Origin of the sequence: Neochlamydia sp. S13, assembly GCF_000648235.2 — a bacterium.
Classification (GTDB): domain Bacteria; phylum Chlamydiota; class Chlamydiia; order Chlamydiales; family Parachlamydiaceae; genus Neochlamydia.
In genome coordinates this window covers 1,268,775-1,326,445 of sequence record NZ_AP017977.1, presented here as the reverse complement: position 1 = coordinate 1,326,445, position 57,671 = coordinate 1,268,775, and the positions used below count along the sequence as shown (strand labels likewise).

The following is a 57,671-nucleotide window of genomic DNA, read 5'->3' as shown; positions in this document are numbered from 1 at the left end:
TTGTTTACCAGCCTCATTAAAATCCTGTTTTATAAGGGAAAATCTTTTAACTTTATTCATTCTAGCTTTTATATGAGGAGAAAAAGAATGGTCTTCACCCGAAAGGAGAGTAGGGGAAGTTGCTGATTTTAAAGGAAGAAAGTTATTCTGCTTTAAAGGCTTTTGGGCATAAATAAAATGACCTCCTAAATCTACAATGAGGATATATTCTTTAGGTCTTTCTTCATCAGGAATAGTGCCCCATTCCTGGGTTGTTTCAGCTGCAGCTATTCCCTCTCTTGGGAGGATAAGCATATCATTAACGCCACAAATCAAATGTTCCTCATTGACTGTCACCAATCTTATAGGAATAGATAAATCCGAAGCTAGCAGATCTCCTTCACCTAAGCCGCTTACCCAAGATCTTTTTCTTATTATTTCTTCTGCTCTTTCGTTGTTCGTATGCTTGATGATGCCTGAGAGCGCTTCTCTTAAATAGGAAATTTTGTTTTTTTGATCGTCTAGCAAAGGGATTTTCCTTGAAAGACAAGCATAACTTCCTAAAAAAGCGCTAAAAAAACAGTCACCATCACTGGGAACACCCTTTAATTCAAATCCTTCCTTACTTAGATAGTCAGCCGCAGTATTTACTTTTGCTATCATGGACTCACTAATAATAGTTGAAGAATCCTGCCATAAGCACTCAGCTATTCTATGTTTGTTCCATTGACTAGGAGCTAAAAAGTTAGATTGTTGTTTTTCTGTTGGTGAGTTAGTTCTCACTTCTTTTGCATGAAAACTTTTCCATTCCTCAGTTAGTTCAATTAGCTCCTTCCACTCTTTACAAACCAATCGTGCTTTGCACAAGTCTTGCTTTTCTAATTTTTTGAAAATTTTTAAGCTAAGCCCTACATAGGTGCTTAGCTTCAGATAAGGTTGTTTTTCTTTTCCTATTTTCTTAAACGCAGTAAATATAAAAGGGTTAATAGACAAGTTTTCTATAATCATTCTCTTATCCTCCTTTTAATCCTACTTGCATCTTAATGCATTTGTAGTGTTGGTTATGATCTTTCTTATCTCCTTAATTTAAAAGGCGTTAAAATAAATGTAAAGAATATAGTAATTTTTTAATCCTTCAGGTTTTCATTTACCCTGCAAACGAAACCTTAAAAAATATAGATTTTCTAAAGGTCTTCTTATGTAGCGTGAAGATGTAACCAACGTGACGATCTTTAAAATGTATTTGATGCATGGATGATAAGAAATTATCCTGACATACTATGGTGTAGATATTTCGATGAGGCCCTATTGCATCGTCAGACAGAATAAGAAGCCAAACAAATTCTACAAATGCTTGGAAAGCGAATGGAGAAATGTGGTTCGCTGCTCTAACCAAATAAAACAAAGGTTGTCTACTGCAAAGATACAAATCGTAAAGAAAAATACAAAGAAATCAGATTTGATTTTTTAGGATATACTTGTCGACCAAGGGAGGCCCAAAATAGCAAACGAAATAGGATAGTAGTAAATTTTACATTAGCAGTAAGTAAAACAACGCGGAAATCTATGAAAGTAACTATAAGACGATGGAATATAAGAAATAAAACAGATTTTAAGCTTGAAGATATAGCCAGAAAGTATAATTCAGCCATCCGAAAATCTTTATTATCTTTTCGAGGTTTTATGATCTAAAGTAAACTATTTTTTAATAAGTTCTGAATAAGATCGGGATCATCAACCCTCAAAGGTTTAATCAGCCAGCGAATTCATCCTCTCTGGTTGCGCTTGATAGTGAGAATCGTTCTTAAGGTGCATAAATAGCGCTATACTTATCCCATCATTTAACTTATCTGTGACACCAGCCGTTATAATTCCTAGTCTATTTAACCTCCTTCTTTAAAAATTACGAATAGAAAAAATAAAATCCGTTTCTATTTTATAGATAGAAGTAGGCGTTGCATCTAAATAACCTTTAATTTATAAATTAGGTATGACTGACTCTACTATTATTTGGTTTAGACAAGATCTTCGCTTAGAGGATAATCCTGCATTACAGGCTGCCCTTCAAAAAGGAGCCTCTATTCTTCCTGTTTACATTTATTCTCCCGAGGAAGAAGGCGATTGGCCGCCAGGTGCTGCCTCACGATGGTGGTTACATTACTCTTTACAAAGCCTAGCCGATGAATTGTTGAAAAATGATCTACATTTAGTTATCCGTGCGGGCAATACACAAAAAATTTTAGAAGAACTTTGCCAGTCTACGGGTAGCACTTCCATCTTCTGGAACAGACGTTATGAGCCGGCTGTTATTAAAAGGGATGCGCTTCTAAAAAGCCATTTTCATGAATTAGGAATCGAAACTAAAAGTTTTAATAGTAGCTTGCTTTTCGAGCCTTGGACTAACCTTAATAAAGAAAAAAAGCCTTTTCAAGTTTTTACTCCTTTTTGGAGAGCTTGTCAGAAATTGCCTGATCCTCCACTTCCTCTTGCCTGGGAACCTAAAAAAAAACTTGTCTCTATTCGTGTGGATAGCATGAGTATCGATGAGCTTAACCTTCTTCCTCATATTCACTGGGATAAAGGTATTCAAGCCACATGGAAGCCAGGATCCTTAAATGCAAAAAAAGCTTTAATGGATTTTATAAAAAATTCTATTTACGAATACAAAAATCTAAGGGATAGGCCTGATTTACCTGGAGTCTCACGCCTTTCTCCTTACCTTCATTTTGGCGAAATAAGCCCTCGTACAATTTGGCATACCATTAAAGAGCAGTGCGATCTTAGTAAAGAAGGGGTTGAGGCTTACTTGCGGCAATTAGGATGGAGAGAATTTGCTTATCACCTTCTTTATCATTTTCCTCACACTTCTAAGGAACCTTTAAGAGAAGAGTTTAATCAATTCCCTTGGGATAATAATCCCGATCATTTAAAAGCATGGCAGAAAGGCCAGACTGGCTATCCTTTTGTTGATGCAGGTATACGGCAAATGTGGAGAATCGGATGGATGCATAATCGTTTACGGTTAATTGTAGGTTCTTTTCTAGTCAAAGACCTATTGATAGCATGGCAAGAAGGCTTTGCTTGGTTCTGGGATACCCTTGTAGATGCAGATTTAGCCAATAATACCTTAGGCTGGCAGTGGGTGGCAGGTTGTGGGGCGGATGCCGCGCCTTATTTTAGAATATTCAATCCCATCACGCAGGGAGAAAAATTTGATCCAAATGGAGATTTTGTGCGGCAGTGGGTGCCCGAGCTTGCCGCTTTACCTAATGAATGGATTCATAAGCCTTGGGAAGCCCCAGAAAAAACATTAAGAGAGGCTGGCATAGAGCTAGGAGTTACTTACCCCAAGCCTATTGTGGATCATGTAAAAGCCCGTGAAAAAGCACTGGCAGCTTTTCAAGAAATAAAAAACTAGCTTATCCATTCTTTTGCTCTGCAATTCATTCTAATTCTTGTCTACACTTTCTCTTTAGCAAAATTATTTAAAAAAATGGTGCATTTGCTTTATCAACAGTTTTTGAGAGAAAATTGAGAAAAGCTCGTAGGCTTAATCGATTATTTACACCATGCTCTGTATATAAAATTGACTTTTTTTAAATTTTTTCTGATACTTAAATAAACCTTAAAAAAGGCTTTATTTATGCCATTTACTCTACCTATAGGAGCCTCAGCTCCAGATTTTTGCCTGCCAGCCACAGATGGAAAAAACTATTCCTTAAAAGATTTTGACTCTGCTTCTATCCTAGTCATTTTCTTCACATGCAATCACTGTCCTTACGTGACAGGATCCGATGATGTGACTCGCCAGACAGCTGAAAAGTTTAAAAATGAGGGAGTAGTTTTTGTAGGCATTAACTCCAATAGCGCAGCCACCATTCCTGCCGATTCCTTTGAACATATGCAGGAGAGAATGCAAATCCATCATTTTCCTTGGTATTATCTTTATGATGCTTCTCAGGAAGTAGCTAAAGCCTATGGGGCCCTGTGCACACCTCACTTTTTTGTTTTTGATCAACAACGCAAGCTCATTTACACGGGTAGAGGAGTTGATAGTCCCAGAGATACCTCTAAGGTGAGGCAAAATGATTTAGAGAAGGCCATAGCAGAGCATCTGGCGGGTGGATCTGTAACTACGCCTTTAACAAATCCTATAGGCTGTAATGTTAAATGGGAAGGTAAAGAGCGTCATTGGATGCCAAGCGATGCTTGTGACCTTGTCTAAGACAAGCTTAAAGGAGTTTTAATGAAAATTTTGGTTGCTGGTGCTTCCGGGTTTATAGGAAAAAGTTTAGTCATAGCCCTTATGCAAGCAGGCCATTATGTAAAGATACTAGTGCGTAAAAATACAGGCTTAGCTAAAAATGAAATAAGCTGGGCTCCTGAAAAAGGAGCCATTAGTGATAACGACCTAGAGGGCATCGAAGGAATTATCAATTTAGCCGGTGATAACATTTTTAAAGGACGTTGGACAGAAGCTAAAAAGAGATCTATTATTGAAAGCCGCCTTCAGGCCACTCGTACTCTTGCAAGTTGTCTTTTTCGCTTGAAAAATCCTCCCAAGCTTTTCATTAATGCTTCTGCGATAGGTTATTATGGAAACAGGGGAGATCTTCTTTTGACTGAAGAGAGTTCAAATGGCACGGGATTTTTAGCTCACGTTTGCGAAGAGTGGGAAAAAGCTACACACGCCCTAGAAACGATGGATGTGCGTGTAGCCTGCCTGCGTTTTGGAATCGTCCTTAGCACTAAGGGGGGAGCTTTAGCTAAAATGTTGGTAGGATTCAAATGGGGAATTGGCGGTAGAATTGGATCGGGACAGCAATATATGAGCTGGGTAATCTTAGAAGATGTTCTTGCTGTGATTTTGCATGTTTTGAAAGCAGAAAAATTGAAAGGTCCTATTAACGTGGTGGCTCCGCACCCTGTCACCAATGATGTATTTACTAAAACGTTAGGAAAAGCACTCGGTCGACCTACCATTTTATCTTTTCCCAGCTTTGTCTTACGGGTCGTGTTGGGTGAAAAAGCCGAAGAGCTGCTTTTATCCAGTCAGCGCGTTTCATGCTCGAAATTAATCGATTCGGGCTATACGTTTCTCCATAGTAACCTTGAAAAAGCACTTCCTCAGCTTCTTGCGCAAGAGAGTTAGCTTTTTTGGTTAGTTTCTTCATGGATAAATATTCGCTGAATACGAGGTCCTAAGCAGGTAATCAATTCATGGACAATCGAATCTCCCTGGGAAGCTACTTCTTCAGGAGCAAGATATTGGCCATGCTCATCCTCACCAAAGATCAATACTGCATCTCCAATGGCTACATTCTCAATATCCGTAACATCTACCATCATAAAATCCATACAGATTTTTCCTACCATAGGTGCTTTTTGCCCTCGAATGAGAACATACCCTTTTCCACTGTAATGGCGATGAAGGCCATCAAAATATCCAATAGGAAGGACAGCGATTATTTGTTTATCCCGTTCTACGAGGTAACTGCGGCCATAGCTAATGGTATCGCCTGCTTTGCAATAATTAATGCCCGCTATCCTTGAAACAAGCGTAAGAGAGAGTCGCAATTCCATTGCCTGGCGGGTAGCTTCTGAGCAGTGGAGTCCATAGATAGCTAAACCCACGCGAACCATGTTATACTGATTAAAATCAAATCTAACAACTGCGCTTGAGTTTGAGGCATGGTAATAGTTAGCTGCAATATGATGCTTTTTTAACTGGGCAATGACAGCATCAAAGCTCTGCGCTTGAGCCAATGTAAAAGAGTCTTGCTTGGGGTCATCAGCACAGGCAAAATGGGTCATTAAGCCTTCTAAAATAAGATGGGGGCAATCTTTGATTAAAGTCGCAAGCTCAAAGGCGTTGTTAGCTGGGCACCCTAGGCGATTCATTCCTGTATCAACATGCAAGTGTACTCGAATGCTTTTATTTTGTTTAGAAGCCTCGCTTGCTAGGGCAGTAATAAATTCCTTTTCACTTACCCCCACTTCCAGCTCCCATTTAACAATTTTTGCAATTTCATAAATAGAAGAATGGATCACAAATATTGATTGCTTAACGCCAGCTCTTTTAAGGACTACCCCTTCATCTACACAAGAAACGCCCAAGATATCAACTCCGCAGGTGGATAAAAATTTTCCTATGCGTATCTCCTCGGTGCCGTAAGCTAACGCTTTAACCATCACCATAAGGCGCGTGTTAGCTCCTACCTTATGGCGAATGGTTGCAATGTTGGATTGTATAGCAGCAAGATTTATAAAACATTGATTGCTGGCTATACTATCATTAAAAATTTTTATTAAATTATTTAATGATTCTTTACGTTCATTTTTGATGACTACATAATCATTGCCTTTTATATGGGCTTGCATCTGCTCAAGGGCATCGCGATAGCTATTGTAATGGCAAATTTCTAAAGGACTTTTTGCTTGGTTAGCTATGTTAATGATTTCTTGAAAATCATGCGAGCCAACTAAAGCTAGCATTTGCACTTTATTTTTTATAAGAGCATGGCCTATGCGCCTATATTCCGAAGTGTTATTTTCTTTTTTTCCTCGTATGCCACCAAAAATAAATATCCTACGCTGTTCATTAGAGGAGTGCTCAAAATGTTTAAGGGCTTGATCAACAGATTGAGGATCAGAGCTATAAGTCTCATTGATAAATGTTGCGCCTATTGGCGACTTCCATATTTCTGTGCGCATTGGCTCTAGGATATAGTTACAAAGGACCTCTTTGATTACCTCAGCAGAGACTCCCAGGAGCCAGGCAGCTTTAACTGAAATGTTAAGAAGATCCATGAAATAATAGAAGCCAGCATTAATTCTTTCTTTTAAATAAGTTCCGCAAGGAAATTTAATGCCATAAAGCATCTCTGCATCGTAAGGTTTGTTTAAAAGATGAGCATGGGGAAGAAAAGGACTTTCTCTATTCCAAAAATAGTAAGGAGCTTTAATTTGCTTTAAATAAGGCTCGAGAAAAGGAGTTTCAGGGATAAGGGCCCATTTATTTTCAGGAGGGACAGTTATAAGCTTAACAGTTTCTGCTACAAGGGCCTGTTGGTTGCCGAAAGTGATCAGATGCTTTTTGCCTAAATGAGTGAGTATACAGGCTTGAGGATGAATAATTTTTGCTAAGTGATCCATTTCATTATCTTGGGACACCGCTGCTTCTATCAGCGCAATCTCATGCTGTTGAGAGATGTTGAGAATGCTTAAAGGCACGCCCACTTGGCTATTAAAGCTACCAGGAGATGCTATTACTCTTTTGGTAGGTGCTATCATCGCCTGTAGCAAATCTTTAACCATTGTTTTACCATGCGTACCAGTGATGCCGACTATAAAGGGCTTAAGTTGATGTCGATAGGCCGTAGCTATCTCTTGGAAAGCTTTTAAAGGATCTAAAACACGTAAAAGATTAATAGCAGGTAACTTGGCTGGTTGCCAATCATCGCGTACAATTGCAAAGCGTGCGCCTGCTATGGCTGCTTGTTCAATATAATCATGACCATCTTCAACTTGTCCTGGTAAAGCTACAAATAGTGCATGGGGAGAGGAAATTAAGCGAGAGTCAATGCAGATTTGATCCACAATAGGGGAGCCTATATAAGCGCCAGATAGGGCTGCAGAAAAGCCTTCCCAAAGTCTTAGGTCAAATGGATCCATAGCCAGTCAGTAAGTAGGTTAGAGGCACTATAACTTATTCATCATAGAAATTCAAGATAGAGAAGTTTTTGTGGATAAATCTCTTGTAACTTAGCTCGGCACTTTCCACAAGGTTATAGGAAAAAAGTGGATTTTAGAATTTAGTTTTTGTGCAAACATTAATCAAAATTTTTACGAATATTTATCTACTATTTTCTGATGAATAGAATAAAGAAATATTGTAGCAGCCTTATTCAAGATAAGAAAGTGGAGCCAAATAGCAGCATGGGTAAAGCGATTTTCTATCTAAATATCCACTGGGAAGTATTTACCCTGTTTCTGGGTATTCCTGGAGTCTTATTAACTAATAATATCGCAGAGCAAATGATGAAAAAAGCTGTTTTGAATCGCAAAAATGCATATTTCTTTTGCAATGAAACTGGAGCTAAAATTGCCGGCATCCTTATGAGCGTGATGGAAACTTGCGCTCTCAATCAGGTCGACTCCCTATAATTTTCTAATTGCAATTCAACATAATACCAAAACGATGTTCGCCGGAATCTGAAATTTTGGCTCTCTTGGAGCTATGAAAAAAGACTTAAGGAGTTTCAGTCAACTCTCCTGCAATCACAACCTCCTCCTCTTTGACATCATGAATCTTATTGATTAAGTCATCGATAATGTCTTGAACTAAATCTTCTAGCAATGCCGCATATTTATTAAATTCTGGCCATAGTGTATTGTTAACAAAGGTTGAATCTGCGCGAAGCATAACTGTTGTGTTTTTCTGTCTTTTATAACGGTACGTCTGAATTTGAAACTTATTGCAAAGGGCAACAAACAGTTTTTTCTTCCACTCGTTTCTAAGGTGAATTGTATATTCAAGAGGTTTTTCAACTAGTTCCTGCTTATGTCGTTCTAAAATTCTGTTTTTAGCAAGGGTAGCAGCATGCTTTTCACCTTCACTTTTGCTGCTCGCAATCAGAGCTTCGATTTTTTTAATTTTTTCTAATATGTCCATACTTACATAGTATTCCATTAGAAATTTTATTTAAATGATTTTCTTTCCTGATTTTCATTCCTGGAAACAGCCAGACCATTGATAAACAAGACTTTCTCCAATTTGAAGGTTATTCGTTAAGCATGCTCACCGCAAGGGCACCTTTCTCTAAAGAACAAAGGAAAAAAGGTCAGTATCAAAATTAGACTTCTTGAGTAATTAAATTTTAATTTCATAGCTGTAGATCATCGCAATAAGATTAAAGCGCAAACCCAACCTTCTTCTTCGATTCCTGTATCTATCGCTTATGATTTTAAATCTTTTCAAACTCCCAATCAGATTTTCGTTTACCACTCTTTCCGAAGAAATTGCTTGGTTTTGCTTTTTTTCTTCCTGAGTTAACGGTTTTCTCTTTCTAGATTTTTTTGGTAGCCTGGAGTTTCTTTGAAGTTTTTTTATACCTGTATATCCACTAGCGGTTATCAGTCCAGCGCACCTTATTTTCTTTAAACAACCTATAATCATGCTTTTTACCATTACTAAAGGCCGTATAGATAACTTTCCTACTCTTCTTATCGACTACCACCTGACTTTTTAGGGTATGCCTTTTCTTTTTTCCTGAATAGAAATGCTTCTGCTTGTTGTTGCGATTCCTTATCTTTTTTTTCTTTAACTCTTCTCTTAGGTCGCTCTACAGGTGATTCTGATGCATCTATAAGCACTACTTCATATTCACTATCCTTTTCCAAAAGAGCTTTCTTTCCAGGAAGCGAAAATTCCCCACTTTTAATTAATGTGTCTTTCACCCATCTACATGCTCGATAGCAACCACTTTCGCTCAATCTATAACTTCTACCTAAATGAAAATAAGTTCGATATTCTCTTAAATACTCCAACGCCATCAAAAGCTTGTCTTGGATACTTAGCCCGCCTCTTCTTCCTGCTCTTCTGTATCTTCTGTTTTGTGCTTCTACTAAAACCTCGACCATTCTTTCAAATGTTTCACGCTTTACTCCTGTCAGGCTTCTAAATTGTTCGGCAGGCAGCACTTTAAGCTCCTCATATTTCTCCATATCTTTTTCCTTAGTTTAAAGGATAAGAAAATAGCAAAAATTTAATTAAGCAAGAAGTCTAATCTATTCTAGGCTATTTTGCAGCGAGGCAACATAGCAAATATTACTCATTGCAACACTTTAACAGGCCTTTAACAGAAAAGAAGACGTGATGATAAGTTAGATTTTTAGGTAGGCGTCGCATTTAAAGCAAAAAATTCAATTTTGCCAAGTCATTCTTAATTATTTAATGACTTTTTGCATAGTATCACCAAAAAAGTAGATCTTAAATTTTGGCTTCTTGAATTTAAAGTTGGATGAAAGAAAGATGATTGTAAGACTGCTTGAACCGTTTTTTTGTGCGTCACTTGCAGTGCTACATAAATTAACAAATCCCTACTGGGTACACTTCGGACTTGTGACAGGTTAGCGTTCTCTCAAGAGCTGTCAATGCGTTCATTTTTAGTGGCTTAGATTTTATTTGAAAGTGATGTATCTCAAAGGATGCAATAAAGTTATAGGGAAATTGAGATTAAATTCTACGTAACTCCTTCCGCCGCAACCCTTTTGACGATTGGTTTGAAAGCATTCAAGAAATGCATACAAGATCCAAGATTCTTACGCGTTTAGCCCGAGTGAATTGGGAAATTTTGGGGGCTGTAAGTCACTAGGCGATGAAATAGCGGCATTACGAATTCATTATGGTCCAGGGATCCGGATTTACTACTTCAAAATAGGCAACAAAGTGATATTGCTTCTGTGTGGAGGGAATAAGGAATCACAGTCTAGAAATATTGATAAAGCAAAGGAATATCAATCTAGGGAGAAAAAACATGGCGAAAAATAAAAAATATGAAGATTGGCTTCTTGAAAAGCTTAAAGATCATGATCAAGCTGTTGCGTATCTAAACGATGCTTTGGAAGAAAGCCTTAAAAGCGACGAAGAGTCCCAGCAACTCTTTCTTATTGCTCCCCGCAATGTTGCAGAAGCTCAATATGGTATTGGTGCTCTCGCTAAAAAGGTTCAAGTAGGGCGTGAAAGTCTTTATAAAACTTTTTCAGGCATAGGTAACCCAAAATGGCATACACTTGTTTCTCTTTGCGTCGCGAGGGGGCTTAATTTAAGATTAATTCAGATTCTAAGAAATTAATTTATTGAACAAAAAATATTATATTTATTGAGTGAGTTAGCAGAAATATACTATTTACAATTTATGTTTATTGAAGTATAGTAATCATGTTATAAAAATAAATTCTAACATTAACTTTTTAATATATCAATTTTTTCGAAACAAAAAGAGTAGTATACTATGATGAATATCAATTCAATAAAATTACCTTCTTTTAATGGATCAATTTTTTTCAAAATAAAAAAGGAAGAATTTCTAGATTTCATTACTTGGGTCTTCTTTCGCTTATCTCTTCTATGGGATGCAAGGCAACGAGAAGAATATCACCAATTTTTTGAAATCAAACGTCTTAGCGTTGCTGAAAATACCCCTGAAATGACCAAGCTATTTAAAGATAAAGTTCTTGCTCTTTGTCAAAAAATTTCTGATGAATCGATCACGCAGCACATGAAGCGACTCAATCATGGGAAGTTAGGTTACCAACTATATTTTAATACGGTTGGAGATAACCAAGCTTGCATTAAAGCCCATGAGGTATTTGAAATGCTATCTATGAAATGGGAAAGGGGCGTTCCGTTTAATCGAGATAGGTTTTCAGCATTTTGGCCTGCACATAAGCAAGCTATCCGTATAGAAAATATTTTCCTTCAAGCTTTAGCTTTTGAAAAAGAAATCCTTCTTTCTAAAGATGCTCTTGAATACTGTCGTATTTATGATGATATGTCTTTAAGCTTTCCTATAAGTTGTTCTTCTTTCTTCCTTAATTTAGAAAGAACGGAACAGAATCTTACTAAAAACATCGAAGCTATGCCGAATGATCCTAATGAAATCGATGATTTTTGTGACTTTTTTTCTCAATTTCTGACACATTGGTCTCCTCGTTTCAGAATAGGCCTTTGCCAACGGTATTTATTCTCTCAATTATTCAGAAAATACCCAGACAAAAAATTTGACCTCATCATTCTTCTTCGCGCCCTAGAAAAAGATGAGATCTATCATAAATATTCACTAGAAACGATTCTTGCTAATTTGAAAGTTCATTTACAAAACTTCAATCTACCAGAATATTGGAGAGAAAAATTAATCATTGAAGATGACGAATTTTTTATTAGAGATCCTATATACATTCCTTTCGAAATACATGAATACTATAGTTACCTAAAAAACCGCTTCATAATCTGAAGAGATTTTTTATTAGACTTCTTGCTTAATTAAATTTTTGCTATTTTCTTATCCTTTAAACTAAGGAAAAAGATATGGAAAAATATGAGGAGCTTAAAGTGCTGTCTGCCGAACAATTTAGAAGGCTGACAGGAGTAAAGCGTGAAACATTTGAAAGAATGGTCGAGGTTTTAGTAGAAGCACAAAACAGAAGATACAGAAGAGCAGGAAGAAGAGGCGGGCTAAGTATCCAAGACAAGCTCTTGATGGCGTTGGAGTATTTAAGAGAATATCGAATTTATTTTCATTTTAGCTTCCAATGCTTTCAAGACGTTGTTGAAAGGTCTCAAGATTGTATCTTTAGCCAAACAGAGCGCACACCTCCTGGCGAAATAAAAATTCCTTGTTTCTTAAGTTCGTTACATACTCTTAACTGCCCATAAGCAGGCTTTTGAAGAGCAAAATCAACCACACCTTTTTCGATAGACTCATCCACTCTGTTTTTTATGCAGGGTTTTTTACGCGTCATATCCTGAAGAGCTACCTCTCCACCTGTTTCATAAAGTTCTTTGAATCTATAAAAGCTATCTCTTGAATATCCCATCATCTTACACGCTTTAAGATACATTTCCTAATGTTTCAGCTAGCTTTAAAACACCAAGTTTATTTTTTATAACTTTTTGATGATTTGCTGAATTTGACATTTTGACACTCCTTATTGATTTAAGTCGCTCACTTCAACTTCCCTGTTATCACTTTTAATGAGCAACAGAGCTTCAAGCTTCATGACTTATAAATCGTGTTTCCTTTATTTTTATCACAAATGTCAGGTTAAGTCCTATTCTATTACAAAAAATAAAGGAATGATAGGGGCGTTTGCTTAATTGGGAGCGGTATGAATTGAGAGGTTCCCGTACCGTTCTACGAGAGGCTTGTGGGGAAGTTCCTCAGGTCGGCTCACCAGTATTACAAAATCGATAAAGCAAAATACTAGCCTTAAGAAGTCTCCAACCAAAATTGTTCGTTCTCAAAGAGACCATATTTTTGCCTCTTTTATCGCTTATTGCAAGCTTGAATTTCTCATAGTCAAAACTTCACTTAATCATTTTGCTCTAGAATATAGGCTAATCCTTAAAGCTAATCAGATGGCTTATCAAGAATTGCAAACTTTACAGAAAAATTTTATGTCTGCGTAAGTTAAATTAAAATTTTATTGCTACCAAACCACTTCCTTTGTATAAGAAAATTTTTATCTTTTGGAAGAATAGATGCGAAATTTTCTTTTAATTTTTTTCTTATGCAGTGTTTGCCTACCTCTTCAAGCGACTGAAGAACCTGTGGGCTTGGCAAACTTTAATTCCTCCCAAGAAACCCTTATAGGCGAGCAAAATATCGCCACTTTAGGTGGGGAGCCTTCAGCTATGGTAGACGGATGCGTTAACGTCATCACGGGTACCTTTATCGATCATGCTATTGATCTATGGACCCCAGGTCCAGATCCTCTCTATATAGAGCGTATTTACACCCATACCAGCGGCTGGAGCATTAACGAGCCAGAAAATGTAGAAATGCTTGGCGGCAGCTTAAACAGAGTTGTTCACGAAGAAAAAGGCATGAAGACTTTATATACCAATACCCTAATTGGGCGCACCCTTTTCATCAATGCAACCAATTACAGTCAGGGGTTGACCAATTGCTCTAGAGGATTTATCAGTGGGAAAAGCAATCCTCATAATCTTCAGATGCAAATTATTTCTCCTAAACCAGGTACTTTTGCCGTGTACTTAAGAGATGGTTCAAAAAGCCTTAAATATTTTGGTTCTAGTCATCGCACGCCACTTTCCCTGACTGAGATTCGCTATCAAGATGGGCTTACTTATGAACAAAAACCTTATGGAATTAAGACGCAGTATACCTATCAAAAATCCCCTTTAGGGTGGAAAATTGATGAGATAAGTAATACGAATAGCCTTAAGCAAGATTTAGGGAAGATTCACTTTGAATATGATAATTTTAAGCTTAATCCCCGCATGGTAGCCTATGCCAATCAAGATAAAAGCGGAAGCTGTGAATATCTTTTCAGCAATTATCCGGCCAGACATGACCTCCATCAAGTGATTTCTACTCACGCTCCCAAAATCTGCTATTCTTACGATGATACTACCCACCGCATGAAACAAAAAGCCCTACCCAATGGTCGCTGCAAGCAAATTGAATATTACGATGAAACCAACCCTTACGCTTATACTAAAAAACCTTTAACTTTTTACGATGGATGTACTTCCCCTTATGAACGTGTATCTTGTTTAAAAGCTGCTGTAGGAACAGATCAAACCCTGCACCCTACCCATCGCTTTTACTATGAGGTAAACTTTATCAACCGTAAAAGTCGTATTTATAGCTATCCAGGTGGGACGACCCGCGTGCTCGATCTTCATAACCAAGAAACTCGCTATCATTATGACTCAAAAAGACGCTTAACAGGCATCGATAAGCTGTTAGACGCTAATCTTTATCGCACGCAAAGTTTTTTTTGGAGCTCTTTGCCAATTTTAGAGGGATGTTTAACAACTAAAACCCTACAAGATGGCCAGGGTAACTTACTAAGCAGCCGCTATTACGATTATGACAAAAATGGAAATATAAAACATGAATGGTTGCTTGGAAATCTTACGGGGAATGCAAAGGGCCCTGTGCTAAATAAAGAGGGCATTCCTATAGCGGGACAATATGACAGCTACATTCGCACTTATGAGTATAGTGATGATGGATATAACCATTTATTACGTGAGCAAGATGGTTGTAAAGAGATCGTTTACGTCTATTACCCTAAATCTGCTTTACTCCATAAAAAATTCATGCGCGTGAATAACAAAATTATCTATCGCGAATTTTATACTTATAACAGCAATGGTTCGATCACACGCTATGTTTATGATGATGGGCATGCTTTAGAAGAAGAGGATCTGGCAGGTATCACAGAGCGCCATAGTGTGTATACAAGCTATCGCGATCAATTTCCTGTGGGTTTACCTGAAATTATTGAAGAAAAGTATTTAGACCTTGCCCTTAAGGAAGAGATTTTACTGCAAAAAACTCAAAATTTCCATGATCATCAAGGGCGTATAACCCAGCAGACACATTTTGATAGTAACGGGCAGCCTCGCTTTACTTTGCATTGGGATTACGACGCCCATGGAAATATTCTTAAAGAGACTAATGCTTTAGGGCATACCTCTTTCTATCAATACGATGAAAACGACAACCTTATTTTTGAGCAATACCCTGGCAAAGATTATCATACTGTGCATGAATATGACTTTTCTAATCGACGCATTTGTTCTAAAGATATCCATGCTGATCAAACGTTAACGACCCATTATGCTTATAATGGCCTTAGCCAAAAAGTAGCGATGACCAATTGGCAGGGAGAGACCACTCAATACACTTACGATCATTGTGGACGTTTAATCAAAACAATCTATCCAAAGCTATTAGATTCTCATGGCCAACCTTATCAGCCTTTTGAATGTATTGAGTATGATATTGCCGATAACCCTATCTGTAAAACTGATCGTCGAGGTTTTAAAACAACTTTTAATTATAATATCCGAGGCCAGCCCTCCCTCATCCAATATCCTGATGGATCTACCGAAAAGAATGCATATACCCTTGAAGGATATCTTGCTAAAAGCATCTCCTTAAATGGAGTGGTTACCCAGACAGAGTATGATTATTTAGGAAGAGCTTGTCGGCAAATGACTTTTGCTCCTACAGGGGAAAAGCTTAGCGAAACCACTACCCATTACAATCATTTTCATAAGATAGCCGAAGTGGATGCTGGAGGGCAATCTACTTATTATCAATACGATGCTGCTGGTCGTCTGGCCAGCATGGCGAAAAATGAGGCAAAAACTGTTTATCAATATGATGCCTGCCAACGGCTCGCTAAGACTTTGGAATATTTTGGCTCCGAGGAAAAAGACTATATTGCCAACGTTAAAGAGTATGATGCTAAGGATCGCCTTATCGAAGAGCGAACCGAGGATGCTGAAGGACAGGTTTTAACTAAAATAGGCTATCTTTACAACGAGCAAGGCCAGCCCATCCAAACAATTTCTTATCATCAATCAAAGCCTGTTATCACCTTTACCCACTATAATGCCTATGGGGATGTTGCCACTTTGATTGATCCTCAAGGACATACAACACGCACCCTCTTTTATTATCTTCACCTTAATCAAGAGGGCCAATATGTATATGCTAAAGAAACCATCGACGCCATCGGCCAATCTTTTTTTCAGGAGCATGATAGCTGCGGGCAGGTTCGCTTTGCAATTCGTCGCGACCCTATGGGCGTTATCCTGCAAAAACGTGAGTTTTTTTATGATGCAGAAGGACTTTGCTGTAAACAAATTGAGCATGTGTTGACTCCTCATCAACCTGATCGGCTGGTCACCACTCATTTTGAGTATGACTTTGCCAAAAATCTGATCAGTTGTACGGAAGCCGTAGGAAGTCCTGAACAAAAGCAAACAAAGTATGTCTATAATGCTTATAGACAAAAAGAAAAAGTTATCAAACCCGATGGGATAGAACTTTACTACGCCTATGACTGGCTAGGTCGCCTCACCTCTTTTTCCTCCACTGATAACTCTTTGCATTACTGCTATACTTATGATGCTAACTCTAATGTTGTAGGTGTGGAGGATAAGCATACAGGAAAGTCTACCACGCGTATTTTCGATAAAAATAAACGTTTGGTCCAAGAAACTTTATCCCATGGGTTAACTCAAAAATATAGTTACGACAATTTAGATAGAATCCAGGAAATTATACTTCCAGACCATTCTTCTATTCAATACTCTTATAAATCGCTTTACCTTCATCAAATTAGTCGAGGCCCTTATCGACACACCTATCAGCATTACAATCTTTCGGGGGCATTAGAAGAGGCTAAATTGATGGCGGAAGCAGGCACGATTCAATACACTTACGATGCCTATTCTCGTCTGATTAGCATTTCGTCTAAGTCCTTAAAAGAGGATATTCCTGATAACGGTTTTGATCAAGTGGGCAATCTTTTAAAAAGAACAACCCTCGACCCAGTAGGCAAAGTAAACAGTACCTATACATACGATGCTTTATATCAGCTTCAATCCGAAAAAGGCTTAGGGGATCATATTTATCGCTACGACTCCCTCAATAATATGGTGGAGAAAAATAAACGTCCCCATACCGTTAATGCTCTCAATCAGCTCCTTCATGATGGCTTAGACCCACATGTCTACGACCTAAATGGAAACCTTATCCGTAAAGGCTCTTTAAACTTATCTTACGATGCATTAGATCGCTTGATTGCCATTCATACCCCTACTCATCAGGTCACCTATGCCTATGATGAGCTTAACCGCCGTTTAAGCAGCACCTTTTATTCCTGCTCTAAAGTTGAAAACACGTGGATACCTGAGAAAGAAATTCGTTACATGTACCATGGACTTAACGAAATTGGCGCTTGCGACTCTAAAGGCAACATTCAGCAATTGCGTATATTAGGTAGAGGTAAAGGAGCTGAAATAGACGCTTCGGTTTTGCTAGAACTCCAAGGTAAGGCTTACATACCCATCCATGACACGTTAGGCAATATCCGCCTACTGATTAACGCCAAGACCCATAGCATAGAAGAAACTTATCGATATACCGCTTATGGGCAAGAATCTATCTATGGCAAAAATAATAAGCTTATCAAGCAATCGATCAACCCTTGGCGTTTTTCTTCTAAACGTGTGGACGCTGAAACCCAGTTTGTTTACTTTGGACGCCGCTATTACAACCCCGCCACCACACGCTGGGTAACTGCAGATCCTTTAAGCTTTGAGGCTGGCCCTAATCTATATGCCTATCTTTTAAACAATCCTTTAAATGATAGAGACCTGTATGGATTAAGAAGTTCCAGTCCTAGCCGTGGGGAAAAACACCGCGAAAGTGTGATCATGTATGGCAAAGAGCGCGCCTCTTATAGAATAGAAAAAACACCCATTAGAGAAAAAGGTGAAAATACAAAAAGCCTGCCTAGAGTTAGCTTTACAGATAGGTTTGAAAGAAAATTTGTGCGCTGTGAAAGCTCCTCATTAGCCGTATTGCTAGGGAGTAAATCGGAAAATTTTCGTCTAGGTGTTCATAATGGCATTATGACAACCCAACTAGAGGCTATTAATAATGCCATCCACCTTAGAGAATTAGGCTGGGAATATTCGATAGATGTTATCCATAATGCTACGCATAATTTGCTTAACGATTGTATTGAATCAGGCTTAGGTTTATGTTATACAGCTACTACGCCAGTACGCGTTAATCATGAAACATGGAATAAATTCTTTGACGAATATCCACGCGGAGAGTATTTTCAAATTTGCCATAGCCAAGGGGCCATAAATGTCAGAAATGCTCTTTTAAGTTATGATGAAAAGCTACGTAAGCAAATTACTGTGTTAGCCATTGCTCCAGCAGCTTATATATATGCTGACTCCTGTAGGAAAGCTTATCACTATCGGGCACAAGCTTGGCGCGATCCTATCCCTTATATTGATGTAGGAGGCTTAATACGGAGTAAACGCGACACAGTGACCTTAAATTCTTGCCCAGGGGCCGCTTTTCATGACCATTCTTTCCAAAGCCCTACGTATGAAGGAGCAATAGATGACCATATTAGTACTTTCCTTAAAAATAGAAGATAAGGACGACAAATTATGAATAAAATTCAAGTTCCCATTTGTATCATTTTAATGTTCATATTATCTGGTTGCGTATTGAGCTTATTGGATAGCTATGAAGAGCCTGAACAGGCGAAATTTGTAGGCGACATTTTAAATAGCGTCTCCAAAAAGCTCCAAAAAAAATATAGTATGCGTACCATTGGTACAGGCATAGGCATGCCTGGCGGAGTGGTAACCATGTTAGCCTTAAGTTTTGAAAAAACGGGCCCTCTAACCAAAGAAGAAGGGCGTGCAATTATCGTAGGGTGTGTAGAGGAAATGATTCAAACAGTAAATAAGAATGAAAAAATTAGACCTTATTTAGAAAATTATCCCTTTACCCCCAATAACGTTGAAATTAGGCTTTTTTTAAAGACAAAAGATGGAAATAAAATTTATGAACCTGATTATGGTGTAATTTCTGAAATCGATGGATCAGTTAACTACAAATATAAATCTTCAGAAAACCCCAAAAAAAATTCAAAGATAGAGGAAGAAAAGTTTGAGGAAGCTTTGAAAATGGTTCAAAATGAAAGTAAGAAATAAATTTATATTCGCATTTATATCGCTTTAAGCCACCTGATCTGGTGCTGTACTAAGCTTACTAGATAGCTATAAAGAAGCTGAACAGACTAAACTGGTAGGCGAAATTTTAAGTAATACGCTTATAAAGCTGGGCGTGCATACCCAATCCTCTCAAAGCTACCAATCGCTTCAGGGGATGCTTTTATAAAGTATGGAGGTGCATAAAGGCGTATGAGAATTCGCCAAACATTCCAGGCAAACTCTAACATGTGCACCATAGGTACAGGTACAGGCATGCCTGATTGATACAGAGTAAACGCGATACAGTAACCTTAAATTCTTGCCCAGGGGCCGCTTTTCATGACCATTCTTTCCAAAGTCCTACGTATAAAAAAGTAAAAATAGACCATATTAACTCTTTTCTTGAAGATAAAAGGTAACAACAAAAAATTATGAATAAATTTCATGTTCCCATTCTTATCATTTTAATGTTCATGCTATCTGGTTGCGTATTGAGCTTATTGAATAGCTATGAAGAGCCTGAACAGGCGAAATTTGTAGGCGAAATTTTAGATAAAGCTTCTAAAAAACTTCAAAAAAAATATAGCATGCGTACCATTGGTACAGGCATAGGCATGCCTGATGGAGTGGTGACTATGCTAGCGTTAAGCTTTGAAAAAACGGGCCCTTTAACTAAAGAAGAGGGACGTAGAATCATTGTAGATTGTGTACAAGAAATACTTCAAATTATCAATACTCATGAAAAAATTAGACCTTACTTAAACAATTATCCCTTCAGTGCTAGAGATATTGAAGTTAGGATATTTTTGGAAGATAAATTCAGAAACAATATTTTTGATCCAAGCTATGGGGTGATTTCCTCAATAAATGCTTCTATCGATTACAAGTATACTAGTGCTGAAAATCCTAAAAGGTACATGAAGATAGAGGAAGAAAAATTTGAGGAAGCTTTGAAAATGGTTCAAAATGAAAGTAAGAAATAAATTTATATTCCCAATTTTATCGCTTTAAGTTGTCTCATCGGGTGTTGCATTGAGCTTGCTAGATAGCTATAAAGAAGCTGAACAGGCTAAACTGGTAGGCGAAATTTTAAGTAATACGCTTATAAAGCTAGGTTTGCATACCCAATCCTCTCAAAGCTGCCAATCGACTTAAGGGGATAGTTTTATAAAGTAGGGAGGCGCATGAGGGCTAGCTTAAAGGGGTATGAGAATCCGCCAAACACTCCAGGCAAACTATAACGTGCGCACCAAGGGTACAGGTACAGACCTGCCTGATTGATACGGAGTAAACGCGATACAGTAACCTTAAATTCTTGCCCAGGGGCGGCTTTTATAGCCATTCCTTTCAAAGTCCTACGTATGAAGGAGCAATAGATGACCATATTAGTACTTTCCTTAAAAATAGAAGATAAGGACGACAAGTTATGAATAAAATTCAAGTTCTCATTTGTATCATTTTAATGTTCATATTATCTGGTTGCGTATTGAGCTTATTGGATAGCTATGAAGAGCCTAAACAGGCGAAATTCGTAGGCGACATTTTAAATAAAACCTCTAAAAAACTTCAAAAAAAATATAGCATGCGTACTATTGGTACAGGTATAGGTATGCCTGACGGAGTGGTGACTATGCTAGCCTTAAGTTTTGAAAAAACGGGTCCCTTAAGCCGAGAAGAAGGGCGTAGAATCATTGTAGATTGCGTACAAGAAATGCTTCAAATTATCAATACCGATGAAAGGATTAGACCCTACTTAGTTCGACCTGATTTACCCTAAAAAACTTCATCATTGCATCAGTTTTAGAAAGGAAAAATGTAAATTTCTTTTTAGGGATAAGCTAAAAAAGTAGAAATCCAAGAATTCTTGTTAGTGAGAATGAAAATTGGCTAAAATTTAAGAGTTTTAGCGTAGGAGGTAGCCTTCAAGATAGGTTTTTAAAGCAATTTAAAGAAGAAATTAAGCTTTTTTAGCCTGAATAAAGACGTTTGGGAGAATTTTGAGCGACTAGCCAGTTATAGATTAAACGCATGTTATGGCCAATCCCACATAAAATAGCGTTATAACGGTCTCCCCATGAGCCTTTAAGATAGTTGCGACCCAGTTTACCATCATTCTTCATATGGCCGATATGAGGTTCTATGGCTTGGCGCCTTTTAAGTTGGGACTTAATCCACTGTGTAAGGCCTTTTCTTTGTCCAGAGATAAAAATGGTTTTACCTTTTACTGTATGGCCTCGATAACCTTTATCTACAAATGCTACTTCAATATTCTTGCCGCTGTTGTTTTGAGCATTTTTAATAGCTTCTTCAAGGGTGTGCCCATCGTATGGGTTGCCATGAATGGCTCTAAGATCTAAAGCTAATCCTTCTTGATGAGTGATGACTAGCGAAGCTTTACAGCCAAATTCATATTTTTTCTCTACTTTACCTTTAGCAATACATTCTACATAGGGTTCATGCAGGCTATAAACTTTACGAGAATCATTTCTTTGTTGAGCATAAATACGCTTGATAATTTCTAAAAGATAAGAGCTTTCTGTCTCAAGAGTTTGCCCTTCTGTTTTTCTTTCAAAATCACGAATTAATCTTCCTAAATAATTATGCAGCCTTTTTTCTTCTCTTTTAGCTCTTTTCAGCTGACGGGCATGGGCATAGCGAGCACGCATGCACAATGCTGTTTTAGCTAGCTTTTTGTAGGTTTGGCGCAAAGTGATTTGGCTACTATCGGCCATTTTTACAAGCGCTTGAATAGACTTAAAGTAAAGTTTAGCATCGGTAGGAAAGGCAATAGCTTTAGGCATTACGGTTGTATCAGCAATGACTTTTTTAAGGCTTTTTTTTTACTGCACCTGTCAAAACAGCTGCTGCAATCGTCCCTTGTAAAATCTTGCTAAGTCCAGCTTCGCCTAATCTATGCCTCCATTTAATTAAAGAAGTAGGGTGGATAGGCAGCGCATGATGCCAAAATTCATACCCACAAAAGTATTGCCAATAAGAATTTTCTACCCATCGATGCACCACATTTTTATCCGAAAGTCCATACATATGCTGTAAGATAAAGAGCCCTACAACTAGCCTTACAGGCTTAGCTGGCTGGCCTATCTTTTCTACAAACAGCTTATCAAACTCTTCTTCCAACTGCTTCCATTCTATCAATTTGGATAGCTGGATGAGAGGATGATTGGGGTTAAGTTCATCGCTAAAGCGGGATTTAAAAAGACGACCTTGTTGGTTATCTAACTTGATTGGTTTCATAGTCAACTTTGCAAGAAATTAAGAGCTTTATAATGATTTAGGCGTAAACAAATTATAGCAATTTGGGAGAAAAAATGCTCTCAAAATATTGTTCAAGCATGAAACACCCTTTAAATCATGTCAAACTACTTAAAAAATTATCCCTTTACCCCTAATGATATTGAGATTGCAATTTTTCTGGAGGACCCCTCAGGCTACAATATTTATTACCCACATTTCGGGGCTCTTTCTTCTACAAAAGCCCAAATAGACTATATGTTTACCGCTTCTGAAAACCCCAACAGATACATGAAGATAGAGGAAGAAAAGTTTGAGGAAGCATTGAAAATGGTTCAAAATGAAAGTAAGAAATAAATTTATATTCCCAATTTTATCGCTTTAAGCCGTCTATCTGGTGCTGTACTAAGCTTGCTAGATAGCTATAAAGAAGCTGAACGGCTAGCCTGGTAGGCTAAATTTTAAGTAATTGACCTTATAAAGGTAGGCTTGCATACCCAATCCTTTCAAGCTACCAATCGACTTCAGGGGATGCTTTTATAAAGTATGGAGGTGCATAAGGGTTAGCTTAAAGGCGTATGAGAATCCGCCAAACATTCCAGGCAAACTCTAACATGTGCACCATAGGTACAGGTACAGGCATGCCTGGCGGAGTGTTAACAATATTGATTCAAATTTTATATTTCTTATTATACGCTTTAAAAAAGCCTGCCTACTCAGCCCTCTAATTGATTAGCGATTGTGTTGAATCAGGTTTAGGTCTATGTTATAGAGCTACGCCTCCAGTACGCGTTAATCATGAAACATGGAATAAATTCTTTGACGAATATCCACGCGGAGAGTATTTTCAAATTTGCCATAGCCAAGGGGCTATAAATGTCAGAAATGCTCTTTTAAGTTATGATGAAAAGCTACGCAAGCAAATTACTGTGTTAGCCATTGCTCCAGCAGCTTATATATATGCTGACTCCTGTAGAAAAGCTTATCACTATCGAGCACAAGCTTGGCGCGATCCTATCCCTTATATTGATGTGGGAGGATTAATACGGAGTAAACGCGACACAGTGACCTTAAATTCTTGCCCAGGGGCCGCTTTTCATGACCACTCTTTCCAAAGCTCTACGTACAAAAAAGTAAAAATAGACCATATTAACTCTTTTCTTGAAGATAAAAGGTAACGACAAAAAATTATGAATAAATTTCATGTTCCCATTCTTATCATTTTAATGTTCATGCTATCTGGTTGCGTATTGAGCTTATTGAATAGCTATGAAGAGCCTGAACAGGCGAAATTTGTAGGCGAAATTTTAGATAAAGCTTCCAAAAAGCTTCGTTCAAAGTATGATATGCGTCCTATTGGTACAGGCATAGGCATGCCTGATGGAGTGGTGACTATGCTAGCCTTAAGTTTTGAAAAAACAGGTCCCTTAAGCCGAGAGGAAGGGCGTAAAATCATTGTAGATTGCGTACAAGAAATACTTCAAATTATCAATACTCATGAAAAAATTAGACCTTACTTAAAAAATTATCCATTCAGCGCTAAAGATGTTGAAGTTAGGATATTTTTGGAAGATAAATTTAGAAATGATATTTTTGATCCAAACTATGGTGTGATCTCTTCAATAAATGCTTCCATCGATTACAAGTATACTAGTGCTGAAAATCCTAACAAATACATGAAAGTAGAAAAAGAAAAGTTTGAGGAAGCTTTGAAAATGGTTCAAGATAAAAATAAGAAATAAATTTATATTAGCATTTATATCGCTTTAAGCCACCTGATCTGGTGCTGTACTAAGCTTGCTAGATAACTATAAATAACCTGAACAGGCTAAATTTGTAGGCGAAATTATAAGCAATACGCTTATAAAGCTAGGCTGCATACCCAATCCTCTTAAAGCTACCAATCGACGTCAGGGGTTGCTTTTATAAAGTATGGAGGTGCATAAGGGGTAGCTTAAAGGCGTATGAGAATCCGCCAAACACTCCAGGCAAACTCTAACATGTGCACCATAGGTACAGGTACAGGCATGCCTGGCGGAGTGTTAACAATATTGATTCAAATTTTATATTCCTTATTATACGCTTCAAAAAAGCTTACCTACCCAGCCCTCTGGAAAATGTCTCTCTACTCAACAGGAGGGATTTTTAATTTAGAGTTTTAAGTATTTATAAGAAGCTAGGCTTGCGCAGATGAAAAATGGAAAGAGAGTAGCTAGCCAGGGTTCTACAACCTGCCTTTTTCCTAGTACAAGAGCAGCATTAAGGAGAAGATAGATGGCCACTAAACCAAAAATACCTAAAGTATAGATAAAAAAAGGAGAAAGAGTGCGTGAGTACCTCACGCAGAAGGGTGCAATACCGATAACCGCTAGTAGGCATAACCAAGGTATAATCATTTTATGGTAAAAAACAGAGGCCCTTTGAGATTCTTTCTGGCTTTGTATGTTAAAAGAAGGCGGGAGTTTCTTCCATAATTCAGACAGAGATTCATCCTCCGGATTTGTTATTCCTTGAAAAAGATCACGTTTGTGAAAACGCATTTCCGGAAAAGAGAGAAGGTCGAAACTTTCTATAATCACAAGCTCGCCTGTAGGTTGGCGTTTAAAATGATCGATAAAATGCCCTACAGGAGGCTGATTATAGGGATAAAGGTATTTAATCCGGTAGATATCATTAATATCACGAATCCAATAGGCGTCCACAAGTTTTTTTTCATTAGAGTTATAATCATGAAAGATAATATGGCTATTATCCTTTAAATTTAAGTTTTTTACTGCTAACTGAAGAAGGCCTTTATGCTTGTGGATACGATGGGTTTGCTCGATCTGCTTAATTTTCTGCAAGGCTAGAGGGATCCAAAACTGGGTGTTTATATAGATCAGCAAAACCATCGCCATTCCCAAAAAGATAAAAGGTCTGATTAATGTTCGAAGGGGGATACCGCTAGCCATTAGCGCCACCAACTCATTATGGATATTTAAATTAGTAAGAGTACGGATGGTAGCTAAAAGCAAGCCAAAAGGAATGAAAACTTCCATTCTTGGGGCAAATTCGCAGACATAGTAAAGGGCTATTTCGTAAACTTGAAAATAAAAGTGATGATAATGGAAATTGCTGGCATGGCTAGAATAATCGATTAGTACATAAAGACCATAAAAAGTTAAGATAAAAAGAAAAAAAGATTTAATGGTTTCTTTTAAAAAATAACGGGGCCAGATTTTAATCATTATTCGATTCCTTTGGACAAACGCGATAGCATGTTTAAAGCGGCGAGAATAATAATCAATTGAGGGAGCAGATAGAATAGAGTGGAGAGCACTAGCTGATGTTCTGCCCCTTTGGCGAAGAAAAAAGCTACAATATATAAAGCTGCTAATCCTATCACATAAAAAAGCCCTCGATTATGGTGATTTCTACTAATGCTCATCCCAAAGGAGGCACCCATTAATGTAAAGGTGAAGGCTGCTAGAGATATGGAAAAACGCCGGATCAGCTCCGCATAACTTCGATTAAGGTTACGAGAAACTAGATCTAAGCCTACTCTATCATTATCGCTATGTCCACGCAGGTTTTTTTCTTTATTCAAATCTTGTATACGTGCTCTTAATAAAGCAAGACGTAAATGATCATTATTTAATGTCCAAACTTTTTTTTGAAGAAGTTGGGCAAAATCTTTAATAGATGTTTTCATTTCACCAATATTTTCGACCAGTAAGGCATCATGGCGCGGTAGGTGATTGCCATGTGTAGGAGAGATTAATGTCATCTGGCTACCTTGGAAGGTCACTGGGCTTGCTTGTAAGTTTTTCGCTAAAATTAAATGGATGCTAGAGTTGTGTTTATCGGGGATAGCAAGAATGCTATCACCCGCATATTCACCCGTACGGGATTGACCTAAAGTGTCTGAAAATATACCTCTTAGGCGCATTAAGTGTTTGTTATGAAGAAGGAGGAGGGGGTTAATAGTGCGTAGCTCCATTTTCGTAAGACCCGTCTGTAAATGGGATTGAGTAGCCAATTCGGAAACAATATAAAAGTTTAGGGCTGCTATAAAGAAGCTTGCTATTAACAAAGGAGCCAGCACCTCCCGCAAAGAAAGGCCGCATGCCCGAAAGGCTGTCATTTCATGAGATTGAGACAAACGCTGCATTAAAATGATGGCTGAAATTAAACAGGAGATAGGAATAGCTACGGGAAGTAAATAGGGAATTTGGTGTAAAATAAACCATAAGATAATCCATCCCTCAGATCCTAAGGCAGCAAAGTGAGCTATCTCATCTAGCCGAGTAATTAGAAGAATGAAAATAAAAGACAGTAGGCAAAGAAAAAAAACTTTTATATACTGCTTTAACAAGTAGCGCCAGATTATAGGCATTATTTAACTCTAAAGATTAGCTAAAAAATAGCATACAATGAATCAATCATTTGTCTCAATCAGGATTGTGTGGATGGGCACGAGAGCTTAATAATATTAGAGGAAGATTGAATGATTGATGCAAGTTGATCAATCAAGAGCTGAAGTAGGTGACTAGCTAAAGTTTAAATAGTTAAAAGCTTTCTTTAATGTGGATATCATTGAATGAACGTATTAAATGAGTTTTTAATCACAGACATCGAATCCTTTTTTTGCCTGCGATATAAAAACGTAAACTAAAGAGAGCTTATGGACAAGAAAGAGTGGTTTATTAAGATTGACAATCAAAAAGAAGGACCTTTTAGTATTGCCGAGCTAAAAATTCATCCCCGCTTGACCCCAGACACATGGGTGCGGAAAATAGAATGGCAAGACTGGCTACCAGCACGCCAAGTTCCAGAATTAAAAGTCTTGTTTGAGGACCATCATTCGGAAGAGCTTAAAGATAAATTTAAACTTAATAAACCGCAAGTTCTCGAAGATTCTACTTTGTTACTGGAAAAACCCCAGCCTCCTTTTTTTATTTATTGGTTAATTGTTTTGCTATTTCTTTGTCTCTATTTTTTTTATCAATTTTACAATTTCTAGATAAATGAATTTAGAAGAAACGCTATTTAATTTTTTAAACATTTACGCTAACCATCAGCAGCCCGTACTTTTGGGATTATCAGGAGGATCGGACTCTCTTGCTCTTTTCTATCTTCTTATAAAATATAGAAATCTAAAAGCTTTAAACTTTGCTGCTGCCCATGTAGATCATGGCTGGCGGGCAGAAAGTAAAGAAGAAGCCCGTCAACTGCAGCATTTAGCCGCTTCAATGCATGTGCCTATTTATTTAAAGAATTTAAATATCGCCCAGCTTTTTGGCAATATGGAAGAAGCTTGCCGTCACGAACGTTTAGCTTTCTTTAAGAATTTATGTAATCAGCATGGTTATCAAGCTGTTATCTTAGGGCACCATTTAAATGATCAAGCAGAAACGGTCTTGAAAAAAGTTTTGGAAGGAGGCAGTTTACCTTATTTAGGGGGGATGGCTCCCGTAACAGATTATCAGACGTTAAAGCTGTGGAGACCTTTTTTAACTTGCTCAAAATCTCAAATCAAACAATGGCTGGTTTGTAAAAATTATAAGTTTTTTGAGGATAAAACTAATGAAGATGAAAAATTTTTGCGGGCGCGCTTCCGCAAAACGATTATTCCGCATCTAGCTAGCACATTTGGGAAGAAAATAGAGGAAAGTCTTTGCCGCTTAGGCTATGAAGCACAGGAATTAAAAAAATATTTAGATAATCACTTGCAAGGTTACCTCAAGGATATAATTAAGGGGCCTTTTGGTTCCAGTTTAAATTTCCAACCGCATGGGAAGTGTACAGATTTTGAAATGAGATATTTGATTAGGAAAGTTTGTGAAAGCGAAGGATTAAAACTTTCGCGTCATCTAATAGAAGAGGCTTGCAAAAAGATCCATAGCAAGGCGGCCAATTGCCAGCTTTTAGCTAAAGATACTTGGGTTTATATTGATCGAGAACGCTTATTTGTAATGAGCAAGCCTTTATTAGATTTTAAAGAAGATCTTTCTTTTGATAGGGTCGGAAAATATTCGGCAGGGGACTGGACCATTGAAGTGACTGAATCTTTAGATTCCCCTATGCCTATTACAGGATGGCAGGAGGCTTGGAGGGGTCGTTTATCTATTCAAATTCCCTCGGGGAAATACAGCTTTAAAAGAGGCAATTCTTCATTGGATAAATGGTGGACAAATGCTAAAATACCAGCATTCATGCGCTATGCTTTTCCTACTTTGTGGGCTGATGATAAAATTATCTATGAATTTTTGGCTACCCGCCGATTGGTCGATGCCTATCTAAAGTCCTTTAAATGCTGGACGGTCACCCTTTGTTACCAACCTTCTGATTGAACCAAACTTAGTAAAATTCTTTTAAGCCTCTATTTTTAATAAAAAGTAGGTAGACATTTAAAGAGAGCTTTAAGATGAACATACTCAAGGGTGACCTTCTTAAAGAATCGTCCAAAATTCTCTGCTGAGAAAATACGGCTTTAAGTTATTTAATGGGATTTATTATATATAATTTTATAGAGTAGAATGAAGTAGAAACGGGTGGCAAAAAAAAGCCCTAAATCTTTTATTTGCTATAGATTTGGCTCTTTGAGAACTTACTTGATGGCGAATAGCCTATCTGATACAATGGTTTTTAACCCAAAAAAATTACTTTTAAAATAATTTCTGGTTTAATTTTTTTAAGCTAGCAATTTCTAAACACATTACTTGCTAAGGTGCATAAGGTTAATCATGGATGAAGATAAAAAACAGGACAGAAAAGGTTTTTCCAATAATTTCATTTGGTTTCTAATGGCAGCCTTTCTGTTCGCTTTGATGGTTCAAAATTTTATTGAAACAAAGCATGCTAAAGTCTCTTTTAGTTATCAGCTTGAGCATTTGGTCAACCTTCAGCTTATTCAACCAGAGGATAGCCGTAAAATCGCTCTAAATGACAATTTAGTGACATTTAGCGGTAGGTTTCGGGAACGTCAAACTGAAGAAGGTAAAAATCGTTTCAAATTTATTGACCTTCTCAATACCAATCATGAATTAACAAGCGAAAAAGAACGCATTCTCAAAGATTTAAATGGACAACGGGAAAAAATTATAGAGGCTACAGGGTTGTTTTTGCAGTTGAGTGGATTGCCTATACCAGCCCATGGATATGTGGTAGTCGATCAGTTTTATAGTCCAGCTCAACCCAATGCTGCTATTGTAATTCATGAAGTTAATAAAACGAGTGGAGTGACTAGTTTCCTTGAATTAAAAAAACAATTAGCTAATTTTTCAGGCTCTTTAGAAGAGCAAGCTTTAAATCAATATGGGAATGCTTTATCGGGTTTAATTCAAAATTTCCGGTCTTCTTTGCTAGGAATTGGCAGTGAATCTATTAAACAAGTTTTAAAGAAACTAGATAGCCAGGTATCCAATGCTAAAAGTTCTATTCTCAAGCCCGAAGAGCGACTTACCCTTTACAAAGAAGCTGTAAAAAATTTAGAGGAAATCCTTAATGAATTAAACACCCCTCAAAATGGAATGCGCTTAGCCCAGTTAAGGAGTGTAAGGAATTATAGACAAGTTTTAGACGAACTATCTAGGGTAACATCAGCTTTAGAAGATAATCAGATTCAGCTAGACAAAGCTCGTCAAGCGGTTACTAATGTCATCTGGTTTTTTAATAACCAAGAGGTTTCCACCAGGACTTTAGAAAAACAAGATCCTGAAGTCTACCATCAATGGTTTATCAATGCTAAAGAAGAATGGGATAATTTCCAAAGCAATCGAGGAGGTTATTTTAAAGCTCCCGATCAGCCGCTTAATGTAGTACTGGAAAAAACCTTTAAGAGTGAAGAGCCTTCTCCTAATTATCTTAGCTACTTTTTTACTCTTCTACCTGTCTTGTTAGTCATGCTAGTCCTCTATTTTGTTTTTTCACGTCAGATGAGAGGCATGGGCAATAGTGCCTTAAACTTTGGTAAGTCTCCCGCTAAGTTAATGAATAAAAGTACTAATAAAATTACTTTCAAGGATGTGGCAGGAGTAGATGAAGCTATTGAAGAGCTCCAAGAGATTGTAGAATTTCTAAAAAGTCCAGGGAAATTTACTGCTTTAGGTGGAAAAATTCCGAAAGGCGTATTATGCATTGGCCCTCCAGGTACAGGTAAAACCTTGGTAGCTAAAGCGGTGGCCGGTGAAGCTGATCGCCCCTTCTTTTCCATCTCAGGTTCAGACTTTGTGGAAATGTTTGTAGGCGTCGGAGCTAGCCGTATTCGCGATCTATTTGATCAAGCGAAAAAGAACGCGCCTTGTATTGTATTTATCGATGAGATCGACGCTGTAGGACGCCATCGTGGTGCCGGTATTGGAGGAGGTCATGATGAACGTGAGCAAACTTTGAACCAGCTTTTAGTCGAAATGGATGGTTTTGATACGAATGAAGGCGTAATTTTAATGGCTGCTACTAATCGTCCGGATGTACTAGATAAAGCTTTACTACGTCCTGGTCGTTTTGATCGCCGCGTGATTATTAGCTTACCTGATGTTAAAGGGCGTTATGATATTCTTAAAGTTCATGCGCGCAAAATTAAAATGGATCCTTCTGTGGATTTAATGAGCGTGGCGCGCAGCACACCAGGCTCTTCAGGTGCTGATTTAGCTAACTTATTGAATGAAGCTGCGCTTGCTGCCGCTCGCAAAGGCCGTTCAGCAGTAACTTCAAGTGAAGTAGTAGAAGCTCGAGATAAGGTTTTATATGGTAAAGAAAGACGAAGCTTAGAAATTGACGAAAATGAAAAGCTTACCACAGCTTATCATGAATCAGGCCATGCTATTATTGGCCTGGTAGTTAAAAATGCTGACCCTGTGGATAAGGTGACCATTATACCTCGTGGCCTTTCTTTAGGTTCTACCATGTTCCTTCCTAAGAAAAATCGGCTGAGTTATTGGAAGAGAGAGCTGATCGATCAGCTCTCGGTATTAATGGGTGGTCGTGTGGCCGAAGAAATTTTTGTAAGTGATATTTCTAGTGGAGCTAAACAAGATATTGATCAAGCTACACATATTGCCCGTAGCATGGTATGCGAATGGGGAATGAGCGATAAGCTGGGGGCTGTAGCCTATGATGAAAGGTCTGAAAGTGGCCAATATTTAGGCATGCAAGGTTATCATGAAAAAAAATATTCCGAGAGTACGGCACAAGCCATTGATGAAGAGGTGAGAAAAATTTTGGATGCTGCCCTTGAAACGGCCAGACAGATTATCCGCGACAAGCGCCATGAAGTTGAGTTGATGACTCAAATGCTCATGGAGTTTGAGACCTTAGACGCTGAAGATATTAATAATATCATTAATGGCAAATGGTCGATGGAAGAAAAACGTAAGAAACTTAAAATTGCAGATGAGCTGCATAAAAAAAGTAGCTTAACACCTCCACCTCCCCCTCCGGCAGATGAGCCTTTAGCTGCAACCGGTAAAACTTCTAGTGAACCTTCTTTTGCATCCAAAATAATTGGATAAAGCAAAAAAAAGAATAACCGATGAAGACTTTAAAAACTCTCATCGGTTATTCTTTTTTTCTTTTAAATGAAAATGGAAATGATTATGGAAAAGAAATTAATTGTCATTTTGCTGGGACCCCCTGGCTCTGGAAAAGGTACGCAAACTAAATTACTTAGTCAAACATTGTCTATTCCTCAAATTTCTACTGGGGATTTATTCAGAGAGCATATTAAGAAGAATACAGTGTTAGGTCTGAAAGCCAAAGAATATATAAATGCCGGCCACCTTGTTCCAGATGATCTGGTATTAGAAATGGTCAATGATAGAGTTGAATTGCCCGATTGCAGCAGAGGCTATTTGTTAGACGGTGTACCCCGTACTTTAGCACAAGCTGAAAGAGTAAGTGCAACTTTATTAAAAGATGTAAATGTTATCGTTTTCAAGCTTGCTGTAGACCACGAAATGATTATAAAACGTGCAGTAGGTCGCCTAATCTGTAAACAATGCGGAGCCATTTATAATAGCTTCTTTTCCGCTCCTCTACGGTCAGGCATCTGCGATAAATGCGGACAAGAGGCTCTTTATCAAAGGGAAGATGATAGATTGGAAGTCGTTAAAGAGCGCTTAAAGGTTTATAATGAGCAAACCATGCCTTTAGAGGAGTTTTATTCTCAGCGTTACGGAATAATCAGCATTAATGGCGAGAACCTACCCGAGAAAGTCTTTGCAGAACTTAAAAGCCATATAGAGGCTTTCAGCCCCTATACTAAAGCTTCTTAAGCTTCTTAAAGTTTTGAAATGGCTCTCTTGCTTTGCAGGGATAGTCGCTTGCATTAAAGACTACTAAAATTGCTAAGGGACAAACTTTTAAACTTAATGATTTAGGATCATATCACACTTTTTTAAAGGATAATGATGTCTTTGCCAATCGAGCCTACGGGCGATCGAACATTTATCTATCAAGAGGCTAGTGTCATAGCTTCTATGAATGAACTCCCTCGAGAGCTTCTTTTAGAAATTTTTTCCTATTTAAATTTTACTTCTCTTGAAGCCAGCAGCTTAGTAAGCAAAGAATGGAAACAATTGGCCAGCGATCCTCTTGTCCAAAAGAAAGTTGTTTATCAAGACATCGCTTTTAGTAACAAAAAATGGGCTATCTGCTTTGGAAAAGAGAGTGTGAAAGGTGAAGATCTTAAAGAAGAGTTTTTTTCTCTACCTAACGATATCTTTAAAATTCTAAAAAGTCCCTGCTTAGCTTTTCCAGGAAAAAGGGTCATTGATACCCATGTGCTTGTAAGAATTCCTAAAACGCTTAGTGGTCAACATCTTACCCTAAGTACTCTAGGTGCAGTGGCAAAGCGATATTTTCCCGATAGTCAAACAGGCTATGGGCTAATTCCTCGTCTAATTGTTAACGAATTAGGAGATAAGCCTCTTGAGAAATCGCAGTGGGTGCTCATGACAAAAGATGTCCTGCCAGGAAGCAGAAAGAAAAAGTATGAGGTCCAACTGGGCCTTGTCGCTGATCTTGCTAAAGAAACTCAATCTCCTTACACAGTTCCTTCAGCTCTACAGGCAGCTGTATGTATTCTGGCTCAGCATTTTAATTTTAAGACAGGTCTATTTAGCGATAAGCCTTGGACCTATTATACGTATACACGCTGTCAAGAAAATTTTTATGGCGATCAAGTGCAAGTGGGGAGCTGGGATGCTGAGGGCGGCCTGCAGTTTGACCATACTCCTTCCACCTGTGAACGTCATTCAATCGGTATGGCAGCCTTGCGGAAGTTATAGATAAGAAGGTGCCACGAAACCCTATTTTCTCCTTAATATAGTCCTAGACATCCTTGTATCCCACATTCCGCAGGTTATAGCGATTCCCTGATATTATTTTTATTGATACTGGAAATTACCTTAAGTTTTTTTAGAAAATGCTAATCCTGTTCTTTTTAAAGCAAAGAAAGTGAGGACATACACGATGGAAAAGTATAGTGCACGGGTCTTGATCATCTTAAAATTAGTTTTTCTATGAGTGACAAAATTACCCAAGGGATGATGATAGTCCAGGTGGTCTTTTCAGATTCCAGGGTGATTATGATTACAGGGGAAGGGTTAAGTTATTGATAATTCACGGATTATATTTTGCCTTAGGCTCTATACATGAAAGCATAAAAGAATTAACTCTTATTTTAAACTCTAAAAGGATGGCCGTTTTACTGGTTTTAAACCTCCTTGGCATAAATTAGAAGACGAGAGAAGTTAACTTGCGGAATGCCGGATGGATAATACTACCTTCCATAAATCGCAAACCACTTATAAGCTTATCAAAAAGGCAGGGTGTGAGATTCTATTTTTACCGCCCTATTCTACCGATTTGAACCCTATTTAAACCTTTTGAGCTAATTTTAAGAAAATTGTAGCAGCAAACTTAAGCAAGTTTTCTACTCTTGCTCGCACTATTGATTACTCTTTTTTAAGTATATATTGATAAAAAAATATAAAATTTAAATCACTGCATCTAAAACTCTTTGTTTTCGGCGACCATTTAAGTAAACCCCTTTGGTTAAAGGATGTTTATTATTCCTTCCTTAACCAAAGGGTCGAATTTATTATTTTGAGTTCATGCTATTTATAGAAACATTTTTCCATGCAAGCGGTTACTCACATTTTTTATGGAATAATATAACATAATCAGCTTCTTTTGCTAAGCTAGGAGACACTTCATAATTTTCTATAAGATCTTTTGAAGTACCGACTTCCCATTTTTCATAATTCCATGGGCCTAACATTTCTGGTAAGTCCTCACAAATTTTATCGAGAACATTCTTTTGTAAAGTCCTGATTTCTTCCAAACTTTTCTCTTTACTAGGATTAAAAAACTCTACTGACCAGTTCGAAGCTAGATAATGTGCAATACTTTCAAGAACCCCTCCTCCAGGCATTTTTGCACCATTTTCTTTAATTTTCTTTTTCACCCTACTGGGAAAACGATGAGAGGGGTGCTCTATCTCCTGCTTATCTACCTTTAAAGTAGATCCTTTAATACTTTGTTGAGAAGAAGAAAGCTTTTGAGTCCATTCCACATCTCTTTTATATTTTTTCTTTTTAAGTCCTATGAGAGTACACATTGTATGTAGCTGATGATTGTATATGCAATCGATTTTACGGATTATACTAACTCCTTCATAGCTATTCTCAATGAGATGTTTATGAAACCATCCTCCTAGAGCTGCTGGGCTAATTTGTGGTTCATAAAAAGTTCCATGAGAGGGGGAATGATATGTTTTTTCTTGAGGTACTGAAGAAATGGTTCGCATCATTTCTATGTCTTTTCTTAAAACAATACTATTGCCTAGAGGAATAGAAGAATGCATATTTTGAAGCGATCCTGTTAGTTCGTTATACTGCAATTCGTAAACTTGTGTAGGCTGTTGCAAACTGCTTAAAGCTTTAATAATATTTTTTATATTTTCAAACTTTTTTTCGGCTTCGCTCACACATTGTGAATACTCCAAGCTATCAGCATTATTTTTTAAGATAGCTTGAGCAGCTTTATCACATTCAATAAATTCGTTTAATTGCTCATTAAAATGGCTATCTAATTCTGCAGGTTGCATTTTTTGATAGCTTTCGAGTGGAATAACATCTTTATTATCTAAGCATAATTTTAATGTTTTTTTAATTCCTTCCAGTTCTAATTCTTGGCTTTGCTGCATTAAAGGCAAACTGGTATGAGATGGCATAACTCTATGAGAATGATTTGCATGTGAATCTGAATCCCTTTCCCTGTCTTTTCTTAAAACAATACTATTGCCTTGCGGAATGGAAGAATGCATATTTTGAAGCGATCCTGTTAGTTCGTTATACTGCAATTCGTAAACTTCTGTAGGCTGTTGCAAACTGCTTAAAGCTTTAATAATATTTTTTATATTTTCAAACTTTTTTTCGGCTTCAGCCACGCAACGTGAATAATCTGAGCTGTCAGCATTATTTTTTAAGATAGCTTGAGCAGCTTTATCACATTCAATAAATTCGTTTAATTGCTCATTAAAATGGTTATCTAATTTTGCAGGTAGCATTTTTTGATAGCTTTCGAGTGAAATAACATCTTCATTATCTAAGCATAATTCTAACGCTTCATTTGCTTCCTCTGACTCTGATTCTTGGCTTGGCTGCATATCCATATTAAATGGCAAAGTTACATAAGGACAATTTATATTTATTTCCGGACTCATTATTTAACTCCTTTAATTTAGGGACCTAGTTTGAGGAGAGTAAAAATCTTTCTAAGGATAAATTTATTCAAGCTGTAAGTTTTTCCTGTTTTTTTACTCTAAAAACTTCCTTTTAAGCCAATTTTAACTTATTGTTATTTAAACAAAGAAAATACTCTGGGGACCATAGGGCCTACTTTTAAACTTGTTTTAATAACAAAATTAGCTACATTTCCTACTTTTTTAGCCATAATATAAAATTTTTGCTGCTGTAGGTTTATTTCGCAAAAATTACAATCCTCTGATATTATCAATTCAACATTCATACACTCTGCATAAGCTCTTTTAACTTCTTCAATGCCTGCATCTCGTAATTCTGCATCATCCGAATAATTTCCCAAGAGTTGGCCCGCTATTAGGCCCTCATCCATTTGGACATTATTATCAACACGCACTCCCAGCATTTTCTCTAAAAAAACTCTAAAAGATTGCCATGTTGTTGAGAGACGAGAAACCTCTAAGAAAACCTTGCGAGCTTTAATATCTTCTTCAGTTAAAGGAAAACGATACATTAAACTTTTAACGTGAATACTGGCATAAGTTTCGGCGGGAATATTTTCACTAATTAGATCGGCTACTTTATAGTCAGGTAGGTTGGCAAGATTTCCTCCGTTTATACGAAATTCTGGCTCCATTTTAACTCCTTTTAATTTGTATATATAATTGTATGTAGGATGATTGTCTTTAATTTGTTTTATTTTTTCTTATAAAAGATTATGTTTTTACTGAATACGCTTTTATCTAAATATCTTACTATTAAGATAAGATACATTTAGCTATATTACGAGCACCTATTAGTGCTTTATGCTCTTTCAAAGAGTCACTATCTACAGAGTTACAATCATTCGAAATATAAAGCGTGATGGTCATACATCTAGCATAAACAACTTTTAATTCTTCCTCTGCACGCGCCTGGTCGTCATCATCCAAAGTAGGATCAAGTGCTAAAAACGATGCTACTAAGTTTCCGTTTATAGCACGCGGGTTATCACGGTAACGTGATCTAGCTCCTGCTTCATTAAAAAGTTGAAGAAAAAAGGCTCTTGCTACTTCCCAGCCTACTGATAGGTTTGATCTTTCCAAGGTTATCTTTCTAGAGATCACCTCTGTTTCAGATCCAAAAAATTTATGCGTTACTGTTTTGACAGTTACACTTGTAAAAGTGTTATCTGGAATTTGTTCTCTTATTAAGTCATTGACTCTATAATCAGATAAACCCTCTAGGGTTCCCCCATTTAAACCACTTGCAGTCATATTTTTCCTTTTTAATCGTCTGAATAGTGAACTAATATTTATTTTTTTTGATAAATAACCAACTATATTTACTTAAAAACTCATATGTTTTCCTGCCTTGTAACACTTTTCGGATTACTTTAGTTTTCTTTGTGCCGCGTATAAATAAATCATTATTTGAAATATAAAATATTAGCATCCCAGACCTTAGACAAATAAATTTTACAGTTCTTTTGTTATGCCTTATTCTTTTTTATTTAATACCACTACCGAAAGGAATAATTCCAACAAATCTTGCATATTTTCTATAACTTTTTCATAACCTTTTTCAATTTCAGGAACATTCCTACAGCTCTACAACATTATCCCTCTTTAATAACTGTAAAAAATGTTGCTCTTACAGCTCTTTAAGCTTTATGCCCATTTGTTCGTGGAATGATAGTTTTTCTCTTTCTTAATCCTCTTTCCATAAAAAGGTATTTATGCTGCTTTAACTTTATTTGCTAATTTGCATTTAAAGAATTTGGGTAATTATTATTAAGAAGCCCCTGGAAGGAAAAGCAAGCTTAGGTGATGCGAAATAGTTCGAAAAACAACACTGCTAAGAAATTCATGTACCTTTCCTGATCCAGTAATAAGCTTCTGTTTGTTTATGCTTTATATATTTTTAAGTATTTACCTCTTTGAAATTCATGGTAGCTACATAAGGTTTTGGCTTTGCAAGCCTATTTTTATATATTAGACTAAATGCTTACTTTGCTGTCGCTTATTGAGGTAAGAAGTAAAAACTATCTCCAGTCTTAATCTTAGGCGCTTTTTACCTTGTTTTGATCTAACAGTTAAAATTTTTATTACAATCCAAAACATTAGCTATATAAGATTTTTTTCACAACCTGTCAATCATTTTCCATAAAGCTAAAAGCATTATTGGGCAATGAGAAAAAGCTGCGATTGATTTTTTTCTAAGACACAATAGTCTTAATCTTAGGTGCCTTTTACCTTGTTTTGATCTAATAGTTAAAATTTTTATTACAATCCAAAACATTAGCTATATAAGATTTTTTCCGCAACCTGTCAATCATTTTCTATAAAGTTAAAAGCATTATTGGGCAATGAGAAAAAGCTGCGATTGATTTTTTTCTAAGACACAATCTTGCTAGGAAAAAAGATCTATAAATTAATCGATGCGAGTTATCGGATAAGGAAATAGCTGAGAAAAGGCCTCCAGATGGCTTAAAAGCATTTTTTACCTACAAAAAAAACAAAGTTGTAAGGTTAAAATGATTGAAAAAGATATTCACTTATTAATTTCCATTTTTTGCTAGGTAGATGATTCTTGTAGATAATTTAAAGTTGAATGGCACAAAATATTGTTTAAAAGCCACGCCAAACCACTAATTGGAAAGAGCAATAGAAGAAACAGATGGTCAAAAACTATCCTTAAAGTGTAATAGATTAGGACGTAATCTGACATTTGTGATAAAGATAAAGGAAAGAAGTGTTAAAAGCTGAGAAGCTTGAAGCCCTGTCGCCATTTAAAGTAATAGGACGGAAGTTGAAGTGAGCGGCTCCAAGAGCAGCAAAGAGTGCAAAAAATGCCAAATTTAGCAACTCATCAAAAAGTTATAAAAAATACACTCGGGGTTTCAAAGCTAGCAGAAACATTAGGAAATATATTCTATGCATGTAAAATGATGGAATATTTTAGAATAGCTTTTATAGATTTAAAGAATTTTATGAAAAAGGTGGAGAGGCAGCTCTTCAAGATATGACCCGCAAGCAACCCTATATAAAAAAACAGAGTGGACGAGTCTATTGAAAAATTTGTTGTGAATTTTTCTCTTCAAAAGCCTGCTTATGGACAATTAAAAGTATGTAACAAGCTTGAAGAAACAAGAAGTTTTTATTTCGACGGGAGATGTGCGTTCTGTTTTGCTAAAGATATAATCTTTAAGACCTTTCAAAAGCGTCTCAATGCATTGGAAGCTTAAGATGGCTTTAAGAATAAATAATATTAACAGAGGACCAACTAAAAGCTCTTGAAAAAGCTAGGGAAGAAAACGAAGCGCATGGCGAAATTGTAGCTGAGCATTTAGGCTATTTATTATTTCAAAATAATTATTACGTAGGCACTATTATGGTGTTTAGACGCATTTATCAACATACCGTGATTGGACTCCTATTTTAAGGTAGCTTTCGTCAAGCTATACGATAGGAAAAATGCATTGGTAGCGCAGATATGCTTAAATGACCAAGTCATTCCTTGGTTTAAAAAGCAAGATGTTCGCGTTTTAAGAATATTGACCGATCATGTACAGAGTACTGTGGAGCAAGAGAGAATCATGAGTATGAGCTTTATTTGGCTATCGAAAATATTAGCCATTCTCGCACTAACGCCAGACATCCTTTAAACCAATGGAATCTGCGAAAAATTCTATCAGGCCATCCAAAAAAGAATTTTATGCCATAGCTTTTAGGAAGAAAGTGTTTAAAAATGTTGAAGAACTACAAGAGGATGTAGATAAATGGATGAATGAGTATAATAATGAGAGAACACATACAGGAAAGTATTGTCTTGGCAAGACGCCTTTACAAACATTCTTAGATGCAAAACCTCTGGCGTAAGAAAAGATATTAGATAAGTTACAATTAACAGAAATAGTATCTACCAGTTACCTACTGGTTATCAGGTCAAGTGCTGTCTAGGACAGATTTATCAAAGGCAAGGAAGAAGGTGTGTTTAATTGCTACTGTAGCACTCAGATGCCTTCTTGTTTTTAGATAAGCACAACTTAAGATGATCCAGCAAATAATGTTAAAATCTTTATTCAGTGCACTTGCTATTAACTGAGAAATATTTTTGTTTTTAATTTAAATTTTTGATATTATATAATTATAAACCATATTATTAGACCTCATTTAAAGCTAAACGACAATTAAATTATTTTGCGCTAGTATGAAAATATATAACATATATATTTATTTTTATAAATGGTATTTTAAAAAAGGCTTACTAGGAGAATTAAGATGAATGTAAACCCGGATAATAGATGCCTTAAGAATAATCTTGATCAGCTTTCTCCTAAAGATAACTCTCTATCCATTTCTGCCGTACAAGCAGACAATAGAGCTTTAGTCCAGCCAACTCATGCTACAGCAATGAAGGTCTTTGAAGAAAATTTTGCTCTTTTTAATCATTATCATCAGATCGCTATAAAGGTAAGGGATGATATTACAGCCATTGAATATAGCGAACTAGTAAAAAAAGCAGAAAATGCTTTACTTCACGTTAGACATGTAGTAGCTAACCATCCTGATCTCACTAAACAAAGATCTCTCCAGGAGATGGAAGCTGAGTTTGATGAGCTTTGTATCAAGATGCCTCTAGGCGCTAGTGTTCTATTACAAAGAGACATAGATAAACTCCATAAAATTAGTACAATTCCTTCTAATAAAACTTATTTATCTGGCGATATTGAATACAATGAGCCTCAGGTGCCATTATTTGGCTTAATTGGATATTTTGAACGTTTTAAAGAACTCCATGGCTATGCATCCATAAGTATTTGTATGAAGACAGGGGAGTATTACGGTATTCCTATCAACAAAATGGCTACATTAATTGGTTTTAGAAATCAATCCTCTTCATCTTCTCTATTTCCGTCAATGCTTCCTAGTAGGTTTAAAACCTCTAACGAAGAAAAAATTTATCAACAACTGAATGAATTAAGAATCTTAATTAATAAAAAAATTAGTGAATGGGGCTATGCAGGCTTCACAATTTTCCATACGGATGAGGTAAAACATAACCTTAAGGGAGAGCCAAGTATAGAAGAATGGGGCTGTCAAATAGTTTTGTATCATACGAAGCAGGGGGAAGAAAATAATATTTCTTACGAGAAATGCCTGCACCTTGAAAGTAGTAGTAGGTCACAAGAAAAAAAGATTAGTAATTTCAATCAAATAACTAGAAAAAAAATAGGCGTTCAAGCACAGCCTAAAGATTCTCATAGCTTAAAAAACATCAAAAAAAATTCTCGCTTGAAAGTCTTTTTTAAGAGGTTTATCTTCTATCCTTTGAAAACTGTAAGTAAATTTATTTCCTTATGGTGTAGAAGTGCTTATGTCCGAATTAGGTATTTGAAAGCAAAGCTTTTGTGTGCCACGAGCACATTATAGATGTGCGTAACTATACGAAAGATGAGGAAAATGGCTCCTCGAAGTCGCTTTGCAGGAAGAGATTTCAAACCACCTTAAGCTGCTTTGGTCAAAAGCCAAGGTAGTGAGCGTTAAGGAAAAGGTGTGATAAACATATCAGGTGAGGGCTAAGGAGACGAACGAAAGTGAACTATCGGTCCAAGTGTCGAAAGCGTAAAGATGATGTCAAAACTGGGGGTTAAAAGCTCTTCCAGGATAAATTTAGGGGCAACCTGTTTACTGCCTAAATGGCGTCCGGCATAAAGATAGCGTGAACTTAGTCTAGGCTTTTGTATGGAACGTGGGAACCTCATAGATGATGTTAAGAGAAAACTATATAAGTGAAGAACACAAAGTGGGAAATATCGAAGCATGTATGAGGGGCAGATCAACTCGTAGTAGTGAGGAAGCCTTTGTAATGAAGGGGGAGCGAAGGGGTTGAATTGTTCAATCCACCTCAATAAGTCAAGTAGAAATACGAGGAACTTATGGGGGTGGGGAAAAGGCTGGAAAGCTTGAAGAACAATAGGAGCCGTATGAAGCGAGAGTTTCACGTACGTGTCTGTGGGAGCCTAAGGGGGAAGTTCCCTTGGGCGACCCGATTAATTAAAAACTTGATCCTAATTGTATTGGGTAAGACTAGAATGAGATGTTTTTGACAGCTCCTTATCTCCTTAAAAAGAGGTTTTTATTAAGCATATAATTGCATAAGAAGCTGTCCAAAAGTGTATTATTGATTGCTTATCAAAATAGGCTTAAAGTGTTTATCACAGGAGACGTAGATAAATATTTGAATTTTATTAATCTCTAAGAACTTTAGCTTGATGGCGTGTTGGTGAAGAAGGGAGGAGAAAGGAAAAATAATCCGGACTCCTCCTTAGGTTCTTAAGAGAAGATACTAATTAAAAAATATTATTTCTTGGGTGCTACATACATTATTTTAAATGTTCGACCTTCTTTAGGGCAAACTGCATCTAATTGCTGTTCCAAGGTATCTTTAATACGAGCGTCAAAGCCTAAAAATTTGATACGGCAACCAGGCTTTTGTAAAAATTCTACCAGGTTTTTAGGATCATGAACAATACGGATAGGAGTAAAATTAAGCTTGTTGGTAGTGCTTCCTGTTTCTGCAATAAATTTTTCAATAGGACTCATAGAAAAAAGAGTTATTTGCCCATTAATATCACCAATTTCTCCATGGGGAAAATAAGTTGAAGCGATTTGATTAATTCTTTCTAAATCATTTTCTTGAGGTTGTGGTAAGCCTAAAGCCGTGCAAAAGACCCTTACATCTGCCAATTTGGATAATGCTCTTCCTTTCTCTTGTAAAGCTCTTCCTCTTTCTATTTTTGCTTCTGCTTGAGCAAGCTTTATCTCCGCATCCTCACGTTCTTTATCTAATTGTTCTGATGTAGCCTTCAACTGTTCTCTTCTAGCAGCTAACTCTTCTTTTCTAGCAGCTATATCTACCCTTTTAGCGGTTAACTCTGCTTTTTTTTCTGCGATTTGCTTAGCTTCTTCTTGTAGATGTGCTTTATGTCATCCGTCATGGTTGGTGACCCAGGGTCGGCAGTTTTAGTGACCCACCCCCTCGTCACCTTTAGTGACCCACCCTAGCTTGGATTTTTTCTTTACTTCTCGGTTTCTTTATTTTGTTTTGATCTTTTATGGAATTGTTCCATACGATAACTTTTTCCTTCAATCACAAGCTTTGTGGCTCTGTGAATCAAACGATCTAGTGCTGCACTACCTATTAATGGATTGGCGAATATTTCCTGCCACTCTCCAAATTCTCTATTGCTGGTAATAATCGTGGCAGCCTTCTCATATCTTTCACAAATCACTTCATAAAGATCCATTTGACTGGCTTCACTAAGCGATTGTAACCCAAAATCATCTAAAATTAATAAAGGCACTTTAATGACCTGCTGTAGTCTTTTTCTATAGCTCCCATCTCCATGGCCGATAGATATCCAATAAAAAAGCTGGTATGTTCTATAGAAAAGCACCTCATAGCCTTTTCTAATAGCTTCATGGCCTATCGATTGGGCAAGATGGCTCTTTCCTACTCCACTGGGGCCGATGATTAGCACGCATTCTTTATTCTCTACAAAATGACATGTCGCTAATTCTTTAAGGATAGGCTCATAAATCTTTGTGTTAAATGAAAAATCAAAAGTTTCTAATGTCTTATTGACTTGTAGATGGCTTTTCACGAGCTTTTTTGCAAACTGACTTTGATTACGACGATCCATTTCATCCGTAAGCAATATGTCCAAAAACTGCGAATAAGACCATTTTTCCTGACTTCAACATTTTAACCTCAAAAAGTGATAAAGCTTTTCAAATTTTCCTAGGAGAACACTCCTGATTTTTCTGTTTTCTAGTTTGTAGTGCCTAGTAAAACATTTATCTTGCTTTATTTTTAGAAATCTTTTATATTGCAAGAAAACTTATAGCTTATTTTTATGTTTGTCAGAGTAAAAACCACACCTAATAGCCCCAGAAAATCTGTGCAGATTGTTGAATCGGTGCGCGATGGAGAAAAAGTTAAACAAAGAATCGTCCGCTATGTCGGGATTGCTATGGACGAGCAAGAACTTAAAAAAATGGTTGAGCTAGCGGAACATATCAAGAGCAAGATAGAACACCAACACGATCCCACTCTTTTTGGTCCTGAAGAAATGGCTCAGCAAGCGATTAAATCAAAAAACATGTCAAAGCTAAACGATGAGGAGCTAAACGTTAACCTTAAAAACCTAGAAGAAGAACAGCGTGCTATCGTGGGCATTCATGAGATTTATGGAAAAATCTATGAAGAGCTAGGTTTTGGAAATATTCTTAAAAACACTTCAAGTGCAGAAATATTAAAACACATTGTCATGGCCCGCATTGCTAATCCTGTTAGCAAAAGAGCTTCTGTTAGGCAATTAGAGCAAGACTTTGGGATACAAATCAACTTGCAAGGTGTTTATAGGATGATGGATTGTTTAAATCAACAGGCTCAGCAAGCTATACAGGATTGTGCTTACAATACAGCCAAAGAATTATTTGGACAAAAAATCGATCTGATTTTTTTTGACGCTAATACCCTTTATTTTGAGTCTTTCCAAGAAGATGAATTTAAGCAAAATGGTTATAGCAAAGACCTTAAATTCAATCAGCCTCAAGTCTTAATTTCCTTAATGGTAACTAAACAAGGCATGCCTATTGGATACCAGGCTTTTCCAGGATCAACCTATGAAGGGCATACTCTTATGCCTATTTTAGAAAAGGTTAAAGCCAACTATCAGCTAGATAAAGTGATATTTGTAGGCGATAGTGGCATTTTAAATAGCGCTAATCTTTTAGCACTTGAGCAAGCAAAATATGAGTATATTATTGGAGCACGCCTAAAAAATCAAAAAACAGAGATTAAGAAGAAGATTTTAGATTTAAATGCTTATGCAACCTATCCTGAAAATGGTCAAACACGCCTTACTGCTATTTACTTAGATGAGGATCATCGTCTAATTGTTACCCATAATGCCTCTAGAGCGAAAAAAGATGCTTATGATCGAGAAAAAGCTCTTAACAAGTTAATAGAGAAGCTAAAGAAAAGCAAAAAGTGCCAAGCATTTATTTCAAATTACGGTTACAAGAAATATTTAAATTTTAAAGGGCAGTCACAAATATCTTTAAATGAGAAAAAACTACAAGAAGAGGCTCAGTGGGATGGGCTGCATGGAATAATTACCAATGCCAAACACTTATCACCCCACGAGCTGTTAGAACACTACCGCGGTCTTTGGCAAGTAGAAGAATCTTTCCGAATCACTAAACATGATCTTAAAGTCAGACCTATATTTCATTGGACGCCTGAGAGAGTAAAAGCTCATCTTGCCCTATCTTTTATAGCCTTTTGTTGCGTAAGGCATCTTGAATATCGGGTAGCCTTACAATATGAGAAAATGTCACCTGAAGCTATTCGTCAAGAGCTAATTAGAATTCAATCCAGCATTTTGAAAGATAAAAATGGACAGCGCTACGTGATCCCCTCAAAAGCTAGTAACCATGGCTTAAAGATTTATCAAGTCATGGGGTTAAAATATTCCACAACCCCTTACAAGCTCATTTCCTCTAAGCCTAAATTTCATAAGCCTTAAATTAGCTCCTTATCTTTACTTTCTTTCCAATGTAGTGCCTATAGAAATTTTGGGGATTTTCATAATCAGATACTTACGCAAAAAAGTGTTGAAGTCAGGGGGCCGATGATTAGCACGCATTCTTTATTCTCTACAAAATGACATGTCGCTAATTCTTTAAGGATAGGCTCATAAATCTTTGTGTTAAATGAAAAATCAAAAGTTTCTAATGTCTTATTGACTTGTAGATGGCTTTTCACGAGCTTTTTTGCAAACTGACTTTGATTACGACGATCCATTTCATCCGTAAGCAATATGTCCAAAAACTGCGAATAAGACCATTTTTCTTTTATAGCCTGTTTTAAACGTTCCTGAAGCGTTTCCAACAATTTAGGCAATTTAAGCTTGTTAAGTTTTGATTTAAGCAAAATCATTTCATCCATACATAGCTCCTTGGGTAAAATATTGTGGGTCTCTAGCGAATTTAAAATACTTTTGCGGTTTATCTAATTGGGTAGATTGCTCTTCAAAGGGCTTTTGATCTAAAGCTTTTTCTAAGATCGCTTTTATGCTGGTATAAGAAATAGTACCGTAGATAAGAGCTCGCTGGCAGGCTTTCTCTAATCTATCAGGGCTATAGCGTAAGGCAAACTTTAAAATTAATCTAACTGGCCTTAATTTATCGTGAGAAGGATCATTAAGAAGCTCTTCACTTAACTTTAAGGTAAAAGGGCCTATGGTTTCTGCTTGAGCTAGTAATCCGCCTCGGGTGGCATTAAGCACTTCTTCTTGCTGCAAAGGGGCATGTAAATTTGCCCTGACGTAATCATTAAGCTTATATGAACGTAAATGCATAGCAATTTCTTGGCCTGCATGGAAAATTTTAAGAGAGCTTTGACTAGCACAAACTTGTACTTCTTTGCCTATAAAAGCATAAGGAACCGAATACCAAACTTTATCAAAGCGCACTCTCCAGTCTTTTCCTACCATTGTACAATACCATTCCAAAGCATCCCAACGGCAACTTGGAAGGGATTTTAAATGCTCCTTTTCTTCTTCAAAAAGATCTTGAGGGGTACGATCAACACCCCCAATTTTGCGTTTTTCAGAAACCTCGCAATTCCATTGGTCAAGAGCTTTCTGAAAATCACCTTTAGAAGGCACTTCGATGCCTTTTTGTGCTTGACTTTCTAAGAAAAAGGAAAGGAAATTTCTCTTGATGTATTTGATGTCGTTTTCTACCCCACCTTTATGTTGAGGCTTGTAAGGAAGGCAAGGGCTGATGATGAATGCATAGTGTTCTGCTAATTGCTGATAAGATCTGTTGAGTAAAGGTTCATGCAAAGAAGCTTTTGTTACCCCAGCTTTTAGATTATCGATAACAATTTTTGTAGGTACTCCACCTAGCCATTCAAAAGCATGGATATGACAGGCTAAAAACGTTTTAGTGCTCTGATCAAAAACAACTTCACGATAGGCTTTGCGTGAGTGGCGAAGCCTTAAAGAAAAGACCCAAGCGCGACGATTTTTACCACTGTCAGGGTCAAAACATAAACCTAGATAACCAAAATCTACTTCCGCACATTCACCGGGAATATGCTGTCTGATCATTAGACCTCTTTCGAAACTCACTCATTTAATTCCCAGTTATAGATTGCTGCAATTAAGTTGAAGCGAAGGGCAAATCTTTTACGTCTATTTCTGTAGCGATCTGCTATAATTTTAAATCGCTTAAGGAGGCCAATGACGTTTTCATTGGCAACTCTTTCTCTGGATAAACTTTGATTTGTTCTTTTATCCTCTTTAGTTAAAGGCTTCTTCTTACTTTTTTTCTTGGGCATCTGGGTGTGAATATGCAGCTTTTTTAATCCTTGATAACCTGAATCGGTTAATACTTTTATTTGTGGATTGATTTTAACTTGGGATTCTTTGAATAGCCTAAAATCATGCTTTTTGCCATTGCCATATGAGGTACATATTACTTTTTTACTCTTCTTATCGACTACAACTTGGGTCTTTAGGGTATGTTTTTTCTTTTTCCCTGAATAATAGCGCTTTTGTTTTTTTTAGGGCGCTCAATAGGCGTTTCTGTAGCATCAACCAAAATAACCTCATATTCTGTATCGCTTTTCAAAAGCTCTTTACGTCCCGGTAAAGCAAAATCTGGATGCTTGATTAGCGTATCTTCAATCCATTTCACCGCTTTATAAGCTGAGCTTTCACTGATTCCATAACTTTGGCTAATATGGAAATAGGTTCTATATTCTCGTATATATTCCAAGGTCATTAACAGCATATCTTCTAAACGTAGTTTATATTTACGCCCGCCTTTACTCTTCTTGGCCATATCAGCTTGCTGTAAAATTTGCACCATCTTATCAAAGGTATTACGCTTTACCCCTGTCAATCTGCGAAAGCGTTCATCATCTAATTTCTCTATCTTATCAAATTTCATGGTGCCTCCTTTAAATGTTGAGTCACCATTTTACTAAAATTTACATTTTATTCCAGTTTCGAAAGAGGTCTATTATAGGTTGAATTTGTTTAGGAAAGTGTTGATGAATGAATCTTCGTACAGTTGATTCACTGCACGTGATGTGCTCTTGAATAAGCTTATGAATGACCACAAAACTATGGTCTTTTGCTAACCAGTCTTTAATTAAAGGTTTAAAAGGATCTAAGTCATGCGATTTTGAAGATTTTTTTAAATTAAAAGCGACGAGAGCCTGGTGAATTTCATTCTCAGAAGGGATAGATCTATCGTTAGATAGCCACCCGCTGTTGTTTGCAACTTTATTGAGATTACGGATAATCGTACGATGAATACCGGTATCGCGATTAATAGAGCGAATGCTTTGCTTTAATTTTAGTCGAAAAATGACTTGTTGTAATTCTATCATATTTCTCTTCCTTGGCATAAAATCTCCTTTTCGAGACAAGGTAAAAAAAGATTGTCCCATGAAGATTTATGCAGTTTAAGAGAAATAAAGAAAAAATATTTGGTAGCTAGGGTGGGTCACTAAAGGTGACGAGGGGGTGGGTCACTAAAACTGCCGACCCTGGGTCACTAACCATGACGGATGACACTTTATAACTTTCTTTATTTTCTTCAACAAAAATTCTTAAATTGTTAACTGCCGCGGTATATTGAGCATATTGCGTAAATGCTTCTTTAAATTGTTTATATTCTGCTGAAGAAGTAGATATGGGAGTCATAAAATTTCCTTGGTTTAAAGTTTAGCGATTCAAAGAAAGACTATAGTAACTCTCTATATTTCTTACACATGTTTATTGAATCTTTACCAAATATTAAGAAAACCTTAATAGAAAAATTTTTACCGCCTTCAAGCTTGTTAATGTTTAAGAGTATTAACACTTTTCAAAAAAATGTCACTCTACAGTGTATTATTGATTGCTTATCAAAATAGGCTTAAAGTATTTATCTTAGGGGACGTGTGTGAATATTTGGATTGTACTGATCACCAAGGACTTTAACTTGATCGCCTTGCTATATGAAGGATGAGGAAAGAGGTAATACACCCCTTCCTTAAGTTTACTAGGAAGGGGTATTAACTAAAGAATCTATTTCTTCGGCGGCTGTACATATACTATTTTGAATGTACGGCCTTCTTTAGGGCAAATTTCATCAATTTGCTGCTCTAGGCTATCTTTAAGGCGGGCATCGACTCCAATAAATTTGATGGGGCAACCAGGCTTTTGTAGAAATTCTACAAGGTTTTTAGGATCATGGATAATGCGAATAGCAGTAAGATTAAGTTTGCTAATAGTACTTCTTGATTCACTTAAATATTTCTCAATTGGGCTGATAGAAAAAAGGGTTGCTTGTCCATTAATATTTCCAATCTCACCATTAGGAAAATAAGTAGCTGCTATTTGATCGATTTTATCAGTTTCACTTTGCGAAGGCGCGGGCAATCCAAAAACACTATAAAATACTTTTACGTATTCCGATTTTAAGGCAGTTTGTGCCTGCGCAATCTTGGCTTCAGCCTCTATTCGTGTTTTAGCTAACTGCTCCAGTGTAGCGTCTAACTCTTCTTCTCTAGTATTCAATTGTTCTTTTCTAGCAGCTAACTCTCCTTTCCTAGCAGCTAACTGTTCTTTTCTAGCAGATATATCTACCATTCTAGCGGCCAATGCTGCTTTTTTTTCTGCAATTTGCTTAGCTTCTTCTTGGAGATGTGTTTTATAACTTTCTTTGTTTTCTTCAACAAATTGTCTGAGATTTTGAGTAGCTTGTTCTTCAACAAAAGTTTTTAAATTGTTAACTGCCGCCGTATATTGAGCATACTGGGTAAATGATTCTTTAAATTGTTTATATTCTGATGAAGAAGTGGATATGGGGGTCATAAAATTTCCTTGTTTTAAAGTTTAGCGATTCAAAGAAAGACTATAATAACTCTTTATATTTCTTACAAATTTATTATAGAATCTTTACCCCATATTAAGAAAACCTTAATAGAAACATTTTTAACCCCTTCCAAGCTTGTGAATGTTTAAGATTATTAACACTTTTCAAAAAAATGTCACTCTACCCAGTGTATTATCCATTGCTTATCAAAATAGGCTTAAAATGTTTATAACAAGGGACGGGGATGAATATTTGAATTTTATTAATCTCCAAGAACTTTAACTTGATGGCGTGTTTGTGAAGATGGGAGGAGAAAGAAAAAATACTCCTGCCTCCTCCCTAACTTCTTAAGAGAAAATACTAATTAAAAAATATTATTTCTTGGGTGCTACATACATTATTTTAAATGTTCGACCTTCTTTAGGGCAAACTGCATCTAGTTGCTGTTCCAAGGTATCTTTAATACGAGCGTCAAAGCCTAAAAATTTGATACGGCAATCAGGCTTTTGTAAAAATTCTACCAGGTTTTTAGGATCATGAACAATACGGATAGGAGTAAAATTAAGCTTGTTGGTAGTGCTTCCTGTTTCTGCAATAAATTTTTCAATAGGGCTCATAGAAAAAAGAGTTATTTGTCCATTAATATCACCAATTTCTCCATTAGGAAAATAATCCGAAGCGATTTGATTGATTCTTTCTAAATCATTTTCTTGAGGTTGGGGTAAGCCTAAAGCAGTGCAAAAAACTCTTACATCTGCCAATTTGGATAATGCTCTTCCTTTTTCTTGTAATGCTCTACCTCTTTCTACTTTTGCTTCTGCCTGAGCAAGCTTTATTTCCGCATCTTCACGTTCTTTATCTAATTGTTCTGCTGTAGCCTTCAACTGTTCTCTTCTAGCAGCTATGTCTTCTTTTCTAGCTGCTAACTCTTCTTTTCTAGCAGCTATATCTACCCTCTTAGCGGCTAACTCTGCTTTTTTTTCTGCGATTTGCTTAGCTTCTTCTTGTAGATGTGCTTTATAACTTTCTTTATTTTCTTCAACAAAAATTCTTAAATTGTTAACTGCCGCGGTATATTGAGCATATTGCGTAAATGCTTCTTTGAATTGTTTATATTCTGCTGAAGAAGGAGATATGGGAGTCATAAAATTTCCTTGGTTTAAAGTTTGGCAATTCAAAGAATGACTATAATAACTCTCTATATTTTTTACACATGTTTATTGAACCTTTACCAAATATTGAGAAACCCTTAATAGAAACATTTTTAACCACTTCAATCTTGTTAATGTTTAAGAGTATTAACATTTTCAAAAAATGTCACTCTACAGTATATTATTGATTGCTTATCAAAATAGGCTTAAAGTGTTTATCTTAGGGGACGTATGAGAATATTTGGATTTTATTAGTCTCCAAGAATTTTAACTTGATCGCGTGGTGGTAAAGATGGGAGGAGAAAGGAAAAATACTCCTACCTCCTCCTTATCTTCTTAAGAGAAAATATAAATGAAAAAATTATTTCTTGGGTGCTACATACATTATTTTAAATGTTCGGCCTTCTCTAGGGCAAACTGCATCTAGTTGTTGTTCCAAGGTATCTTTAATACGAGCGTCAAAGCCTAAAAATTTGATAGGGCAACCAGGCTTTTGTAAAAATTCTACCAGGTTTTTAGGATCATGAACAATACGGATAGGAGTAAAATTAAGCTTGTTGGTAGTGCTTCCTGTTTCTGCAATAAATTTTTCAATAGGACTCATAGAAAAAAGAGTTATTTGCCCATTAATATCACCAATTTCTCCATTGGGAAAATAAGTTGAAGCGATTTGATTGATTCTTTCTAAATCATTTTCTTGAGGTTGGGGTAAGCCTAAAGCAGTGCAAAAAACCCTTACATCTGCCAATTTGGATAATGCTCTTCCTCTTTCTATTTTTGCTTCTGCCTGAGCAAGCTTAATCTCCGCATCTATTCGCATGTTAGCTAACTGTTCTAGTGTAGCGCCTAACTCTGCTTCTCTAGTATTCAATTGTTCTTTTCTAGCAGCTAACTCTCCTTTTTTAGCAGCTAACTCTCCTTTTTTAGCAGCTAACTCTTCTTTCCTAGCAACTATATCTACTCTTTTAGCAGCTAACTCTCCTTTTTTAGCAGCTAGCCCTTCTTTCCTAGCAACTATATCTACTCTTTCAGCGGCTAACTCTGCTTTTTTTTCTGCGATTTGCTTAGCTTCTTCTTGTAGATGTGCTTTATAACTTTCTTTGTTTTCTTCAACAAAAATCCTTAAATTGTTAACTGCTGCGGTATATTGAGCATATTGCGTAAATGCTTCTTTAAATTGTTTATATTCTGCTGAAGAAGTAGATATGGGGGTCATAAAATTTCCTTGGTTTAAAGTTTTGCGATTCAAAGAATGACTATAATAGCTCTCTATATTTCTTACACATGTTTATTGAACCTTTACCAAATATTAAGAAAACCTTAATAGAAACATTTCTAGCCCCCTTCAAGCTTATTAATGTTTAAGAGTATTAACACTTTTCAAAAAAATGTCGCTTTACAGTGTATTATTGATTGCTTATCAAAATAGGCTTAAAGTATTCATCTTAGGGGACGCGTGTGAATATTTGGATTGTACTAATCACCAAGGACTTTAACTTGATCGCCTTGCTATATGAAGGATGAGGAAAGAGGTAATATACCCCTTCCTTAAGTTTGCTAGGAAGGGGTATTAACTAAAAAATCTATTTCTTAGGCGGCTGTACATATACTATTTTGAATGTACGACCTTCTTTAGGGCAAATTTCATCAATTTGCTGTTCCAGACTATCTTTTAGACGAGCATCCACCCCAATAAATTTGATGGGGCAATCAGGCTTTTGTAAAAATTCTACAAGGTTTTTAGGATCATGAATAATGCGAATAGCAGTTAGATTAAGTTTGCTAATAGTACTTCTTGATTCACTTAAATATTTCTCAATCGGGCTGATAGAAAAAAGGGTTGCTTGTCCATTGATATTTCCAATCTCCCCATTAGGAAAATAAGTAGCTGCTATTTGATCGATTTTATCAGCTTCACTTTGCAAAGGCGCGGGCAATCCAAAAACACTATAAAATAATTTTACATATCCAAATTTTAATGTAGCTTGTGCTTGTGCAATCTTGGCTTCAGCCTCTATTCGTATTGTAGCTAACTGCTGTAGGTTAGCACTTAATTGCTCTTCTCTAACACTTAACTGTCCTATTTTAACACTTAACTCGTCGTCTCTAGCAGCTAACTCTTCTTTTCTAGCAGCTAACTCTTCTTTTCTAGCACCTAACTCTTCTTTTCTAGCAACTATATCTACTCTCTTAGCGGCTAACTCTGCTTTTTTTTCTGCGATTTGCTTAGCTTCTTCTTGTAGATGGGCTTTATAACTTTCTTTATTTTCCTCCACAAATTGTCTGAGATTTTGAGTGGCTTGTTCTTCAGCAAAAATTCTTAAATTGTTAACCGCGGCAGTATATTGAGCATACTGCGTGAATGCTTCTTTAAATTGTTTATATTCTGCTGAAGAAGTAGATATGGGAGTCATAAAATTTCCTTGGTTTAAAGTTTAGCGATTCAAAGAAAGACTATAGTAACTCTCCATATTTCTTACAAATTCTTTATTGAATTTTTAAGAAAAATTTAAAAAAGGAATTTAAAAAAACCTCTCCACTTTTCTTGTAATCATAGATGTATAATAATTTCCTTGTTTTTCAAAAAAATAATATTATTTGTTGCTTATCAAAATAAGCCTAAAGTATAATAAAAATAGTAAAGATTATTCCTAGGAGACCTGTATGAGTAGTATGAATTTTACCAATCATCAAGGATCTTACTTCAATCATTTCTCCTCTCAATCCTATTCTAGCTTATCTCAGTTGGATAAAAACAAATTAGAAAGCAATAAAGTGGGAAAAGATACTCTTCTACAGAGCAGTGCTATCACTGAAGAGACTAAAAGGCAAAATTATCTCAACGCTATAGAAGGCGTACAATCAATTGCTTATGATAACGATGTAATTAAGGTCCAAGAGAATTTATCTCTTAGCTTTAATCAATCCTCCGAATCGAAAAGAGATTTTGTAGCAGAAGCAAAAGCGGTACAAATTACTAAGGTTCTTGAATTGGCTTCTAATACTATTGAAGAATTCGAAGAAGCCTCCTTTGATTTTAATGAGGTTAATGAAATAGAGGAAATGGAATCAGAAACAATTTTTCAACAAGAAATCAGGGTAGATGTAGAGGAAAAAGAGAAAACTGGTGTTGAAGAAATAAAAACAGTTAGCCAGGAAAAGGAAACTTTCATTAAGGAAAAAGTAAATGTAAATGTCGAAAAAGTAAAAGTGAATGGGGAAGAAGTAAAAGTAAAAGCCGAAGAAGTAAAATCACATATCGAAGAAGTCACAGTAAATGAAGAGACAGAAGTGGCAGAACATCAAGAAGCTAAAAATGTTGGTAAACAAGCAATTGTAGAAAAAACAATAGAAGACATCCATGCCAATGAGCTAGTGGAGGTAACAGAAGACATTACTCACGTACCTCAGTTAAAGATTTCTACTTCAGTTAGATTACAAGCAGAAGAAAGTAAAGAAATAATAAAAAATATGGGTACCCTAGATGCTAGTAATCTTGTAAATATTTCAAAGAAAAACCTTTCAAATGCAAGTGTTCCTGCTACAGAAAAGCATAATAGAAAAGCAGACCTAAAAGCTATACAAGAGCTTAAAGGCCTACTTCCCGATCTACATTCCCATTTAGCCGATAAGTTTGTTAAGGTAGATGATCAATATGTAGGTGCTAAGGAGGCAGCAGAAAAGTTCCTTAGCCAAAATAAGTTGAGTCATAAAGAACATCGTAGCTTTATAGATAAATTTCTACGGGAAAATACTTTCCACAAGTTTGTTGATGGAAAAGCTGTTGAACTTAGTCCTGAAGAGTTAGAAGTTTTTAAGCAAAAATTTACCCAGTATGCCACTTATATTTTAGCTGTTAACAATTTAACTATCTTTGCGCAAGAACAAGATAACAAAGTTGAGCAAGAACAGGAAAATCTACCTATCACTCACTCTAAGCAAAATGCTGAGATTTCTTCCCAAACTGCAAATGTAGCGACTAAAAGGGAGATTGATCCTCAAAAAGTGAAAGCCTTTATCATTCAAGAAAGTACTCGCGATTTTGTAAGGCGCATGAGAAGCATTACAGAGAAGGCTATCCAAGAATATAGAAATAGGCTATATGACCAACATCAACAAGAGATAAGAGATTACGCCAAACAGCTTATTCTAGAAAGAGAGATTATCAAAAAAGAGCAGGCACGTTTCGATCTGTTGCGCCTCCAGCAAAAGATGCAAGAGCAGAATGAGGAAATCCTAAATAAATCTGTCGAGGTTCTTGTTAATTTAGCAGAGCCTCTACCCTCATCTACTAAGGAAGAGCTAAAAGTTGTGGAAAAGCAAGCTGAAGAGATCCTACCTAGTATTAAATTACGCAAATGGGGGGCAGAACATCAAGTAGAAATAGCCACAAGGCTTATTCCTCCTCTCATCCCTAGAAGAGTAAAAACGAATGCCTGGGCTTAATTTCTAAGAAGATAAGTTATAAATTCCTCCTATGTTAAAGGTAAGCATATATTGCCTTCTCTCTCCCTCTCCATGCCTGTTTTCTTCTATGGTTTACATTAGCAAATTATTCAAATTTATGATGTGTATGAGGGGAGTATCTTTAAGATTTTATAGTAATTTCTAAAGAAATCACTGGGTGGTTGGAGGCTTAATCTGTAGAATTACGAGCCAATGATAATGAAGATTCTTTTTCTTCCCTGTTATGGAACGATCATACAAAGCTAAGTGTTTCTCTTAATAGCTTAGAAAGAGCCCTTCCAGGTATACCTCAAATTCTCTCCCTAATACAGTCATAGACATAACGATGTATAAATCATCGTTGATGGCTATTGAGGGTGAAATAGAAGGCAAGTTTTCATCGTCTTTTGATAACTTTAAGCGTTTATTGCCTGTTTTAAGCATTATCTGAGCTGAGGGGCACGAGTTAGATTATCGGTGTTAGCTCTGTGAGCTATAAATTGTCTAACCTATATTCTTACGCACAGGGTTTTGAATTCAAAAAAGATTGTAAAAATATTCTATCAAAATAATGCCTACCTGCAGGCGTTTTTATCGCAGCCTACTCATTCTTTTGCCATCCTAAAATTAAATTAAATCATAGGATTTTTAACTAAATCCTCACTCGGATGTGACAAGTATACGCGCATCTAAGAGATCTAAAAATGAGCAAGAAGGACAATTGATTGAATCTGCAATCATAGGATAAAAGCTGCCAAAATACCAAATAAACTCTATAGGGAGAGGCTTTCATGCTGTTTTTCTACAGTTTCAATAAATGATTATTCTTATTAAATTTTTAATGGAGTTTTTATAAATTTTTCGTATTGTTTAGAAAAAACAATTTTATTTTTGCCATTTAGCTGCAAGCATACTTTGGTCAAAAATTATAACTAGCTAAAAAATGGATAACCATATGAATCAGCTTTCCTCAGATTCTCTTTATATATACCCCTTAATATTTCCTGCATTTGAGAAAAAAGAAGAACATGCTAGCTATTCTACAAGAGGCACTACTATGTATAGAGAAATTATAGTGGTTTAAATTTTAAATTTCTAGTCATTAACATATACTTAAAAAAGAGTAATCAATGGTTTGAGCAAGAGTCGAAAACTTACTTAAGTTTGCTGCCACAATCTTTTTAAAATTAGCCCAAAAGGTTTCAATAGGGTTTAGATCTGGAGAATAAGGCGGTAAAAATAAAATCTCACACCCTGCCTTTTTAATAAGTTCATCAGTGGCTTGCGATTTATGGAAGGTAGCATTATCCATTATCAGAACTTGTCCTGCTTTAAGTTCAGGTATCAATATTTTTTCTAGCCAAATGTTAAACAGAAGAGAATTACAAGTACCTGTATAACAAAAAGGAGCTAAAATTTTAGACTTGCATTTAGCTGCTATAAAGCTTTCTCTAGCAAATGAACGACCTGCTATAGCACCATAAATCTTTTCTCCTATAGGTGCTCTTGCATGCTGGCGCTGTAAGTAGGCATTTATCCCGCTCTCATCTATGTAAATCCTATTTTCTTCCGGAATGTTTTCTAGCTTTTGTCTAAATTCTTCTCGCTTATTCTCATCCCTTTCCTTGTAGAAAGGTGTCTTTTTTTTAAAGTGATTTTCAGTCTTTTACAGGCATAAAAAACTGCAGTTATCGTCACTCCGAATGCCTCAGCTATTTCCCTAAGGTAGGCATCAGGATTTTGTTTTATATATAATTTTAGCTTTTCACTATCTATTTTACTGGGGCTCTGTCGTCTTTTTTTAGGAGCTAGACAACCTTGTTTTTTTCGCTTAATCCAGTTGGTTAACGTGCGAACTGTTACACCAAACACC

The 57,671-nt window shown here is 36.5% G+C and carries 43 protein-coding genes and 7 pseudogenes (2 of these 50 cut by a window edge); 25 read left to right on the top strand and 25 right to left on the bottom strand.

Annotation, left to right across the window (positions count from 1 at the left end):
- Positions 1-987, bottom strand: partial view of a tetratricopeptide repeat protein gene (locus TY21_RS05110; protein WP_130589563.1) — the start only. The gene continues 7,287 nt to the left of window position 1, outside the view; 987 of the gene's 8,274 nt are visible here — the first part of the coding sequence; the start codon lies at positions 985-987; the stop codon falls past the left edge of the window.
- Positions 988-1,969: 982 nt separating this feature from the next.
- On the opposite strand from TY21_RS05110, the gene TY21_RS05105 reads away from it, so the two are divergent.
- The 3 genes from TY21_RS05105 (at position 1,970) to TY21_RS05095 (ending at position 5,131) form a co-directional block, all read left to right on the top strand.
- Positions 1,970-3,397 (top strand): deoxyribodipyrimidine photo-lyase, encoded by a 1,428-nt coding sequence (locus TY21_RS05105; protein ID WP_042243615.1) that lies wholly within the window; start codon positions 1,970-1,972, stop codon positions 3,395-3,397.
- A gap of 225 nt (positions 3,398-3,622) precedes the next feature.
- A complete protein-coding gene (locus TY21_RS05100; RefSeq protein ID WP_042243611.1) occupies positions 3,623-4,204 on the top strand; it encodes a thioredoxin family protein in 582 nt (193 codons plus the stop codon).
- 21 nt (positions 4,205-4,225) lie between these two features.
- On the top strand, positions 4,226-5,131 hold the full coding sequence (locus TY21_RS05095; protein WP_042243608.1) for a TIGR01777 family oxidoreductase: 906 nt from the start codon (positions 4,226-4,228) through the stop codon (positions 5,129-5,131).
- Here the strand turns inward: TY21_RS05095 and alr are convergent.
- Positions 5,128-7,653: an alanine racemase gene (alr, locus tag TY21_RS05090; protein WP_042243606.1), complete on the bottom strand. Its 2,526-nt coding sequence runs from the start codon at positions 7,651-7,653 to the stop codon at positions 5,128-5,130. The two genes, TY21_RS05095 and alr, sit on opposite strands and share 4 nt — an antisense overlap.
- A 198-nt stretch (positions 7,654-7,851) precedes the next feature.
- Here alr and TY21_RS05085 point away from each other — a divergent pair, with 198 nt between their 5' ends.
- Positions 7,852-8,145, top strand: coding sequence for a transposase (locus tag TY21_RS05085; RefSeq protein WP_079980002.1), 294 nt, complete (start codon positions 7,852-7,854; stop codon positions 8,143-8,145).
- 85 nt (positions 8,146-8,230) lie between these two features.
- Here TY21_RS05085 and TY21_RS05080 read toward each other — a convergent pair whose 3' ends face one another.
- Positions 8,231-8,653, bottom strand: coding sequence for a hypothetical protein (locus TY21_RS05080; protein WP_130589562.1), 423 nt, complete (start codon positions 8,651-8,653; stop codon positions 8,231-8,233).
- Positions 8,654-8,851: 198 nt separating this feature from the next.
- Positions 8,852-9,705: pseudogene (locus tag TY21_RS05075) on the bottom strand (IS5 family transposase).
- 619 nt (positions 9,706-10,324) lie between these two features.
- On the opposite strand from TY21_RS05075, the gene TY21_RS05070 reads away from it, so the two are divergent.
- The 4 genes and pseudogenes from TY21_RS05070 to TY21_RS11455 form a co-directional block, all read left to right on the top strand.
- The gene (locus tag TY21_RS05070; RefSeq protein ID WP_232044329.1) at positions 10,325-10,531 is read left to right on the top strand and encodes a type II toxin-antitoxin system RelE/ParE family toxin; all 207 of its coding nucleotides are present in this window, start codon (positions 10,325-10,327) and stop codon (positions 10,529-10,531) included.
- The gene (locus TY21_RS05065; protein ID WP_042243601.1) at positions 10,518-10,835 is read left to right on the top strand and encodes a DNA-binding protein; all 318 of its coding nucleotides are present in this window, start codon (positions 10,518-10,520) and stop codon (positions 10,833-10,835) included. Before TY21_RS05070 ends, TY21_RS05065 begins: the two co-directional genes overlap by 14 nt.
- A gap of 159 nt (positions 10,836-10,994) precedes the next feature.
- Positions 10,995-11,996: a hypothetical protein gene (locus TY21_RS05060; protein WP_042243598.1), complete on the top strand. Its 1,002-nt coding sequence runs from the start codon at positions 10,995-10,997 to the stop codon at positions 11,994-11,996.
- Positions 11,997-12,070: 74 nt separating this feature from the next.
- A pseudogene (locus TY21_RS11455) lies at positions 12,071-12,289 on the top strand (IS5/IS1182 family transposase); the annotation flags it as partial.
- A gap of 44 nt (positions 12,290-12,333) precedes the next feature.
- On the opposite strand, the pseudogene TY21_RS05055 reads toward TY21_RS11455, so the two are convergent.
- A pseudogene (locus tag TY21_RS05055) lies at positions 12,334-12,679 on the bottom strand (helix-turn-helix domain-containing protein); the annotation flags it as partial.
- A gap of 564 nt (positions 12,680-13,243) precedes the next feature.
- On the opposite strand from TY21_RS05055, the gene TY21_RS05050 reads away from it, so the two are divergent.
- From TY21_RS05050 to TY21_RS05035, 4 genes are all read left to right on the top strand, one after another.
- Positions 13,244-18,712, top strand: coding sequence for an RHS repeat-associated core domain-containing protein (locus TY21_RS05050; protein WP_130589561.1), 5,469 nt, complete (start codon positions 13,244-13,246; stop codon positions 18,710-18,712).
- Between the two features lie 12 nt (positions 18,713-18,724).
- Positions 18,725-19,276, top strand: coding sequence for a hypothetical protein (locus tag TY21_RS05045; protein WP_042238778.1), 552 nt, complete (start codon positions 18,725-18,727; stop codon positions 19,274-19,276).
- Positions 19,277-19,707: 431 nt separating this feature from the next.
- Positions 19,708-20,259 (top strand): hypothetical protein, encoded by a 552-nt coding sequence (locus TY21_RS05040; RefSeq protein WP_042238775.1) that lies wholly within the window; start codon positions 19,708-19,710, stop codon positions 20,257-20,259.
- A 443-nt stretch (positions 20,260-20,702) separates the two neighbouring features.
- Positions 20,703-21,053 carry a hypothetical protein gene (locus tag TY21_RS05035; protein ID WP_130589560.1) on the top strand — a complete coding sequence of 117 codons (351 nt, stop codon included), beginning with the start codon at positions 20,703-20,705 and terminating at the stop codon, positions 21,051-21,053.
- A gap of 190 nt (positions 21,054-21,243) precedes the next feature.
- Here TY21_RS05035 and TY21_RS05030 read toward each other — a convergent pair whose 3' ends face one another.
- Both TY21_RS05030 and TY21_RS05025 read right to left on the bottom strand, forming a co-directional pair.
- Positions 21,244-22,077, bottom strand: a complete 834-nt coding sequence (locus TY21_RS05030; RefSeq protein ID WP_130589559.1) for an IS5 family transposase — start codon at positions 22,075-22,077, stop codon at positions 21,244-21,246.
- A gap of 25 nt (positions 22,078-22,102) precedes the next feature.
- Positions 22,103-22,531: a transposase gene (locus TY21_RS05025; RefSeq protein ID WP_052354625.1), complete on the bottom strand. Its 429-nt coding sequence runs from the start codon at positions 22,529-22,531 to the stop codon at positions 22,103-22,105.
- A 725-nt stretch (positions 22,532-23,256) separates the two neighbouring features.
- Here TY21_RS05025 and TY21_RS05020 point away from each other — a divergent pair.
- Positions 23,257-23,706: a hypothetical protein gene (locus TY21_RS05020; RefSeq protein WP_042243316.1), complete on the top strand. Its 450-nt coding sequence runs from the start codon at positions 23,257-23,259 to the stop codon at positions 23,704-23,706.
- Positions 23,707-23,718: 12 nt separating this feature from the next.
- The gene (locus tag TY21_RS05015) at positions 23,719-24,270 is read left to right on the top strand and encodes a hypothetical protein (RefSeq protein WP_042243318.1); all 552 of its coding nucleotides are present in this window, start codon (positions 23,719-23,721) and stop codon (positions 24,268-24,270) included.
- 408 nt (positions 24,271-24,678) lie between these two features.
- Here the strand turns inward: TY21_RS05015 and TY21_RS05010 are convergent, their stop codons facing one another.
- Positions 24,679-25,755 carry an LptF/LptG family permease gene (locus TY21_RS05010; RefSeq protein WP_042243325.1) on the bottom strand — a complete coding sequence of 359 codons (1,077 nt, stop codon included), beginning with the start codon at positions 25,753-25,755 and terminating at the stop codon, positions 24,679-24,681.
- Positions 25,755-26,903 carry an LptF/LptG family permease gene (locus TY21_RS05005; protein ID WP_042243327.1) on the bottom strand — a complete coding sequence of 383 codons (1,149 nt, stop codon included), beginning with the start codon at positions 26,901-26,903 and terminating at the stop codon, positions 25,755-25,757. The genes TY21_RS05010 and TY21_RS05005 overlap by 1 nt, the downstream gene beginning before the upstream one ends.
- Before the next feature lie 288 nt (positions 26,904-27,191).
- On the opposite strand from TY21_RS05005, the gene TY21_RS05000 reads away from it, so the two are divergent.
- The 6 genes and pseudogenes from TY21_RS05000 to TY21_RS04975 all read left to right on the top strand — a co-directional run.
- The gene (locus TY21_RS05000) at positions 27,192-27,530 is read left to right on the top strand and encodes a DUF4339 domain-containing protein (RefSeq protein WP_042243330.1); all 339 of its coding nucleotides are present in this window, start codon (positions 27,192-27,194) and stop codon (positions 27,528-27,530) included.
- Between the two features lie 4 nt (positions 27,531-27,534).
- Entirely contained in the window at positions 27,535-28,860 is a 1,326-nt protein-coding gene (gene tilS, locus TY21_RS04995; protein WP_052354626.1) for a tRNA lysidine(34) synthetase TilS, read from the top strand.
- Between the two features lie 453 nt (positions 28,861-29,313).
- Positions 29,314-32,019 carry an ATP-dependent zinc metalloprotease FtsH gene (gene ftsH, locus TY21_RS04990; RefSeq protein WP_368668651.1) on the top strand — a complete coding sequence of 902 codons (2,706 nt, stop codon included), beginning with the start codon at positions 29,314-29,316 and terminating at the stop codon, positions 32,017-32,019.
- Between the two features lie 84 nt (positions 32,020-32,103).
- Positions 32,104-32,781, top strand: coding sequence for an adenylate kinase (locus TY21_RS04985; protein WP_232044328.1), 678 nt, complete (start codon positions 32,104-32,106; stop codon positions 32,779-32,781).
- Positions 32,782-32,916: 135 nt separating this feature from the next.
- Entirely contained in the window at positions 32,917-33,795 is an 879-nt protein-coding gene (locus TY21_RS04980) for an F-box protein (RefSeq protein ID WP_052354627.1), read from the top strand.
- Positions 33,796-34,279: 484 nt separating this feature from the next.
- Positions 34,280-34,387, top strand: a pseudogene (locus TY21_RS04975) (transposase); the annotation flags it as partial.
- A gap of 271 nt (positions 34,388-34,658) precedes the next feature.
- Here TY21_RS04975 and TY21_RS04970 read toward each other — a convergent pair.
- The 3 genes from TY21_RS04970 to TY21_RS04960 all read right to left on the bottom strand — a co-directional run bounded on the left by TY21_RS04970 (position 34,659) and on the right by TY21_RS04960 (position 37,529).
- Positions 34,659-36,236, bottom strand: a complete 1,578-nt coding sequence (locus tag TY21_RS04970) for a hypothetical protein (protein ID WP_130589558.1) — start codon at positions 36,234-36,236, stop codon at positions 34,659-34,661.
- A gap of 134 nt (positions 36,237-36,370) precedes the next feature.
- Positions 36,371-36,910, bottom strand: a complete 540-nt coding sequence (locus TY21_RS04965) for a hypothetical protein (protein ID WP_042239850.1) — start codon at positions 36,908-36,910, stop codon at positions 36,371-36,373.
- 121 nt (positions 36,911-37,031) lie between these two features.
- A complete protein-coding gene (locus TY21_RS04960) occupies positions 37,032-37,529 on the bottom strand; it encodes a hypothetical protein (protein ID WP_042239851.1) in 498 nt (165 codons plus the stop codon).
- A gap of 1,574 nt (positions 37,530-39,103) precedes the next feature.
- Between TY21_RS04960 and TY21_RS11450 the strand changes: the two are divergent.
- A pseudogene (locus tag TY21_RS11450) lies at positions 39,104-40,130 on the top strand (integrase core domain-containing protein); the annotation flags it as partial.
- Positions 40,131-40,535: 405 nt separating this feature from the next.
- Positions 40,536-41,687 carry a hypothetical protein gene (locus TY21_RS04950; protein ID WP_042239855.1) on the top strand — a complete coding sequence of 384 codons (1,152 nt, stop codon included), beginning with the start codon at positions 40,536-40,538 and terminating at the stop codon, positions 41,685-41,687.
- Positions 41,688-42,617: 930 nt separating this feature from the next.
- On the opposite strand, the gene TY21_RS04945 is transcribed toward TY21_RS04950, so the two are convergent.
- Both TY21_RS04945 and istB read right to left on the bottom strand, forming a co-directional pair.
- Positions 42,618-43,127, bottom strand: a complete 510-nt coding sequence (locus tag TY21_RS04945; RefSeq protein ID WP_130589557.1) for a helix-turn-helix domain-containing protein — start codon at positions 43,125-43,127, stop codon at positions 42,618-42,620.
- Positions 43,128-43,336: 209 nt separating this feature from the next.
- Positions 43,337-43,999: pseudogene (gene istB / locus TY21_RS04940) on the bottom strand (IS21-like element helper ATPase IstB); the annotation flags it as partial.
- A gap of 174 nt (positions 44,000-44,173) precedes the next feature.
- Between istB and TY21_RS04935 the strand changes: the two are divergent.
- Positions 44,174-45,850, top strand: a complete 1,677-nt coding sequence (locus TY21_RS04935) for an IS1634 family transposase (RefSeq protein WP_130589555.1) — start codon at positions 44,174-44,176, stop codon at positions 45,848-45,850.
- A 65-nt stretch (positions 45,851-45,915) separates the two neighbouring features.
- On the opposite strand, the gene TY21_RS04930 is transcribed toward TY21_RS04935, so the two are convergent.
- The 9 genes from TY21_RS04930 to TY21_RS04890 all read right to left on the bottom strand — a co-directional run bounded on the left by TY21_RS04930 (position 45,916) and on the right by TY21_RS04890 (position 53,766).
- Positions 45,916-46,272, bottom strand: a complete 357-nt coding sequence (locus tag TY21_RS04930) for an ATP-binding protein (protein WP_130589554.1) — start codon at positions 46,270-46,272, stop codon at positions 45,916-45,918.
- Positions 46,265-47,440 carry an IS21 family transposase gene (gene istA, locus TY21_RS04925; RefSeq protein ID WP_130589553.1) on the bottom strand — a complete coding sequence of 392 codons (1,176 nt, stop codon included), beginning with the start codon at positions 47,438-47,440 and terminating at the stop codon, positions 46,265-46,267. Before istA ends, TY21_RS04930 begins: the two co-directional genes overlap by 8 nt.
- A 17-nt stretch (positions 47,441-47,457) precedes the next feature.
- A protein-coding gene (locus TY21_RS04920) for an IS5 family transposase (RefSeq protein WP_232044408.1) occupies positions 47,458-48,284 on the bottom strand; the annotation gives its coding sequence in 2 pieces (ribosomal slippage) (positions 47,458-47,897 and positions 47,897-48,284; 828 coding nt in all).
- A gap of 40 nt (positions 48,285-48,324) precedes the next feature.
- The gene (locus tag TY21_RS04915; protein ID WP_130589552.1) at positions 48,325-48,729 is read right to left on the bottom strand and encodes a hypothetical protein; all 405 of its coding nucleotides are present in this window, start codon (positions 48,727-48,729) and stop codon (positions 48,325-48,327) included.
- Positions 48,730-48,835: 106 nt separating this feature from the next.
- Complete coding sequence (locus TY21_RS04910; protein ID WP_042241444.1) at positions 48,836-49,045, bottom strand: hypothetical protein; 210 nt, start codon at positions 49,043-49,045, stop codon at positions 48,836-48,838.
- Between the two features lie 366 nt (positions 49,046-49,411).
- Positions 49,412-50,200 (bottom strand): hypothetical protein, encoded by a 789-nt coding sequence (locus tag TY21_RS04905; protein WP_042241447.1) that lies wholly within the window; start codon positions 50,198-50,200, stop codon positions 49,412-49,414.
- A gap of 375 nt (positions 50,201-50,575) precedes the next feature.
- Positions 50,576-51,346, bottom strand: coding sequence for a DUF4200 domain-containing protein (locus TY21_RS04900; RefSeq protein ID WP_130589551.1), 771 nt, complete (start codon positions 51,344-51,346; stop codon positions 50,576-50,578).
- A gap of 367 nt (positions 51,347-51,713) precedes the next feature.
- A complete protein-coding gene (locus TY21_RS04895) occupies positions 51,714-52,568 on the bottom strand; it encodes a hypothetical protein (RefSeq protein ID WP_130589550.1) in 855 nt (284 codons plus the stop codon).
- 367 nt (positions 52,569-52,935) lie between these two features.
- On the bottom strand, positions 52,936-53,766 hold the full coding sequence (locus tag TY21_RS04890) for a hypothetical protein (protein ID WP_130589549.1): 831 nt from the start codon (positions 53,764-53,766) through the stop codon (positions 52,936-52,938).
- 250 nt (positions 53,767-54,016) lie between these two features.
- On the opposite strand from TY21_RS04890, the gene TY21_RS04885 reads away from it, so the two are divergent.
- Together TY21_RS04885 and TY21_RS11655 are read left to right on the top strand one after the other, a co-directional pair.
- On the top strand, positions 54,017-55,798 hold the full coding sequence (locus TY21_RS04885; RefSeq protein ID WP_130589548.1) for a hypothetical protein: 1,782 nt from the start codon (positions 54,017-54,019) through the stop codon (positions 55,796-55,798).
- A 955-nt stretch (positions 55,799-56,753) separates the two neighbouring features.
- Entirely contained in the window at positions 56,754-56,882 is a 129-nt protein-coding gene (locus TY21_RS11655; protein WP_255501524.1) for a hypothetical protein, read from the top strand.
- An 18-nt stretch (positions 56,883-56,900) separates the two neighbouring features.
- Here TY21_RS11655 and TY21_RS11000 read toward each other — a convergent pair.
- Both TY21_RS11000 and TY21_RS04875 read right to left on the bottom strand, forming a co-directional pair.
- A pseudogene (locus TY21_RS11000) lies at positions 56,901-57,389 on the bottom strand (IS630 family transposase); the annotation flags it as partial.
- Positions 57,380-57,671 carry the 3' portion of an IS630 transposase-related protein gene (locus tag TY21_RS04875; protein WP_130589547.1) on the bottom strand. It continues 77 nt past the right edge of the window, so the window shows 292 of its 369 coding nt (coding positions 78-369); its start codon lies beyond the right edge, outside the window; it ends in the stop codon at positions 57,380-57,382. The pseudogene TY21_RS11000 and the gene TY21_RS04875, both read right to left, overlap by 10 nt.

What these genes read in the sequence shown, in the direction of transcription:
- TY21_RS05105 (WP_042243615.1), top strand. Translation starts at nt 1,970, where the DNA reads ATGACTGACTCTACTATTATTTGGTTTAGACAAGATCTTCGCTTAGAG.
- TY21_RS05100 (WP_042243611.1), top strand. Translation starts at nt 3,623, where the DNA reads ATGCCATTTACTCTACCTATAGGAGCCTCAGCTCCAGATTTTTGCCTG.
- TY21_RS05095 (WP_042243608.1), top strand. Translation starts at nt 4,226, where the DNA reads ATGAAAATTTTGGTTGCTGGTGCTTCCGGGTTTATAGGAAAAAGTTTA.
- alr (WP_042243606.1), bottom strand. Translation starts at nt 7,653, where the DNA reads ATGGATCCATTTGACCTAAGACTTTGGGAAGGCTTTTCTGCAGCCCTA.
- TY21_RS05085 (WP_079980002.1), top strand. Translation starts at nt 7,852, where the DNA reads ATGAATAGAATAAAGAAATATTGTAGCAGCCTTATTCAAGATAAGAAA.
- TY21_RS05080 (WP_130589562.1), bottom strand. Translation starts at nt 8,653, where the DNA reads ATGGACATATTAGAAAAAATTAAAAAAATCGAAGCTCTGATTGCGAGC.
- TY21_RS05065 (WP_042243601.1), top strand. Translation starts at nt 10,518, where the DNA reads ATGGCGAAAAATAAAAAATATGAAGATTGGCTTCTTGAAAAGCTTAAA.
- TY21_RS05060 (WP_042243598.1), top strand. Translation starts at nt 10,995, where the DNA reads ATGATGAATATCAATTCAATAAAATTACCTTCTTTTAATGGATCAATT.
- TY21_RS05050 (WP_130589561.1), top strand. Translation starts at nt 13,244, where the DNA reads ATGCGAAATTTTCTTTTAATTTTTTTCTTATGCAGTGTTTGCCTACCT.
- TY21_RS05045 (WP_042238778.1), top strand. Translation starts at nt 18,725, where the DNA reads ATGAATAAAATTCAAGTTCCCATTTGTATCATTTTAATGTTCATATTA.
- TY21_RS05040 (WP_042238775.1), top strand. Translation starts at nt 19,708, where the DNA reads ATGAATAAATTTCATGTTCCCATTCTTATCATTTTAATGTTCATGCTA.
- TY21_RS05035 (WP_130589560.1), top strand. Translation starts at nt 20,703, where the DNA reads ATGAATAAAATTCAAGTTCTCATTTGTATCATTTTAATGTTCATATTA.
- TY21_RS05030 (WP_130589559.1), bottom strand. Translation starts at nt 22,077, where the DNA reads ATGCCTAAAGCTATTGCCTTTCCTACCGATGCTAAACTTTACTTTAAG.
- TY21_RS05025 (WP_052354625.1), bottom strand. Translation starts at nt 22,531, where the DNA reads ATGAAACCAATCAAGTTAGATAACCAACAAGGTCGTCTTTTTAAATCC.
- TY21_RS05015 (WP_042243318.1), top strand. Translation starts at nt 23,719, where the DNA reads ATGAATAAATTTCATGTTCCCATTCTTATCATTTTAATGTTCATGCTA.
- TY21_RS05010 (WP_042243325.1), bottom strand. Translation starts at nt 25,755, where the DNA reads ATGATTAAAATCTGGCCCCGTTATTTTTTAAAAGAAACCATTAAATCT.
- TY21_RS05005 (WP_042243327.1), bottom strand. Translation starts at nt 26,903, where the DNA reads ATGCCTATAATCTGGCGCTACTTGTTAAAGCAGTATATAAAAGTTTTT.
- TY21_RS05000 (WP_042243330.1), top strand. Translation starts at nt 27,192, where the DNA reads ATGGACAAGAAAGAGTGGTTTATTAAGATTGACAATCAAAAAGAAGGA.
- tilS (WP_052354626.1), top strand. Translation starts at nt 27,535, where the DNA reads ATGAATTTAGAAGAAACGCTATTTAATTTTTTAAACATTTACGCTAAC.
- ftsH (WP_368668651.1), top strand. Translation starts at nt 29,314, where the DNA reads ATGGCAGCCTTTCTGTTCGCTTTGATGGTTCAAAATTTTATTGAAACA.
- TY21_RS04985 (WP_232044328.1), top strand. Translation starts at nt 32,104, where the DNA reads ATGGAAAAGAAATTAATTGTCATTTTGCTGGGACCCCCTGGCTCTGGA.
- TY21_RS04980 (WP_052354627.1), top strand. Translation starts at nt 32,917, where the DNA reads ATGTCTTTGCCAATCGAGCCTACGGGCGATCGAACATTTATCTATCAA.
- TY21_RS04970 (WP_130589558.1), bottom strand. Translation starts at nt 36,236, where the DNA reads ATGAGTCCGGAAATAAATATAAATTGTCCTTATGTAACTTTGCCATTT.
- TY21_RS04965 (WP_042239850.1), bottom strand. Translation starts at nt 36,910, where the DNA reads ATGGAGCCAGAATTTCGTATAAACGGAGGAAATCTTGCCAACCTACCT.
- TY21_RS04960 (WP_042239851.1), bottom strand. Translation starts at nt 37,529, where the DNA reads ATGACTGCAAGTGGTTTAAATGGGGGAACCCTAGAGGGTTTATCTGAT.
- TY21_RS04950 (WP_042239855.1), top strand. Translation starts at nt 40,536, where the DNA reads ATGAATGTAAACCCGGATAATAGATGCCTTAAGAATAATCTTGATCAG.
- TY21_RS04935 (WP_130589555.1), top strand. Translation starts at nt 44,174, where the DNA reads ATGTTTGTCAGAGTAAAAACCACACCTAATAGCCCCAGAAAATCTGTG.
- TY21_RS04930 (WP_130589554.1), bottom strand. Translation starts at nt 46,272, where the DNA reads ATGGATGAAATGATTTTGCTTAAATCAAAACTTAACAAGCTTAAATTG.
- istA (WP_130589553.1), bottom strand. Translation starts at nt 47,440, where the DNA reads ATGATCAGACAGCATATTCCCGGTGAATGTGCGGAAGTAGATTTTGGT.
- TY21_RS04915 (WP_130589552.1), bottom strand. Translation starts at nt 48,729, where the DNA reads ATGATAGAATTACAACAAGTCATTTTTCGACTAAAATTAAAGCAAAGC.
- TY21_RS04910 (WP_042241444.1), bottom strand. Translation starts at nt 49,045, where the DNA reads ATGACTCCCATATCTACTTCTTCAGCAGAATATAAACAATTTAAAGAA.
- TY21_RS04905 (WP_042241447.1), bottom strand. Translation starts at nt 50,200, where the DNA reads ATGACCCCCATATCCACTTCTTCATCAGAATATAAACAATTTAAAGAA.
- TY21_RS04900 (WP_130589551.1), bottom strand. Translation starts at nt 51,346, where the DNA reads ATGACTCCCATATCTCCTTCTTCAGCAGAATATAAACAATTCAAAGAA.
- TY21_RS04895 (WP_130589550.1), bottom strand. Translation starts at nt 52,568, where the DNA reads ATGACCCCCATATCTACTTCTTCAGCAGAATATAAACAATTTAAAGAA.
- TY21_RS04890 (WP_130589549.1), bottom strand. Translation starts at nt 53,766, where the DNA reads ATGACTCCCATATCTACTTCTTCAGCAGAATATAAACAATTTAAAGAA.
- TY21_RS04885 (WP_130589548.1), top strand. Translation starts at nt 54,017, where the DNA reads ATGAGTAGTATGAATTTTACCAATCATCAAGGATCTTACTTCAATCAT.
- TY21_RS11655 (WP_255501524.1), top strand. Translation starts at nt 56,754, where the DNA reads ATGAATCAGCTTTCCTCAGATTCTCTTTATATATACCCCTTAATATTT.